The 57,671-nt window shown below is 33.8% G+C and carries 53 protein-coding genes (2 of these 53 cut by a window edge); 22 read left to right on the top strand and 31 right to left on the bottom strand.

All coding sequences use genetic code 11. The features are described from left to right. The 11 genes from rpsC to rpsL form a co-directional block, all read right to left on the bottom strand. A protein-coding gene (gene rpsC, locus LJY17_RS14935; protein ID WP_264544605.1) for a 30S ribosomal protein S3 crosses the window boundary here: on the bottom strand, nt 1–191 show its 5' end (the start). It extends 550 nt beyond the left edge of the window; only the first 191 of its 741 coding nucleotides appear in the window; the start codon lies at nt 189–191; its stop codon lies off the left edge, out of view. A 5-nt stretch (nt 192–196) separates the two neighbouring features. After that, nucleotides 197–607 (bottom strand): 50S ribosomal protein L22, encoded by a 411-nt coding sequence (gene rplV / locus LJY17_RS14930; protein WP_073311708.1) that lies wholly within the window; start codon nt 605–607, stop codon nt 197–199. Between the two features lie 8 nt (nt 608–615). After that, entirely contained in the window at nt 616–894 is a 279-nt protein-coding gene (gene rpsS / locus LJY17_RS14925; protein ID WP_073311710.1) for a 30S ribosomal protein S19, read from the bottom strand. A gap of 6 nt (nt 895–900) precedes the next feature. After that, nucleotides 901–1,725 carry a 50S ribosomal protein L2 gene (gene rplB, locus LJY17_RS14920; RefSeq protein WP_264544604.1) on the bottom strand — a complete coding sequence of 275 codons (825 nt, stop codon included), beginning with the start codon at nt 1,723–1,725 and terminating at the stop codon, nt 901–903. Between the two features lie 10 nt (nt 1,726–1,735). Further along, a complete protein-coding gene (rplW, locus tag LJY17_RS14915; RefSeq protein ID WP_264544603.1) occupies nt 1,736–2,026 on the bottom strand; it encodes a 50S ribosomal protein L23 in 291 nt (96 codons plus the stop codon). 6 nt (nt 2,027–2,032) lie between these two features. Beyond that, nucleotides 2,033–2,662 (bottom strand): 50S ribosomal protein L4, encoded by a 630-nt coding sequence (rplD, locus tag LJY17_RS14910; RefSeq protein WP_073311716.1) that lies wholly within the window; start codon nt 2,660–2,662, stop codon nt 2,033–2,035. Continuing rightward, the gene (gene rplC, locus LJY17_RS14905) at nt 2,662–3,279 is read right to left on the bottom strand and encodes a 50S ribosomal protein L3 (RefSeq protein WP_073311718.1); all 618 of its coding nucleotides are present in this window, start codon (nt 3,277–3,279) and stop codon (nt 2,662–2,664) included. Before rplC ends, rplD begins: the two co-directional genes overlap by 1 nt. A 111-nt stretch (nt 3,280–3,390) precedes the next feature. Then, complete coding sequence (gene rpsJ, locus LJY17_RS14900) at nt 3,391–3,696, bottom strand: 30S ribosomal protein S10 (protein ID WP_073311719.1); 306 nt, start codon at nt 3,694–3,696, stop codon at nt 3,391–3,393. Between the two features lie 11 nt (nt 3,697–3,707). Beyond that, entirely contained in the window at nt 3,708–5,864 is a 2,157-nt protein-coding gene (gene fusA / locus LJY17_RS14895; RefSeq protein ID WP_264544602.1) for an elongation factor G, read from the bottom strand. A gap of 11 nt (nt 5,865–5,875) precedes the next feature. Next, a complete protein-coding gene (gene rpsG, locus LJY17_RS14890; RefSeq protein WP_264544601.1) occupies nt 5,876–6,352 on the bottom strand; it encodes a 30S ribosomal protein S7 in 477 nt (158 codons plus the stop codon). A 26-nt stretch (nt 6,353–6,378) separates the two neighbouring features. Continuing rightward, the gene (gene rpsL, locus LJY17_RS14885) at nt 6,379–6,762 is read right to left on the bottom strand and encodes a 30S ribosomal protein S12 (RefSeq protein ID WP_264544600.1); all 384 of its coding nucleotides are present in this window, start codon (nt 6,760–6,762) and stop codon (nt 6,379–6,381) included. 315 nt (nt 6,763–7,077) lie between these two features. Between rpsL and LJY17_RS14880 the strand changes: the two genes are divergently transcribed. The 4 genes from LJY17_RS14880 to rlmB all read left to right on the top strand — a co-directional run bounded on the left by LJY17_RS14880 (nt 7,078) and on the right by rlmB (nt 14,166). Continuing rightward, the gene (locus LJY17_RS14880; protein ID WP_264544599.1) at nt 7,078–8,604 is read left to right on the top strand and encodes a ShlB/FhaC/HecB family hemolysin secretion/activation protein; all 1,527 of its coding nucleotides are present in this window, start codon (nt 7,078–7,080) and stop codon (nt 8,602–8,604) included. Between the two features lie 72 nt (nt 8,605–8,676). Further along, nucleotides 8,677–11,784 carry a SusC/RagA family TonB-linked outer membrane protein gene (locus LJY17_RS14875; RefSeq protein WP_264544598.1) on the top strand — a complete coding sequence of 1,036 codons (3,108 nt, stop codon included), beginning with the start codon at nt 8,677–8,679 and terminating at the stop codon, nt 11,782–11,784. A 4-nt stretch (nt 11,785–11,788) separates the two neighbouring features. Then, a complete protein-coding gene (locus LJY17_RS14870) occupies nt 11,789–13,360 on the top strand; it encodes a RagB/SusD family nutrient uptake outer membrane protein (RefSeq protein ID WP_264544597.1) in 1,572 nt (523 codons plus the stop codon). Between the two features lie 71 nt (nt 13,361–13,431). Next, entirely contained in the window at nt 13,432–14,166 is a 735-nt protein-coding gene (gene rlmB / locus LJY17_RS14865; RefSeq protein ID WP_264544596.1) for a 23S rRNA (guanosine(2251)-2'-O)-methyltransferase RlmB, read from the top strand. 35 nt (nt 14,167–14,201) lie between these two features. Here the strand turns inward: rlmB and LJY17_RS14860 are convergent, their stop codons facing one another. After that, on the bottom strand, nt 14,202–14,969 hold the full coding sequence (locus tag LJY17_RS14860; RefSeq protein WP_264544595.1) for a rhomboid family intramembrane serine protease: 768 nt from the start codon (nt 14,967–14,969) through the stop codon (nt 14,202–14,204). Between the two features lie 143 nt (nt 14,970–15,112). Between LJY17_RS14860 and LJY17_RS14855 the strand changes: the two genes are divergently transcribed. Then, on the top strand, nt 15,113–16,402 hold the full coding sequence (locus LJY17_RS14855; protein WP_264544594.1) for a replication-associated recombination protein A: 1,290 nt from the start codon (nt 15,113–15,115) through the stop codon (nt 16,400–16,402). 3 nt (nt 16,403–16,405) lie between these two features. Here the strand turns inward: LJY17_RS14855 and LJY17_RS14850 are convergent, their stop codons facing one another. The 6 genes from LJY17_RS14850 to radC are packed head-to-tail and all read right to left on the bottom strand — an operon-like array spanning nt 16,406 to nt 20,833. Further along, a complete protein-coding gene (locus LJY17_RS14850) occupies nt 16,406–17,170 on the bottom strand; it encodes a hypothetical protein (protein WP_264544593.1) in 765 nt (254 codons plus the stop codon). 1 nt (nt 17,171) lies between these two features. Next, nucleotides 17,172–17,858, bottom strand: a complete 687-nt coding sequence (locus LJY17_RS14845; RefSeq protein ID WP_264544592.1) for a YjjG family noncanonical pyrimidine nucleotidase — start codon at nt 17,856–17,858, stop codon at nt 17,172–17,174. Between the two features lie 3 nt (nt 17,859–17,861). Beyond that, nucleotides 17,862–18,335, bottom strand: a complete 474-nt coding sequence (locus tag LJY17_RS14840; protein WP_264544591.1) for a hypothetical protein — start codon at nt 18,333–18,335, stop codon at nt 17,862–17,864. Next, nucleotides 18,328–19,521, bottom strand: coding sequence for an ABC transporter permease (locus LJY17_RS14835; protein ID WP_264544590.1), 1,194 nt, complete (start codon nt 19,519–19,521; stop codon nt 18,328–18,330). Before LJY17_RS14835 ends, LJY17_RS14840 begins: the two co-directional genes overlap by 8 nt. Continuing rightward, a complete protein-coding gene (locus LJY17_RS14830; RefSeq protein WP_264544589.1) occupies nt 19,518–20,147 on the bottom strand; it encodes an ABC transporter ATP-binding protein in 630 nt (209 codons plus the stop codon). Before LJY17_RS14830 ends, LJY17_RS14835 begins: the two co-directional genes overlap by 4 nt. 2 nt (nt 20,148–20,149) lie before the next feature. After that, nucleotides 20,150–20,833: a RadC family protein gene (gene radC, locus LJY17_RS14825; protein WP_264544588.1), complete on the bottom strand. Its 684-nt coding sequence runs from the start codon at nt 20,831–20,833 to the stop codon at nt 20,150–20,152. Between the two features lie 82 nt (nt 20,834–20,915). Between radC and LJY17_RS14820 the strand changes: the two genes are divergently transcribed. Next, complete coding sequence (locus tag LJY17_RS14820; RefSeq protein WP_264544587.1) at nt 20,916–21,566, top strand: DUF1287 domain-containing protein; 651 nt, start codon at nt 20,916–20,918, stop codon at nt 21,564–21,566. On the opposite strand, the gene LJY17_RS14815 is transcribed toward LJY17_RS14820, so the two are convergent. After that, nucleotides 21,567–22,922 carry a UDP-N-acetylmuramate--L-alanine ligase gene (locus tag LJY17_RS14815; protein WP_264544586.1) on the bottom strand — a complete coding sequence of 452 codons (1,356 nt, stop codon included), beginning with the start codon at nt 22,920–22,922 and terminating at the stop codon, nt 21,567–21,569. Between the two features lie 210 nt (nt 22,923–23,132). Here LJY17_RS14815 and LJY17_RS14810 point away from each other — a divergent pair, with 210 nt between their 5' ends. Both LJY17_RS14810 and LJY17_RS14805 read left to right on the top strand, forming a co-directional pair. Continuing rightward, nucleotides 23,133–23,603: a T9SS type A sorting domain-containing protein gene (locus tag LJY17_RS14810; protein ID WP_264544585.1), complete on the top strand. Its 471-nt coding sequence runs from the start codon at nt 23,133–23,135 to the stop codon at nt 23,601–23,603. Nucleotides 23,604–23,607: 4 nt separating this feature from the next. After that, complete coding sequence (locus tag LJY17_RS14805) at nt 23,608–25,125, top strand: hypothetical protein (RefSeq protein WP_264544584.1); 1,518 nt, start codon at nt 23,608–23,610, stop codon at nt 25,123–25,125. A 28-nt stretch (nt 25,126–25,153) separates the two neighbouring features. On the opposite strand, the gene LJY17_RS14800 is transcribed toward LJY17_RS14805, so the two are convergent. From LJY17_RS14800 to hpt, 6 genes are all read right to left on the bottom strand, one after another. After that, a complete protein-coding gene (locus tag LJY17_RS14800; RefSeq protein WP_264544583.1) occupies nt 25,154–25,837 on the bottom strand; it encodes a tetratricopeptide repeat protein in 684 nt (227 codons plus the stop codon). A 179-nt stretch (nt 25,838–26,016) separates the two neighbouring features. After that, the gene (locus LJY17_RS14795; RefSeq protein WP_264544582.1) at nt 26,017–28,170 is read right to left on the bottom strand and encodes a S46 family peptidase; all 2,154 of its coding nucleotides are present in this window, start codon (nt 28,168–28,170) and stop codon (nt 26,017–26,019) included. A 150-nt stretch (nt 28,171–28,320) separates the two neighbouring features. After that, nucleotides 28,321–29,334, bottom strand: coding sequence for a GTPase ObgE (obgE, locus tag LJY17_RS14790; RefSeq protein ID WP_264544581.1), 1,014 nt, complete (start codon nt 29,332–29,334; stop codon nt 28,321–28,323). A 157-nt stretch (nt 29,335–29,491) separates the two neighbouring features. Then, entirely contained in the window at nt 29,492–30,724 is a 1,233-nt protein-coding gene (locus tag LJY17_RS14785) for a hemolysin family protein (protein ID WP_413614512.1), read from the bottom strand. A gap of 66 nt (nt 30,725–30,790) precedes the next feature. Continuing rightward, a complete protein-coding gene (locus tag LJY17_RS14780) occupies nt 30,791–31,363 on the bottom strand; it encodes an adenylate kinase (protein WP_264544579.1) in 573 nt (190 codons plus the stop codon). A gap of 30 nt (nt 31,364–31,393) precedes the next feature. Next, nucleotides 31,394–31,924: a hypoxanthine phosphoribosyltransferase gene (gene hpt, locus LJY17_RS14775; RefSeq protein ID WP_264544578.1), complete on the bottom strand. Its 531-nt coding sequence runs from the start codon at nt 31,922–31,924 to the stop codon at nt 31,394–31,396. A 69-nt stretch (nt 31,925–31,993) separates the two neighbouring features. Between hpt and LJY17_RS14770 the strand changes: the two genes are divergently transcribed. From LJY17_RS14770 to LJY17_RS14720, 11 genes are all read left to right on the top strand, one after another. Next, nucleotides 31,994–32,533: a hypothetical protein gene (locus LJY17_RS14770; RefSeq protein ID WP_264544577.1), complete on the top strand. Its 540-nt coding sequence runs from the start codon at nt 31,994–31,996 to the stop codon at nt 32,531–32,533. Between the two features lie 63 nt (nt 32,534–32,596). Next, on the top strand, nt 32,597–33,754 hold the full coding sequence (locus LJY17_RS14765) for a 5-(carboxyamino)imidazole ribonucleotide synthase (RefSeq protein ID WP_264544576.1): 1,158 nt from the start codon (nt 32,597–32,599) through the stop codon (nt 33,752–33,754). Between the two features lie 32 nt (nt 33,755–33,786). Further along, nucleotides 33,787–34,161, top strand: a complete 375-nt coding sequence (locus tag LJY17_RS14760) for a hypothetical protein (RefSeq protein ID WP_264544575.1) — start codon at nt 33,787–33,789, stop codon at nt 34,159–34,161. Nucleotides 34,162–34,179: 18 nt separating this feature from the next. After that, on the top strand, nt 34,180–34,665 hold the full coding sequence (gene purE, locus LJY17_RS14755) for a 5-(carboxyamino)imidazole ribonucleotide mutase (RefSeq protein ID WP_264544574.1): 486 nt from the start codon (nt 34,180–34,182) through the stop codon (nt 34,663–34,665). A gap of 176 nt (nt 34,666–34,841) precedes the next feature. Beyond that, a complete protein-coding gene (locus LJY17_RS14750) occupies nt 34,842–36,866 on the top strand; it encodes a M3 family metallopeptidase (RefSeq protein WP_264544573.1) in 2,025 nt (674 codons plus the stop codon). 158 nt (nt 36,867–37,024) lie between these two features. Then, a complete protein-coding gene (locus LJY17_RS14745; protein ID WP_264544572.1) occupies nt 37,025–37,528 on the top strand; it encodes a GbsR/MarR family transcriptional regulator in 504 nt (167 codons plus the stop codon). Between the two features lie 55 nt (nt 37,529–37,583). Further along, nucleotides 37,584–37,907: a KUP/HAK/KT family potassium transporter gene (locus LJY17_RS14740; protein ID WP_264544571.1), complete on the top strand. Its 324-nt coding sequence runs from the start codon at nt 37,584–37,586 to the stop codon at nt 37,905–37,907. A 4-nt stretch (nt 37,908–37,911) separates the two neighbouring features. Then, nucleotides 37,912–38,625 (top strand): YqjF family protein, encoded by a 714-nt coding sequence (locus tag LJY17_RS14735; RefSeq protein WP_264544570.1) that lies wholly within the window; start codon nt 37,912–37,914, stop codon nt 38,623–38,625. After that, nucleotides 38,622–39,449: a DUF393 domain-containing protein gene (locus LJY17_RS14730; protein ID WP_264544569.1), complete on the top strand. Its 828-nt coding sequence runs from the start codon at nt 38,622–38,624 to the stop codon at nt 39,447–39,449. The genes LJY17_RS14735 and LJY17_RS14730 overlap by 4 nt, the downstream gene beginning before the upstream one ends. Beyond that, nucleotides 39,443–40,357 (top strand): TIGR01777 family oxidoreductase, encoded by a 915-nt coding sequence (locus LJY17_RS14725; RefSeq protein ID WP_264544853.1) that lies wholly within the window; start codon nt 39,443–39,445, stop codon nt 40,355–40,357. The genes LJY17_RS14730 and LJY17_RS14725 overlap by 7 nt, the downstream gene beginning before the upstream one ends. After that, nucleotides 40,350–40,814, top strand: a complete 465-nt coding sequence (locus LJY17_RS14720) for an SRPBCC family protein (RefSeq protein WP_264544568.1) — start codon at nt 40,350–40,352, stop codon at nt 40,812–40,814. The genes LJY17_RS14725 and LJY17_RS14720 overlap by 8 nt, the downstream gene beginning before the upstream one ends. Before the next feature lie 44 nt (nt 40,815–40,858). On the opposite strand, the gene LJY17_RS14715 is transcribed toward LJY17_RS14720, so the two are convergent. From LJY17_RS14715 to LJY17_RS14705, 3 genes are all read right to left on the bottom strand, one after another. Next, on the bottom strand, nt 40,859–41,143 hold the full coding sequence (locus tag LJY17_RS14715; protein WP_264544567.1) for a hypothetical protein: 285 nt from the start codon (nt 41,141–41,143) through the stop codon (nt 40,859–40,861). Between the two features lie 218 nt (nt 41,144–41,361). Further along, nucleotides 41,362–47,298: a T9SS type A sorting domain-containing protein gene (locus LJY17_RS14710; protein WP_264544566.1), complete on the bottom strand. Its 5,937-nt coding sequence runs from the start codon at nt 47,296–47,298 to the stop codon at nt 41,362–41,364. A gap of 326 nt (nt 47,299–47,624) precedes the next feature. Continuing rightward, nucleotides 47,625–48,476, bottom strand: a complete 852-nt coding sequence (locus LJY17_RS14705) for a hypothetical protein (protein ID WP_319800133.1) — start codon at nt 48,474–48,476, stop codon at nt 47,625–47,627. 144 nt (nt 48,477–48,620) lie between these two features. On the opposite strand from LJY17_RS14705, the gene gcvP reads away from it, so the two are divergent. Both gcvP and LJY17_RS14695 read left to right on the top strand, forming a co-directional pair. Continuing rightward, on the top strand, nt 48,621–51,470 hold the full coding sequence (gene gcvP, locus LJY17_RS14700) for an aminomethyl-transferring glycine dehydrogenase (protein ID WP_264544565.1): 2,850 nt from the start codon (nt 48,621–48,623) through the stop codon (nt 51,468–51,470). A gap of 70 nt (nt 51,471–51,540) precedes the next feature. Beyond that, nucleotides 51,541–51,921: a group III truncated hemoglobin gene (locus LJY17_RS14695; RefSeq protein ID WP_264544564.1), complete on the top strand. Its 381-nt coding sequence runs from the start codon at nt 51,541–51,543 to the stop codon at nt 51,919–51,921. 20 nt (nt 51,922–51,941) lie between these two features. Here the strand turns inward: LJY17_RS14695 and LJY17_RS14690 are convergent, their stop codons facing one another. The 3 genes from LJY17_RS14690 to LJY17_RS14680 all read right to left on the bottom strand — a co-directional run bounded on the left by LJY17_RS14690 (nt 51,942) and on the right by LJY17_RS14680 (nt 56,978). Next, nucleotides 51,942–53,282, bottom strand: a complete 1,341-nt coding sequence (locus LJY17_RS14690) for a T9SS type A sorting domain-containing protein (RefSeq protein WP_264544563.1) — start codon at nt 53,280–53,282, stop codon at nt 51,942–51,944. Between the two features lie 89 nt (nt 53,283–53,371). Continuing rightward, nucleotides 53,372–54,124 (bottom strand): LytR/AlgR family response regulator transcription factor, encoded by a 753-nt coding sequence (locus LJY17_RS14685; protein WP_264544562.1) that lies wholly within the window; start codon nt 54,122–54,124, stop codon nt 53,372–53,374. Nucleotide 54,125: 1 nt separating this feature from the next. Further along, a complete protein-coding gene (locus LJY17_RS14680; protein ID WP_264544561.1) occupies nt 54,126–56,978 on the bottom strand; it encodes a sensor histidine kinase in 2,853 nt (950 codons plus the stop codon). 241 nt (nt 56,979–57,219) lie between these two features. Between LJY17_RS14680 and LJY17_RS14675 the strand changes: the two genes are divergently transcribed. Then, nucleotides 57,220–57,671, top strand: the beginning of a protein-coding gene (locus tag LJY17_RS14675) for a 3-oxoacyl-ACP synthase III family protein (protein ID WP_264544560.1). Its footprint extends 607 nt past the window's final position; only the first 452 of its 1,059 coding nucleotides appear in the window; the start codon lies at nt 57,220–57,222; its stop codon lies beyond the right edge, outside the window.

The following is a 57,671-nucleotide window of genomic DNA, read 5'->3' as shown; positions in this document are numbered from 1 at the left end:
GTTACAAGCTTTAAAGTTCTCTCGATGATTACTTTTGATACACTAGCTTTTGATAAACGAGCATGAATGTACTTTCTGATTTTGTAGTCCTCGGCGATTTTATCACCGTAGTCATTTCCACCATACCAGTTAGAATCCCATCCTCTGATGATACCAAGGCGATTTCCGATTGGATTTGTCTTTTGTCCCATCTTTATTAATTGCTTTGTGTGTTATTAATAGCTCCTAAAACGATTGTTACGTGATTTGAGCGTTTTCTAATTCTGTGTGCGCGACCTTGTGGAGCTGGACGAAGTCTTTTTAACATCATACCACCGTCTACTTTGATCTCTTTTACAAATAAGCCTGCTTCAGCTACATTACCTTCACTATTTTTTTGCTCCCAGTTGTTGATTGCAGATAATAATAGTTTTTCTAATTTTCTTGAAGCTTCTTTTTGACTAAATCTTAATATATTTAGTGCATTCTCAACTTTCTGACCTCTTACCAAGTCTGCTACTAAGCGCATTTTTCTAGGTGAAGTAGGGCAGTTATTCAATTTAGCAAATGCTAAAGACTTGTTAGCCTCTTTTCTTGCTTCTGCCGTTTCTCTTTTACGAACTCCCATGTCTTCTTTTATTTTTTACCTTTATTTTTAGCTCCAGCGTGACCTCTAAAAGATCTTGTTGGTGAAAATTCACCTAACTTGTGTCCTACCATGTTTTCAGTAACATATACTGGAACAAATTGACGACCGTTGTGAACTGCTATTGTTTGTCCTACGAAATCAGGAGTAATCATTGAAGCTCTAGACCAAGTCTTAACAACTCCTTTGTTACCACCTTCGATATTTTCTTGTACTTTCTTCTCTAATTTATAGTGTACGAAAGGTCCTTTTTTTAATGAACGTGCCATATCTTATTATTTCTTTCTACGTTCTACAATATACTTGTTGCTCGGGTTTTGTTTAGCACGGGTTCTGTAACCTTTAGCTGGTAAACCTTTTCTTGAACGTGGGTGACCTCCAGATGAACGTCCTTCACCACCTCCCATTGGGTGATCAACTGGGTTCATCGCTACTGGTCTCGTTCTAGGTCTTCTACCTAACCATCTAGATCTACCTGCTTTACCAGAAACGATTAACTGGTGATCTGAGTTAGATACTGCACCAATTGTTGCAGAACAAGTTAACAAAATAAGTCTAGTTTCTCCAGAAGGCATTTTGATAGTAGCATATTTACCATCACGAGCCATTAATTGCGCGAATGTACCTGCAGAACGAGCGATAACCGCACCTTGACCTGGACGTAATTCGATACAAGAAATAACTGTACCTAGAGGGATTTTACTTAATGGTAAAGTGTTACCAATTTCTGGAGCTGCATCAGCACCTGATACCACTTTTTGACCTACTTGCAAACCATTTTGAGCAATGATATACGTTTTAGCACCATCTGCATAAGCTAATAATGCGATAAAAGCAGTTCTGTTTGGATCATACTCGATTGATTTCACTGTAGCTGGAATACCATCTTTAGTTCTTTTGAAATCAATGATACGATATCTTTGTTTGTGACCACCACCTGTGTAACGCATGGTCATTTTTCCTTGACTATTTCTACCTCCTGAGTTTTTTATCGGTGCTATTAATGAACGCTCCGGCTTATCAGTTGTAATGGCGTCAAAACCATTAACAACTCTAAAACGCTGACCCGGGGTAATAGGTTTTAATTTTCTTACTGACATCTTTTTTTACTTAGATATTGTTGTAAAAATCTATTGTTTCTCCTTCTTGTACTTGTACAATTGCTTTTTTGTAAGCATTAGTTTTACCAGAAATCATTCCACTTTTTGTATATTTAGTTGAACGATCTGGACGTACATTCATTGTATTTACTTCAACAACAGTAACTCCATAAGCAGCCTCAACAGCTTTCTTAATTTCTACTTTGTTAGCTTTTTTATCTACAACGAAACCAAAACGATTGAATACTTCACCGTCTTTAGTTATTTTTTCTGTAACGATAGGTTTAATAATGATACTCATGGCCTATTATTTGCTTAAATTTTCTTCAATTCCTTCTAAAGATCCCTCTAAAAGAACTAAATTATTTGCGTTTAATATCGCATAAGTACTTAATTCTGAATTAGTTACAACAGAAGACCCTTTCAAATTACGAGACGACAAATATACATTTTTATTTGTATCACCTAAAACGAATAAAGATTTTTTGTTTTCTAATCCTAACGCTTTCAATACGTTAGTGAAATTTTTAGTACTTGGAGCTTCAAATGTGAAGTCTTCTACTACGATTAAATTTGATTCTTGCGCTTTGATAGAGAAAGCTGATTTACGAGCTAATCTTTTTAAAGCTTTATTCAATTTGAAAGAATAACTTCTTGGTCTTGGACCAAAGATTGTTCCTCCTCCTTTGAATACAGGAGATTTAGCACTACCAGCACGAGCTGTACCAGTACCTTTTTGCTTTTTGATTTTGCGAGTACTACCTGCAACTTCAGCTCTTTCCTTAGCTTTGTGCGTACCTTGTCTTTGATTAGCAAGATATTGCTTAACATCTAAGTAAACAGCGTGTTTGTTAGGCTCAATTGCGAAAACTGAATCAGAAAGTTGAACTTTTCTTCCAGTTTCTTTTCCGTTGATATCTAAAACTTTTACTTCCATTACTTCTGAACGATTACATAAGAGTCTTTGTGACCAGGAACACATCCTTTAACAACAAGTAAGTTCTTTTCAGCAACTACTTTTAAAACTCTAAGATTTTGTACTTTTACATTATCTCCACCCATTCTTCCAGCCATACGCATCCCTTTGAATACTCTAGATGGATAAGATGAAGCTCCTACAGAACCTGGCGCTCTTAAACGGTTGTGCTGACCATGCGTAGCTTGTCCAACACCACCAAAACCGTGACGTTTTACAACACCTTGGAAACCTTTACCTTTAGAAACACCTTGAACATCTACAAACTCCCCTTCAGAGAATAGATCTACAGTGATAACATCACCTAATTTGTGCTCGTTTTCAAATCCTTGGAACTCAACAACTTTCTTCTTAGCAACAGTACCCGCTTTCTTGAAGTGACCTTCAGCAGCTTTTGTAGTGTGCTTTTCAGTTTTGTCATCGAAACCAAGTTGAAGAGCCTCATACCCGTCAACCTCATTGGTTCTGACTTGGGTAACTACGCAAGGACCTACTTCAATAACAGTACAAGGGATGTTTTTCCCGTTCTCATCAAAGATGCTAGTCATTCCGATTTTCTTTCCGATTAACCCAGACATATTAAACTAATTATTAATTATTTATAAAATTTTATTTTTGAGTGTGCAAAAGTAGGCATTATGTTTTGAATTACAAAACATAATGCCTAAATATTTACTTTCAGTGAATTATCACACTTTAATCTCTACTTCTACTCCACTTGGAAGCTCTAATTTCATTAGAGCATCGATAGTTTTTGAAGATGAAGAATAGATATCTAACAATCTTTTGTATGACATTACTTCAAATTGCTCTCTCGACTTTTTGTTAACGTGAGGAGAACGCAATACAGTAAAAATCTTTTTGTTTGTTGGTAATGGAATTGGACCAGTTACCACAGCTCCTGTACTTTTTACAGTTTTTACGATTTTCTCTGCTGATTTATCAACCAACATATGATCGTAAGACTTTAATTTTATTCTGATTTTTTGACTCATTTTCTTAAAAATTAAGCGTTACCTTTTGCTTTCTTAATTACTTCTTCTGAAATGTTAGATGGAGTTTGCTCGTAGTGAGAGAATTCCATTGTTGAAGTTGCACGACCTGAAGATAAAGTTCTTAAAGTTGTAACATATCCAAACATTTCTGATAATGGCACACTAGCTTTAATAGTTTTAGCACCATTTCTGTCACCCATATCATTTACTTGACCACGACGACGGTTTAAGTCACCTACGATATCACCCATATTTTCTTCTGGAGTAATAACTTCAATTTTCATGATTGGCTCAAGAATAACAGCACCAGCAGCTTTAGCCACTTCTTTGTAACCCATTTTCGCTGCTAATTCGAACGATAATGCATCCGAATCCACTGCGTGGTAAGATCCATCTAATAAAGTAACTTTTAAACTATCTACAACATATCCAGCCAAAGGTCCAGTTTTCATAGCTTCACGGAAACCTTTTTCAACTGCAGGGATATATTCTTTAGGAACGTTACCACCTTTTACCTCATTTACGAATTGTAACCCAACCGGAGCTTTACCATCAACCATTTCAGCCGGCTCTAAACGGAAAACGATATCCCCGAATTTACCACGACCTCCAGATTGTTTTTTGTAAACCTCTCTGTGTTGTGCAGATTTTGTAAACGCTTCTTTATATTCTACTTGTGGCTCACCTTGGTTAACCTCAACTTTGAACTCACGTTTCATACGATCTACTAAGATATCTAAGTGAAGCTCACCCATACCAGAGATAATTGTTTGACCTGAAGCCTCATCAGTTCTAACTGTAAATGTAGGATCTTCTTCAGCAAGTTTAGCTAAAGCCATACCCATTTTATCTACGTCAGCTTTTGTTTTAGGCTCAATCGCGATACCAATTACTGGATCAGGGAATTTCATAGACTCAAGAATTATTGGGTGTTTTTCATCACACATTGTATCTCCAGTCTTGATATCTTTAAATCCAACTGCTGCTCCAATATCTCCAGCCTCGATATACTCGATTGGGTTTTGTTTGTTAGCGTGCATTTGGTAGATACGAGAAATACGCTCTTTGTTTCCAGAACGAGTGTTCAAGATATAAGAACCAGCATCTAAACGACCAGAATAAGCACGGAAGAAAGCCAAACGACCAACATAAGGGTCAGTTGCAATTTTAAATGCTAAAGCCGCAAAAGGCTCTTTTACATCTGGACGACGAATAATTTTAGTTTGATCCTCCTCTAATAATTCAGCATCATCAGGGTGAATACCTTCGATACCTTCTTTATCTAATGGAGATGGCAAGTATTTACATACTGCATCTAACATGAATTGAACCCCTTTGTTTTTGAAAGAAGAACCTGCAATCATAGGAATGATCGCCATATCAATAGTAGCAGCACGTAATGCAGCATTGATTTCTTCCTCAGTAATAGAGTTCTCATCTTCCATGTATTTGTCAAGTAGATTTTCATCATACTCAGCAACCGCTTCAATAAGAATTGATCTGTATTGTTTTACTTCATCAACCATATCAGCAGGGATATCAACCACGTCAAAAGTTGCCCCTTGAGTAGCATCATGCCAAATGATAGCTTGATTTTTTACTAAGTCAACAACTCCTTTAAAGTCATTTTCTTCACCAATTGGTAAAGTAATCGCTACCGCATTTGATTTTAGCATGTCACGAACTTGTTGACACACATTTAAGAAGTTAGACCCTTGACGGTCCATTTTGTTTACGAATCCCATACGAGGAACTCTATATTGATCAGCAAGTCTCCAGTTTGTTTCTGATTGTGGCTCAACACCATCAACAGCAGAAAACAAGAACACTAAACCATCTAACACACGCAATGAACGGTTTACCTCTACTGTAAAGTCAACGTGACCCGGAGTATCGATAATATTAAAGTGGTACGGTTTAGATTCTGGAGTTAATTTACCTTGTTCTGTTGGAAAACTCCATTCACAAGTTGTTGCAGCAGAAGTAATTGTAATACCTCTTTCTTGCTCTTGTGCCATCCAGTCCATTGTTGCAGCACCATCGTGTACTTCACCAATTTTATGTGATTTTCCTGTATAAAATAAGATACGCTCAGTAGTAGTAGTTTTTCCAGCATCAATGTGAGCTGCAATACCTATGTTTCTTGTAAATTTTAAATCTCTAGCCATTTCTGTACGAATTAAAATCTAAAGTGAGAGAATGCTTTATTAGCATCTGCCATCTTGTGAGTATCCATTCTTTTCTTAACAGCAGCACCTTCTTCTTTAGCCGCAGCTAAAATTTCAGAAGCTAATTTAGCAGCCATTGATTTTTCATTTCTTCTTCTAGCATAAAGAATCATCCATTTCATAGAATATGAAATTTTTCTATCTGGACGAATTTGCATTGGAATTTGAAAAGTAGCTCCACCCACTCTACGTGAACGAACTTCTACGTGAGGCATAACATTAGTTAATGCATCTTTCCAAATTTCTAAAGCTGATTTCTCAGCATCTTGCTTTTTAGACTCTACGATATCTAATGCATCGTAAAATACTGTAAAAGCAGTCGATTTTTTACCATCCCACATTAAGTTATTTACAAAACGCGTTACTAACTGATCGTTAAATTTCGGATCTGGTAAAAGTGGTCTTTTCTTTGCCGCTCTTTTTCTCATGTCTTTTTCTTAAAAGTTTTTAAAAATTACTTTTTAGCCTCTTTAGGTCTCTTAGCACCATATTTAGATCTTCTTTGTGTACGACCGTTAACTCCGGCTGTATCTAAAGCACCACGCACGATGTGGTATCTAACACCTGGTAAATCTTTTACCCTTCCGCCTCTAACTAATACTATCGAGTGCTCTTGTAGATTGTGTCCTTCTCCTGGGATGTAAGCATTCACTTCATTTCCATTAGTCAAACGTACACGCGCTACTTTACGCATTGCAGAGTTTGGTTTTTTTGGAGTAGTAGTGTAAACACGCGTACAAACACCTCTTCTTTGAGGACAAGAATCCAAAGCAGCCGATTTAGACTTCTTAGTCATTTGGGCTCTCCCTGTTCTTACTAATTGTTGAATTGTTGGCATAATTAAATACTAAAAATTACTTGTTTATAAAATCCCGCATTTTACGGGGTTGCAAATGTATATATTATTTTCGTAAAAACAAACTGTAATTTATTAATTTTCAGCAAGGTAATTTTTTAGATACTGTATTGCTATTTTTTACGTTACTTTTATCAAAATTTTCAACTTCAAGTGAGATTGAACCATCTACTTTTCTTTTTTATTTTTTACTCCCAAATAAGTTTTGGGCAAAATTTTTATTACCAAATTTCATCAACAAAACCAGAAGAAACCAAAAAAATTGACAGTATTGGTTATCAAAAAAAGCACTCTTCTGTGAAATCAATCTTAGATGAAGAACAAAAATTTATTACTAAAATTTCTCAAATTGGATTTCTTGAAGCTTCTTTGGAAAACATAAAAAAAATAAACGACTCAACATTTTCGAGTATCGCCTCCTTAAATCAATTTACAAAATATTCTATTATATATATAGGAATAGATTTACGCAACGAGAATCCTAAAATTTTTGAAGAAAACAAAGACACCATAAAAATCAAAAGCAACGAAGTAGAATCTTATATGAATTCTATTTTATACAAATTTGAAAAAGCAGGATTTCCTTTAGTAAAAATTCGATTGAAAAATCATAAACAAATAAACAATCATCTTTATTCTGAACTTGAAGTTAAAAATGAGAAAAAGAGAACGCTTGACGGAATTGTTATAAACGGCTATGATAAATTTCCTAAAAGTCACTTAAAAAATGTTTTAAGACTTTATAGAAACAAAACTTTTAATCAAGAAAACCTAGAAAAACTGAACGCTGATTTCAATAAATTTAAATTTGTGAAACAAACCAAATATCCAGAAATTCTATTTACAAAAGATTCAACTAAAGTATATGTTTATTTAGAAAAAAATAAAGCCAACTCTTTTGATGGTTTTATAGGATTTACAAACGATGATACAAAACAAAAACTAGTTATTAATGGATATTTAGATATAAAATTTCAAAATCTTTTGAATGGAGGCGAAAAAATAAACATCTTTTGGAAAAGCGACGGTAAAAATCAAAAGACTTTTAATGCATCCACAGAACTCCCCTATCTTTTCAAAAGTCCTTTAGGCTTAAAAGCACAACTATACATTTTTAAACAAGATAGTATTTTTCAGAACACTCAAACTAACCTAGATCTAGGATATTACTTTAATTACAATACAAGAACCTACATAGGTTATCAAGAAGCTGAATCGAGCAATATACAGAATACGGTCAGTTCTAATTTAAGCGATTTTTCAAATGTATTTTATACCGCAAGTTTAGAATACATAAATAATGACATAAACTCAATACTCTTCCCTAACAAAACATTATTGAATATAAAATTTGGAACAGGTAAAAGAGAAACTTCAAAATTTAACGACAGTCAATATTTTGCCAAAATAGACGCTTCCCATAATTTCTATCTCAATCAAAAAAACTCAGTCAATTTAAAAAGTCAAAATGCATATTTAAAAAGCAACAACTATTTAATAAATGAACTTTTTAGATTTGGAGGCATAAATTCGATAAGAGGATTCAATGAGAACAGCCTACAAGGAAATCTTTTTGGATCACTTCTTTTAGAATACAGATATCTAGCAGCACAAAACCTTTATATACATACCATAACCGATTACGGCTATCTTCAAGACAAGGCAACAAACAAAAACAATAGCCTACTTGGATTAGGTGTAGGATTAGGATTACTTAACAAAAATGGTCTTTTAAAAATTGTTTATGCCAACGGAAGCACTAATAACAATAATATAGAATTAAAAAACACAGTTATCCAAGTTAGTATTAACACTTTTTTTTAAAATTTTTAACATAATTTTTTGAATTACGATCAAAATTAATACTTTTGTTAAAATTAACTTAACAAACCCAATATGAGATCAAAATTCAAATGGATTTTTACGCTTCTTTTAGCGTTTACAATGCAGTTTTCTTTTGCTCAAGAGAAAACAATCACAGGTAAGGTTACTGACGCAAGCGGACCACTTCCTGGAGTAAATGTTGTCGTAAAAGGAACAACAAAAGGCACAACAACAAATTTTGACGGAACCTACTCAATCAAAGCTAAAGAAGGCGAAAGTCTTATTTTCTCTTTCATGGGCATGAATGATGTAGTAAAAACTGTTGGATCAGAAAACACAATTAACACTGTATTATCTGACGAATCAAAACAATTAACAGAAGTTGTTGTTGTTGGTTATGGCGTTCAGAAAAAGAAAGATGTAACTACTTCAATTTCAAAAGTTAAAGGATCTGACATTCAAGGTTTAGTAACTCCAAGTTTTGAAAGCCAATTAGCTGGTAGAGCTTCTGGGGTTCAAGTTGCAACATCAACTGGTATCGTTGGGCAAGCACCTAGAGTAAGAATTAGAGGTGTTAATTCAATTAATGGCTCTCAAGATCCACTTTATATTGTTGATGGCGTGCCTATTTATTCAGGAGATCTTGGAGGTCAAGCGAATGCAAATGGATTAGGAGATATCAATCCATCAGACATTGAATCTTTTGACATTTTAAAAGATGGTGCAGCAGCAGCAATTTACGGTTCTCGTGCTGCTAATGGAGTAATCATTATTACTACGAAAAAAGGTAAAAAAGGATCAATGAAGGTAAGCTACAACAATGTTGTTGGTTTCGCTTCTCCAATGGATAAATTTGATCTATTAAAAACAGCTGACTTTATTACTATTGCTAACGAAAAAAGAACTAACAGAGGACAAACTCCATGGGCTGTTGGAACTGAGTATGATACAGATTGGCAAGATGTTGTTTTAAACAAAGCTGCTTTACAAATGGATCATAACCTTTCTTTAAGTGGTGGTTCAGACAAAACTAGATACTTTTTATCTTTAGGTTATACTTCTCAAGATGGTATTGCTAAAGCTAACAGCATGAATCGTTACAACATTAGAACGAACTTAGACCATGAAGTTTCAAAATGGCTTACAGTTGGTGGTTCTATCGCTCTAACTAAAACAGATTATAGCGGATTGAATACAGGTAGAAATTCATTATCTGGAAACATGTTTAACGCAATCAGACAATTACCAAATACACCTGTTTACGATGCTTCTAATCCTACTGGCTATAACATAAACCTTACTACAGGAAATATGGGACAATGGACAAATACTGCTGCAGTAGGTGACAACATTTCAAACATTGGTTATGTTTTAGACAAAAACAAATTAGAATCTAAAATCCAAAGAACTTTAATTACAACTTTTGCTTCAGCAAATATCACTAAGGACTTAAATTACAAATTCCAAGCTAGTGTTGATAACGCCTCTACTAAAGGTCTATTATATTATGACCCAACTCACGGAGACGGAAGAGGATCATCTGGTAGATTACAAAACGATCAAACAGATTTATTAAGATGGAATTTACAAAATATCTTAAGCTATAATAAAACATTTGCTGATGCTCATAATCTATCTGCGACTGCTGTAGCTGAATACCAAAAAGAAAGAAATCAATTTTTCTTTGGTTTAGGTACAAATTTAATTTCAGACTTTTTCAATCAAGGTCTAATATCAGACGCATATTCTGTAAAAGATTCAGGAGGATCAATCAATGAAGAAGGAATTATCTCATACATTGGTAGATTAAGCTACAACTACAAACAAAGATACTTTTTACAAGGTTCTTATAGAAGAGATGGTCTTTCTAAATTTGCTGAAGACAAAAGATGGATTGACTTCTCAGGTGTTTCATTAGGATGGACTGTTTCAAATGAAAGCTTCATGGCAGGACTAAAAGAAACTATTTCAGATTTAAAACTAAGAGCGTCTTACGCTGAAATGGGTAACATTAGTATCCCTGGAAGTTCTCAACCATATTTAAATCTATTTACACCATCGGTTTATGGTTCTTCAAACGGAATTGCATTTACACAATTAGGGAATCCTGCATTAACATGGGAAACTAGTAAAAAAACTGACTATGGTGTTGATTTAGGCTTAATGAATGATAAAGTAAAAGTAACTTTCGATTATTTCGTTAATGACCAAAATGGATTAGTAATGTCAAAAATTACACCTCACTCTTTAGGTGTTCCTAACAATGCTTACATTTTTAATGTTGGAAAAATGCAAAACAAAGGTTTTGAAGCGAGTATAGACTATAGCGTTATCAATAATGCTAATTTTAAATGGAAAGTAAATGCCAATTTTACATCTGTAAAAAACGTTGTTAAGGCACTTCCTTCAAACAATGCTGATATTATTGGTGGTACAACATCTGATATCAACATTCAACCTAACATTATTGTTAGAGTTGGTGAGTCATTAAACTCTTTGTATGGATTTGAATATTGGGGGGTTAACCCTGCTAATGGAAACCCAGTGTATTACAAAGCTGATGGTTCTTTAGTACAAGGTAACATACCAAACAGTACGTATTATGTATTTAACCCTAACAACCCTTCTGATATATCTACTGCATCAAGTTTAACAACGGCAGATAAGAAAATTTTAGGAAATACAATTCCAACTTACTTTGGAGGTTTTAGTTCTAGTTTTACGTACAAAAATGTTGATTTTGGTTTCTTATTCAGATTTAGTGGAGGAAATAAAATTTTCAACTCAACTAGAAGAGAGTTAATGAATTTAAACTTCAACAACAACAGTACTGAAATCTTAGGAAGATGGCAAAGCCCTTCTGAGCCTGGAGATGGATGGACTCCTAGACTTTGGGCTGGAGGAAACACATTTGTAAATCAATCAAGTAACGCTACTTCTCGTTTTGTTGAAAAAGGTGACTTTATTAGCTTAGAAAATGTTTCATTAGGTTATACTTTACCTAAAAGTTTACTTGAAAAAATTAACGTAAATTCAATACGCTTATTTGTTCAAGCGCAAAACATGTTATTAATAACTAAATACAAAGGACTTAACCCAGAAATGGAAACTTTAGGAGTTGATTTAAACGGAACACCTAGATCAAAAGTTTTCTCAATGGGCGTTAATTTAAACTTATAAAAAAATGAAAAAGTATTTAAAAATCATAACAATCGGACTACTTGGATTCAGCATGAATTCATGTACAGAAGATACAATTATTGATACTAAGCCTTTTTCAGGCGTAGCTGTAGAGGATGCCTTTAGCACTCCTGCATATATTGAAGCTTCTTTAAATGGAGTTTACAATGCAGCTCAAATAGGTCAATACAATGGAACTACTCCAAATGGAGGTAGAGGATATGTTTGGGGAGCTGCGTTCGTTCAACAAGGAGACTGTAGAGGGGAAGATGTAGTAAATCTTGCTACATTTTATGACATAACATATAGCGGAACCTATGATCCTGCAACTGCAAACAATGTTTATTATTGGATTGATGGTTACAGACTTATCAACAGATGTAACATCATGATTGATGGAGTTAATGGAGCTGTTGCAAAAGGTATTATTACCCAAGCTGCTGCCAATAATTATATTGGTCAAGTAAAATTCTTAAGAGCAATTACACATTTTGAATTATTAACATATTTTTCTCAACCTTACAACTTCACTGTTGGAGCAACTCACCCTGGAATTCCATACAGAGTAGTTGGTGTTGACACCTTAGAAGAAGTTGATGCTGAATCAACAAAAGGACGTAACACAGTTGCAGAATGTTATGACAAGATAATTGCAGACCTTAATGATGCAGAAACCCTAATTACTCAAACAGCTACAAAAAGTAAAGCAACTAAAAATGCTGCTATAGCTTTTAAAACAAGAGTGTATTTACATAAAAGAGATTGGGATAATGTAATCACTGAGGGTAATAAATTAGCTGGTCAATTTACATTAACTCCAAATCCAGGAGACCCGTTTGTTACTGCAAACAACTTAACTAATACAGAATCAATTTTCTCAATAGCTCATTCTTCAATTTTCAATCCTGGTGTTAATGCTGCTTTAGCATCTCAATACAAAAGAAGAAAATTAGTTTGTATCAGCCCTATTATTTGGAGAGATCCTTCATGGTTAGCTGACGATAAAAGAAGACAAGAAGGTTCTTTAGTAGAAACTGGAGTTGGACCTGGTATTGCAGGTCTTAAATTTACCAACAAATACAAAGATGATGTTAATTACACTGATGCAGCTCCTGTAATTCGTTATGCAGAGGTTGTTTTAAACATGGCTGAAGCTCACGCTAGAAAAGCAGCACCAGATGTAACAACTTCATTAACATTATTAAACAGTGTTAGAAACAGAGCTTTAGCAAATCCTGGGGCTCAAGCTTATACTGCTGCTTCATTCCCTACAGCTACTGATCTAGTTGGAGCAATTTTAAAAGAAAGAAGAATTGAATTCGTTATGGAGGGTCGTCGTTGGTCTGATATCCACAGATTACAACTAGACAACTTATTCCCAATCAATGGAATTCCTGCTAAAATAACAAGTGCTTCAAACCCACCAGCATCAGCTTTCACATTAGGAACTCCTTATTCAGGACCTTATGGAACGCCTGCTATTCCTGGTAGCGATAAAAGAATTTTATGGCCAATTCCTCAATTGGAAACTAATGTTAGTCCAATATTAGCGGCTCAACAAAACCCTGGGTGGTAATATTATTTGAGTTATATTATTTCCTAAAAACCGTCAAGCATAGCTTGGCGGTTTTTTTATATCTTTGCACCATGGAAAAAGAAAACCAAATATTCGGGATTAGAGCTATCATTGAAGCCATTAATGCAAAAAAGGAAGTTGATAAAGTTTTTATTCAAAAAGATGCTCATGGAGACTTAATGAGTGAGTTAATGAAAACGATGAAGAAAAACAACATCAATTTTTCTTATGTCCCTGTTGAAAAATTAAACAAACTTACTCACAACAATCACCAAGGTGTTGTTGCAACGATTGCCCCTATTTCATTTCATACTCTTGAAAATTTAGTAGAATCTTTATTAGAAAAAGAAAAGAAACCGCTGTTATTAATTTTAGATCAATTATCTGATGCTAGAAATTTCGGTGCTATAATTCGTACAGCAGAATGCACAGGTGTTGACGGTATCATTATTCAAAAACAAGGATCTGCGCCTGTTAATGGAGATACAGTAAAAACATCTGCTGGTGCTGTATTCAACATCCCTATTTGCAAAGTGGATCACATTAAAGATGCTGTTTTCTATTTGCAAGGATCAGGCATCAAAACTGTTGCTGCAACTGAAAAAACAGACAATAATATATACGACATCAATTTCAACGAACCAGTAGCTATCATTATGGGAAGTGAAGATAGAGGTGTAAATCCTTCTGTTCTAAAAATAATTGATGAAAAAGCCAAATTACCTATGTATGGAACTATAGAATCATTAAATGTTTCGGTAGCTTGTGGGGCTTTTTTATACGAAGCTGTTAGACAAAGACTTTAAAAAATGAAGAGATAAATTAAAAAAGGACAATCATTTTACTGGTTGTCCTTTTTTTCTTCTTTATAATGATAAAATACTGGAAAATTTGAGTTAAAAAACCGCAACATTTCATCTTCTTCTAATATTTCAGGTTCTTTAGGCTTAGGGGCAAAATTTCCGTTTTCATCAAAGTGTTTCATAAACTCATCTTGTGAAGGATCAAAATCTGGTCGTTGCCAATCATAAACAATAGGTTTCTCATAGGCTTTAGAATCAATCATTCTTGACAAGACAAATCCCGCTAAAAAACCACTTAAATGGGCCTCCCAAGAAATATGCACTTCTGCTGATGGAAACATATACCAAATCATTCCGCCATACATCAAAACGATTGCAAAAGACAAAGCCATTAAACGATAATGTTTCGTTTGAAAACCTTCAAAAAACATAAAACTTGCCAAAACATATACTAAACCACTAGCACCAATATGATAACTTTCCCTTCCTATTAACCAAGTCCCAACTCCAGAAAGAATCACACCCCAAATCAACACCTTTAATGACTCTGCTCGATAAAAATAGCGTAATGCCATCAGTAAAACAAAAAGAGAAACACTATTATTCCATAAATGGTTCATATCGCCATGAAGAAAAACACTGAACAAAATTCCTTTTGCTCCAGAAACTGTTCTTGGCAAAACTCCATAATGCAATAAATCGCCTGGCAAAATAACTTCGAGTAAATAAACTCCCCAAAGCATCAGCACAAAAAACAAAGGCCAAGCAATTACAGATGTAGAAAATTTAAAATCTGATTCTTTCATTCATTACTCTAATCAAAAATATATCCAAATAGAATTTAATGAACTTTTGTCAGCATTTATACATGAAACCTTTGTTGATTTGATAATTGAAAAGTCCTAAATTTGATGACTCTTATTTATAAGACAAGTAAATTACTCAATAAATGGAAGCACCTTTAGCAGAACGCATTCGCCCTAAATCATTAAAAGAATACATTAGCCAATCACATTTGGTGGGAGAAAATGGCTCATTAACTCATCAAATTGCAAAAGGGATTATTCCTTCATTGATTTTGTGGGGACCTCCTGGGACAGGAAAAACAACATTGGCACAAATTATGGCTAATGAAAGTCAGCGTCCGTTTTATGAATTGAGCGCAATCAATTCAGGGGTAAAAGACATTCGTGATGTTATAGATAAAGCCAAACAAAGTGGCGGTTTATTCACAGCTAAAAACCCTATTTTATTTATTGATGAGATTCATCGTTTTAGTAAATCACAACAAGATTCTTTATTAGCAGCAGTAGAAAAAGGTTGGGTTACACTGATTGGAGCTACTACTGAAAATCCTAGTTTTGAAGTAATACCCGCTTTGTTGTCAAGATGTCAGGTTTATGTTTTAAATGCCTTTACTAAGGAAGATTTAGAAGCTTTATTACATCGCGCAATTGAAACCGATGCAATTCTGCAAACCAAAAACATTGAGCTTAAAGAAACTGAAGCTCTTTTAAGACTTTCTGGAGGTGATGGAAGAAAATTGTTGAATATTTTTGAATTAATCATTAATGCATCCGATGCTTCGACAAGCTCAGCACCCATTGAGATTACGAATGAAAAAGTAATGCAACTCGTGCAAAAAAACACCGTATTGTATGACAAAACTGGCGAACAACATTATGATATTGTCTCAGCTTTTATAAAATCTATTCGAGGAAGTGACCCAAATGGGGCTGTATATTGGTTAGCAAGAATGATTGAAGGTGGCGAAGATGTAAAATTCATCGCACGGCGTATGCTTATTTTAGCCAGTGAAGACATAGGAAATGCAAATCCTACAGCACTAATCATGGCTAATAATACTTTTCAGGCGGTTACCACAATTGGTTATCCAGAAAGCAGAATTATATTAAGTCAATGTGCTATTTATTTGGCCACTTCAGCAAAAAGCAACGCCAGTTATCTGGCAATTGGAAAAGCACAACAAATAGTAAAACAAACTGGAGACTTACCAGTTCCTTTGCATTTACGAAATGCTCCCACTAAACTCATGAAAGAATTAGGCTATGGTGAAGAATATAAATACTCTCACGATTATGCTAACAACTTCGCTGAGCAAGAATTCCTGCCAACAGAAATATCTGAAACACGTTTTTTTGAACCAGGAGATAATGCTCGTGAAAAAGAACTACGTCAATTTTTAAAAAACAGATGGAAAGATAAATATGATTATTAACCTTTATAGTTTAATATCTAGTTTTTCAGAAGTTGTTTTATCACCATCATTATATTCAAAGTACCAAACATTATCTTTAGATATCACTATACCATTTCTACCATTGTAATTTAACAAATAAACATTTGGTGTAGATGTTTTATACAAAACAAGCTCTTTTTGATTAGTCTTATTAACAACTTTTATAAAGGGCTGGTTATTTTCTTGTTTGGCTGGGTTTCCAACTTTTTCGTAGGTTACCTCTTTTTCTGATTTAATCACTTTCGTAACTTCTTGGGAAACATTTTCTACATCTCTACTTTTAATTTTCTCATCAGCCTCTTCATCAAAATAAGTTTTACCTGAATATTTATAGTTTGCTTTATAGAAAGTTTTTAAAGTAGCTTGCAGAGCCTCACTATATGATTTTGCAATATTTTTTTCATTGCTTTTTCCTATATCTGTAATATATAAAACCTTATCCCTACAATCTTTAAACTCAACCTGAAGTTCAGTCGTAAACATATTACTTTTCTCCTTTACACCTATAAACAATTTATTGCAATTGTAATCTATGAAACCTTCAGGTAAAACATCTGAAGACAAATAAACCTCAAATCCTTTTTGTTGTAAAAAAGCTTTTATTGTCGAGTTTATTCTATGCTGATTATCTTCTTTTTGAAAATCAAATCTTGCAGGTATAATTGCCATATTATAATCATTCAAGGATGATTGAGCTATTCCAGCAAATGATAAAAACATTACAATTACAAAAAATAAATTCTTCATATTAAAATAGGTATTTAAGTTCGGCTAAGTTAGTAATTTGATTAACATCTTTTGAAACATCAATTTTTTCTGAATTAAAAAAAATAGATTGTATTCCAAAGTTAATGGCTCCAGCCACATCGGCGTCTAAACAATCTCCAATCATTACACTTTCTTCTTTTTCTGCAGAAGCTTTTGACAAAGCATGCTCAAAAATCCCCGAATGTGGTTTTTTTACTCCAGCCATTTCAGAATTAGTCACTGTCTCAAAAAAATGATGTATTCCTGAATTGTTAAGCTTTTTAAATTGTACTTCGGCAAAACCATTCGTTATAATGTGTAATTTATATTTTTTATGAAGATACTCAAGCGTTTCCACACAACCCTCAAACAAATGATTGCTATTGGGCAAGTTCAAAATATAATCATCGGAGATTTTATCAATCAAAGCATCTGAAACTGAAACATTCAAAGCATCAAACGAATCCTTAAGTCTTCTATACCTTAATTCATCATGCGTCATGAGATTATTTTGATACAATTTCCAACAAGCTTGATTTATAGGTGCATAAACCGAAACAAACTTTTCAATATTAATTTCTGGTAAAACTTCTGAAAAAACTACTTCGAAAGCCTTCTCTGAATTTTTATCAAAATCCCAAAGTGTATGATCTAAATCAAAAAATATATGGCTGATTTTTGAATACATAATTTAATTCCCTTTAACAATTACAGCATCTTCAATATTATACATCCAGTTGTCAGGGTCATTTTCATTCACTTTCATGATTCCTTCCAATGTTACATATTGATCTGTACGCAATTTTAATTTTCCTGCTTTAAACTTAATCCCCATAATGGTCTCTGGTCCTGCTTTCCCACAAAAAAAACAAGATGCAAACACGTTTTTACTCAATGCATAATTAACATTGTCTATAGGTACAATGAAGCCCGACATAAAAATGCGTTTGTTATGGTACTTTTTGACTTCGGGGCTAATTACAGGAAAATCAATGTTTCCATAATCTTTATGCTGTTTTTTTACAAATTTAATTTGTCCTAGTTTCTTCCAACTTAATGTATCTGAAACTACAGTTTTTTGAGTTTTCTCTTTTAAAAATTCTGATTTTTGAAATCCAAATAAGGCAAAAGCCAATACAACTATTTCAATTTTTATTTTATCCATTTGCTAATGTTTTTGATATATTCATTCGGTATGCTCTGATTGCCGGAATTAAAGCCGCAACAACACCAACCAATAATGTAATCATAAAAAGACAACTTTCTTTATCCCAAATTATTTCAATTGGATTAAATTCCATTTTAAAATCTTCTGCTGCAGCGCTAGAAAGCCATCGTAATACAACTCTTCCAATAATTGTTCCAAAAAAATAACCTACTGCGCACAAAAATAAACTTTCTGAAATCACTAAGGAAAGAATTTGAATACGTGAAGCTCCATGCAAACGCATTAAAGCAAACTCATATTCCTTTTCTTTTAACCGATTAAATAAAGCAATAAATATACTTACTCCAGAAATAAGCATAATACCGTAAGCCATATATTCAAGAGTTTTTAATCCGATTCCAAATAGCGTAAACAAGCGATTGATCTCAATAGCAGGTGAAGCAGCTTGCATTTTTGTATTTTGGACAATGATTCTTGGCCAAGTTACAATTCCCATCTTATTTCGAAATTTCAGTAATACAGAGGTGATTTCTTTTGGTTCTTCCTGAATTTCTTCAGATTCCTCATGAGAATGACCATGCATAGCCCAAACACTTTCAATGTTACTTAAAATCAAATTATCAATAACTCTTCCAGTTCTTGAACTTATACCTACTACTAAATATTGAAACTCTTCATGTTGCTCTCCTTCTTTAGCATCACCATGCGTTCCATTAAACTTATCCCCAACTTTCAAATTAAGTTTCGTAGCCACACTATGTCCTACAACAACTTCAAATTCTTTTTTAAAGATTTTTCCTTTTTCAATTTTTGCATTAAATTTTTGCAAATAATCTGGTGTTGTTCCAACGATTTTATACCCTAAATAATTATCTCCGTAAGCCAATGGAATTGCTGATTTTATAAAAGGATGACGCATCCATACTCTTGCTGAATCATAATTTATGTTTCCCGTTGGCGCATCAACCTGATAGACCGAAGACAATATCAATTGCAACGGACTTCCTTGCGCTCCTAAAACCAAATCGATATTATCTGCATTGCTTGAAAATTGTTCTTCAAATTGTTTTTGCAGCAAAATCAACAAAGTAATAATTGCTACACTTGACGAGAGCAACAATACACTCAACAAAGTATTGAGAGGTTTAAACCATATATTTCTCCATGCTAGCTTTGCAATCATGACAATAATATTTGGTTACTAAAACGTTGTTTTAATCTAGAATCATGAGTAACAATAACTAAAGCTGTATTGTACTCTTTAGCTAAATTCTCTAGTAAATCAGCTACTTTTATTGTATTAGCATCATCCAAACTGGAAGTAGGTTCGTCTGCTAATAAAACTTTTGGATTATTAATTAAAGCTCTAGCAATAGAAACTCTTTGCTGCTGCCCCACACTCAATTGTGAAGGCAATTTATTCAAATGTTTTTCAAGATGCAGATGTTCTAAAAGTGATTTAGCCTTTTGCTTTTCTTTTTTTCCAGTCGCAAGCCAAGACGCAAGCATTATATTCTCTAAAACTGAAATAGATTCAACAAAATGATTTTGTTGTAAAACAACACCTATATTTTTACCTCTAAAAACATCCATTTGTTTTTCAGAAAATGGACTAATTTTGATTCCGTCAAAAATAACTTCTCCAGAAGATGGTTTTAACAATCCGCCCAAAAGGTGTAATAAGGTAGTTTTCCCTACTCCTGAATTCCCTGTAATCAAAACAGATTCAGAAGCATTGCAAATAATATCAGGAAACGTAAAATGTGTTTCGCTCCCGTAGGAAAAAGAAAGATTTTTAGTTACAATCATTTTTATAGTATGCCTTCATCGGCGAAGCTAAAATAACTCTTTTCGGTGACAATAACGTGATCAAGAACTACAATATCGAGATGCTTACCCGCCTCTTTTATTTTTTTGGTTATTTGATTATCGGCTTCACTAGCTTGCAATTTTCCAGATGGATGGTTATGTATCAAAATGATATTAGTCGCAAAATGCTCAAATGCAGTTTTAAAAATCAATCGTGAATCTACAACTGTTCCAGTAATTCCTCCTTTACTGATTTGTGTTTTGTAAATAACTTTGTTTGAATTATTAAGGTATAATACCCAAAATTCTTCGTGAGGGAGTTCTCCAACAATAGGTTGCATAATCTCAAAAACAGCTTTACTAGACGTTATTTTTTTCAATTCAGATGTAGGCTCACTTTGTCTTCGTTTTCCTAACTCTAAAGCAGCTGCTATAGAAATGGCTTTAGCCTCACCTATTCCTTTAAATTGCATTAGCTGTTGCACTGAAAGTTTTCCGAGTTGGTTAAGATTATTATTGGCTGATGCTAAAATACGCTGACACAATTGGACAGCACTCTCATTACGAGATCCTGAACCAATAAGAATAGCTAATAATTCAGAATCGGAAAGAGTGGTTTTTCCCTTAAGAAGAAATTTTTCACGCGGGCGGTCATCTTCGGCCCACTGATTGATTGGCGTATACATACTTTTTTGGCTTAAAATTTGATACAAAATAACAAAAATATATTTACCATACATAAAACTCATTTTCATCAAAACTAATTCTATGTACAAACATTTTATATTAATCTTTGGAAGCTTATTCATGGGCTGTAAAAACCATGATTCTGTTGCACAAACTCAGAATTCTCCAGTAATCAATACATCTATTAAAAAAATAGTCAATCCCAACTCATTTGCCGAAAAGCTATCAAATGCAGCACTATCAATAATTGACCCTAACGTTGTTTACACTCCAAACTATGTTGGAATAACATATCCAAACGGAGATGTACCCCAAAAAACTGGAGTTTGTACAGATGTCGTTATTAGAGCGTACAGAAAATTAAATATCGATTTACAAAAAGAAGTTCATGAAGATATGGTATCTAATTTCAACTTATATCCTAATCTCAAAAAATGGGGATTAAAAACAACCGACACAAACATTGATCACAGAAGAGTTCCTAATTTGGAAGTCTTTTTTGAGAGAAAAGGAAACAAATTACCCGTTTCACAAAATCCTGATGATTATGAAACGGGTGATATTGTAACTTGGATGATAAATGATAAATTACCACATATTGGGATTATTACACATCTTAAATCAGAAGATGGTAAAAGACCTATGATTGTTCACAATGTTGGAAGCGGACAAGTTTTGGCTGATTGTCTTTTTAGTTATGATATTGTTGGTCATTTTAAGTATGAAAAGTGATTATTGAATTAATCCTTTCACCTCTTCAAAATCTAATCCACCATAATTCCCTGAACTCATTAAAAGTAATGCCGAATCATTTAAATCAGCACTGAATAAAAACTGTTTGAATTCGGCAGGATTAGTATAAATTACCAAATTATCACGTTTAAACGCTTTGGCAATTTGCTCATAAGTCACTTCTTCTAATTGTTTAATCTTAACTGCATCTGGAGAATAGAAGACCACAGCAACATCTGCATAATCTAATGCTCCTTCGTACTCTTTTAAAAATTCAGCATTTAAACTACTGTAAGTATGTAATTCTAAACAAGCTACTAGTGTACGGTCAGGATATTGTTCCTTAACAGCCTTTGTAGTAGCTGCTACTTTACTTGGCGAATGCGCAAAATCTTTGTAAGCTACTTTGTTAGCACTCACAGCAATTTTTTCCAATCTCTTAGAAGCTCCTTTGAAACTAGCAATCGCCTCATAGAAATCGGCTTCGTCGATTCCCATATTTTGACAAATCCATTTTGCACCAGCCAAATTATTTAGATTATGTGCACCAAAAACCTCAATTGGCATAGGACCTTCTGGTGTTTCCAATAATGTTACACCTTTTTGAACCGTGTATTCTGGCGTATGATAAGGTATTTTACGAATAGGATTTTCGGCTTTTTCAGCTACACGTTTCACTTCAGGATCATTTTCATTGTAAACCAAAATTCCACCATTAGTAATCTTCTGAATAAAAATTTCAAACTGCTCAATATAATTTTCATACGTAGGAAACACATTGATATGGTCCCAAGCAATTCCCGAAATCAAAGCAATATTTGGTTGGTACAAGTGAAATTTAGGCCTTCTATCCATTGGTGAAGACAAGTACTCATCTCCTTCTAAAACAATAAAATCATTCTTTTCTGTAAGATGAACCATAGTGTCAAACCCCTCTAATTGCGCTCCTACCATGTAGTCAACTTCTACATTATGATAATGCATTACGTGAAGAATCATAGAGGTTATGGTTGTTTTACCATGTGAGCCTCCTATAACGACACGTGTTTTATTTTTTGATTGCTCGTATAAAAATTCAGGATACGAATAAATTTTAAGACCTAATTCTTGTGCTTTTAACAATTCAGGATTATCAGCTTTTGCATGCATTCCTAAAATAACAGCTTCGATATCAGCAGTAATTTTTTCAGGAAACCAACCCATTTCAACAGGCAATAAACCTTTTTTTTCTAATCGTGATTTTGACGGTTCAAAAATGGCATCGTCACTACCTGTAACTTTATATCCTTTACTATGTAAGGCTAATGCCAAATTGTGCATGGCAGCTCCGCCAATAGCTATGAAGTGAGTTCTCATTATTTAGTTTCTATAATCAATTTAACTTTTCTATGCACTGTGCTTAAGTATCTTCAAATATAAGTCATAAAGTTTAAAATAAACACAACTTTAAAAATGAGCCTTTCGGTTGATTGACAAGGATTTAAACATAAAATACTTTTACATTATAAAAACCAAGCAAATGTTTTTATCCTTAATAATTGTCATGACAAACAAAAAAAACTAAAAATGAAATCAATTACTTACATTTTATTCTTAACCACTAGTCAGATTAATTATGGCCAGCAAGCAATAGTTTGCAGTGGTGGTTCTTCGAGCAGTTCTAATGGAAAGCTATCGTATAGCATTGGACTAATCGATTATAAATCTGTTGACTCTCAATCAGAAAAAATTACATGCGGTATTCAGCAACCTTTTGAAATTTATAAAAACTCAACAAAAAAAGTTGAAGTGAATAATGAATTTAATGCTATTGTTTACCCAAATAATTTTAATGAAGCTATTCAAATTTATTTCACAGAAGAAATAAAAACGCCTATTAAGTATGAGCTTTTTAATTTAAATGGTTCTAAGATAAAAGAAGGTGAAATTATGGAATCTCAGACAATCATAAATCTATCATTTCTAACAAAGGATCTTTACTTCTTAAAACTTTATAATGATATAGGCTCTAAAACCTTTAAACTAATTAAAAACTAACAACATGAGAAAAAATATTTTAAAACAAGTATTACTAACCCTAATCTTGATTATTAGTACAAGAATGATAGCTCAAACACCTCAAAAAATGAGTTTTCAAGCTATTGGGAGAGACATAAACAATAATTTATTAATAAACCAAAATATTGGAATTAGAGTTGCGATTTTAAAAAGTCAAGCTAATGGTCCTGAAGTATATTCAGAAGAACATACTACAACTACTAATGACAATGGATTATTTACTATCGAAATTGGCACTGGTAATAATAATTCTGCACATTTTGCAGATATTGAATGGGGTGAGAACGAATATTTTATTTTAACAGAGATTGATCCAAACGGAGGAAATACTTACACTATAAGTACCACTAGTCCTATAAACAGTGTTCCTTATGCATTACATGCTGCAAACGGTTACTGGAAAAAAGATGCTTATGGTATAATGTTTGAAAAAAGAATTCGTATTGCCGATACTAATAGCAAAGCACTGTCTATTGGAGGTAATGGAGATGTAGAAGTAGATGCTCCTGGAATACAAGCTGGAAGATTTGTTATAAAACCAAATGGAAATATAGGAATAAATAATGCTTACCCTAGTCAAAAACTTGACATTAATGGTAAAATAAAAATTACGGATGGCACGCAAGGTTTCGGTAAAATCCTGACAAGTGATGCTAATGGTGTTGCTCGTTGGGAAAATGCACCAATATCTCCTTCAACTCCTTCATATTGGGCTTTAAATAGTAACGGAAGCATTACTAATTCTAATAGTGGCGGAAAAGTCGGAATTGGAACAAACAATCCAACTGCGCCATTATCCTTTCCTCCTACTTTAGAAAAGAAAATTACTCTTTATCCAGGAGCTACAGGAGATGTTGGCTTTGCTGTAACAGGGAATCGCTTACAAATATATAGTGATCATCCCTATACTGATGTTGCTATTGGCTATGACGACAGGAGTATTGGCTTTCAAGAAAAATTTGCTGTCAAAGCAAATGGAAATATTGGTGTAAATAGAAATGTGGGAACTGCAGGAGATGTACTCACAAGTGGTGGTGAATATTCACCTGCTAGATGGGAGTCAAATTATAAATTCACCATAGGACCTACAGATAATAGAGCTATTGTAAGTTCTGTTACTCCTAACTTTTCAAATCCTCAAAAAAGCTTTCAAAATATAAACATAACGACTCCTTCAACACTACTTTTGTCTGTTAATTATGATTACACATTGGTTGGATGTGGTATTGGAAGTATAAATTGTACTACAGCAGGAATTATAACCATAACTTTATTTAAAACAGGAGGCACAAGTAGAATAGTTAAAAGTATACCATTTTTTGAAGTCAAAAACGGCTTAAGAATGTTTAATAGCCTGTCTAATATCCCTATAAACATTAACGAGACAGGAAATTTCACTGTTCACATTGAGATAACTAGAGGAAATGCCGAAACAAATTCTTTTTCTGCAGCAATTAGTGAATGCTCATTACTATTACTACCAAATAGTCGTAGATTATAAATTTAATAAGGACAAACAAGAATGTATACTATTTGTTTGTCCTTTTAAATTCCTCTGCCTTTGCTTTATTTTTAAGCTTGTTTAAGTATAAATCATATAATTTTTCGAAAGTGGTTTTTGATTGTCCTATTTCATGTGCTTTTTTGTAATTAATTTCAGCTTTATCATAACGTTCAAAATAGACGTCAATATATCCTTTTGCCAAATATCCATCTACTTTTGAAAGTTGCATCAATTCATTTGCATATCGCAACGCTTTGCTCTCGCTCCCGCCAATAATTCCTGGTAGTTCTACATATAAAACAACTAGAGCCCATCTTGAATTTATATGTTTAGAATCTAATTTTGTTGCTTTAATAAAAGCGCCCTCAACATCATCTAGCAACATTAACGCTTTCATTTTACTAGATGTTTTAGCTTTCATTCCTAACGAACCTCCATACCTAAACCAATACTCGGCATTTGTTGGGTAAGCATTTTTAAGTATCGTTGAATATTTTATGGCATCATCCCAATTTTTATTATGATAGGCTATTTCGCCCAATTGATCAATTGCTTTATAATTTTTTGGATTTTCTGAAATACATTTCTGAAGTAAGGCTTGTGCTTCAACATATTTTTTCTGTTTGAAAAGTATCTCGCCATTTTCACAATTGGATTGTGACCAAAGAGATATTGTGCCAAATAAAAAAGTGCTTAAGAAATATTTCATCTTTCAAAAATATAAAAAAATTGTTTGCATTAGGGATGGAAGCAAGCTACCATGTAGCGCGAACAGCCCGACATTTTTGTTGACTGAGGTTCTCGAAGTTAACAAAAAGGGAATGCCCAAAAATAAATAATCCGAACTCATTGCTGAATTCGGATTATATTTTTACGTGTTAATCAGTATTATTGTTTAACTAATGTCATTTCATCTACAATATGCTTAGCACCTGAGAAATTTTCGATTACCCAAAGTACATAACGAATATCAACGTTAATTGTTCTTTGAAGGTTTTTGTCGAAAATTACGTCTCCCGCCATTGCTTCGATATTTCCGTCGAAAGCTAGACCAATTAGCTCACCTTTTCCATTTAATACTGGAGAACCTGAATTACCACCAGTAATATCATTATCAGTTAAGAAGTTTACGTGTAATGAACCATCTTTGTCTGCATAACGACCAAAATCTTTGTTCTTGTTCATTTCAAGAACTCTCTCTGGTAAATCAAATTCAGCATCGCCTTTTTTGTATTTTTTTACTTGACCAGCTAAAGTAGTATAGTTGTTGATTTTTGCATCGTTACGCTTATCAGCAGGCAATGAACGAACTTTTCCGTAAGTTAAACGCAACGTTGAGTTAGCATCTGGGTATTTGATTGTTCCAATTTTAGACTCACGTAATCCTTCAACCAATTTACGGAAAGCAGCTCCATAATCGTTTTGTGCTTTTGCAATTTCGTCTGATTTAGAACCAAAATGTGTAATTAAATCATTAGACAATTTAAATAATGGGTCGTTTGTAATTAATGCTTCGTTTGGCACTTCTAAGAAAGCTTTAACTCTATCTTTTGATGAAAGTAAACTTAAATCGAAAGCAGCATTAACATATTTAGAGAAATCATTATTATTTGCTTTTCCTAATTCAGCAACAGCAGGTGCAATGTTGTATCCTGTAGATTTTGTAGCATATAAATTTAACTCAGCTGCAAGAATATCTTTTTCAGCAGGAATGTGAACTTCTTTAAAGAACTCATCTGCCATTTCAGAAATAGCTGGTGCCATTTGACCACGTTTAGCAGCGTCTGCTTTAGCGTAATTTTCTAATTGTTTTCCTAAAGTTCTTGCAATAGCTCCATAAGCACTATTTCTAAAAATCATGTTTAGATAGTTATCATGGCGTGATTTTTCGTTAGTTAACTTATAGAAGTTATTAATTGTAGCAACTACGTTTCCATATTTTGCTTTGTTTTCTTGTTTGTTAGCCCATGTATTGAATTTTGCTTCTTGAGCTGCTTTTGTTTTTGCAGTTCCAAATTTTGTTAAAGCATCAATCATACCTTGACGGTTTTTCCAGTAGTTAGCAACACCAGCAAATTTTGAAGCATATACTAAGTTCAAAGCATCGCTTTGTACCATATATTTTTTCATTTGGTCCATACCTACTTTTGAACCTTCAACCCATGCAGGGTAAGCAAATTTTACGTTTTGCTCGATTCCAGCAGCTGGCATCCAACGATTTGTACGACCAGGATATCCTAAAATCATAGCATAATCGTTTTCTTTAACACCTCCAATGTTTACTGGTAAGTAATGTTTAGGTTTTAAAGGCACGTTGTTTTGAGAATATTCTGCAGGATTTCCATTAGCATCTCCATACACACGGAACATTGAGAAATCTGCAGTATGACGAGGCCACTCCCAGTTGTCTGTATCTCCACCAAACTTACCTAAGCTTTCTGGTGGTGTTCCTACTAAACGAACGTCTTTATAATCTTGGTAAACAAAGTAGTAGTATTCATTTCCTTGAAAAAATGAACGTACAGATACTGTATATTTTCCTCCTTCGTTGTTTTCCTTTTCGATTTTAGCAATTTCAGCATTGATTGCTTTTTCACGCTCTGCTTCTGTCATTTTATCATTTACAACTGCTAAAATTCTTTTTGAACAGTCGTCCATACGAACAAAGAAACGAACAAATAAACTTGAAGGTTTAATTTCATCCTTTCTGTCTTTTGCCCAAAAACCGTTTTTTAAGTGATTTTTCTCAGCAGTAGATAACTCAGCAATTGCATCATATCCACAGTGGTGGTTTGTTAACACCAATCCATCTTTAGAAATAATTTCTGCAGTACAACCTCCATTAAACTGAACGATTGCATCTTTTAAACTATGGTGGTTAATGCTGTAAATTTCTTCAGCTGTTAACTGTAAACCCATTTTTTGCATATCTCTGTGATTTAAACGCTCAATGAACATTAAGAACCACATACCTTCATCAGCCTTAACACTCATTGGCACAAGTGTAATAGCCGCGATTAGAGATAAAAGTAATTTTTTCATAACATAATTTATTTTTAGTGATGCGAATATACCCTTTTTTGATAATTGCCTAAAACATAAGGAAAAAGAAAACCTTTTTATTAAGAAAAATTTAACTTTTAAAAACAATTACATGATAAAATAAAAAAATCCCTCAATATGAGGGATTTTTTACGATTCTAATTCTGTATTTAACATTTGCCATAGTTTGTCTTTTAATTCAGTAAGGCCTTGTTGTGCTACTGATGAAATAAACATGTAAGGCACACCTTTTAATTCTTTATCTAATTGCTTTTTCATCTCTGCTTTTAACTCATCATCAAGCATGTCACATTTAGAAATTACAAGCAATCTATCCTTATCTAACATTTCAGGATTGTATCTTCTCAACTCATCCAAAAGAATGTCATACTCCTTTTTTATGTCTTTAGCATCAGCGGGAACTAAAAACAAAAGTGTTGAATTCCTCTCAATATGACGTAAGAAATAATGTCCCAAACCTTTTCCTTCAGCTGCTCCTTCGATAATCCCAGGGATATCTGCAATTACAAATGATTGAAAATCACGGTAAGCAACAATTCCTAAGTTAGGCTTTAATGTTGTAAAAGGATAATCAGCAATTTTAGGTTTTGCAGAAGTTAAGACTGATAACAGGGTAGACTTACCTGCATTAGGGAAACCTACAAGACCAACATCGGCTAAAACTTTAAGTTCTAAAACAATATCAGCTTCTATAGGAGGCATTCCTGGTTGTGCATATCGAGGAGTTTGATTAGTCGAAGTTCTAAAATGCCAGTTTCCTAATCCACCTTTTCCCCCTTGTACCAAAATTATTTCCTCTCCATCTTCTGTAATTTCAAATAAAACTTCGTCAGTATCTTTATCTTTTACAACAGTCCCTAGAGGTACTTCTAGATATTTATCTTCACCATCGTGACCAGTACTTCTTGAACTACCACCATCGCCACCATGACCAGCTTTTACGTGCTTGGTAAATTTTAAATGAAAGAGTGTCCAAAGATTTTTATTTCCTTTTACAATAACATGTCCACCACGACCACCATCTCCTCCATCTGGTCCACCTTTTTCGATAAACTTCTCTCTATGTAGATGCGATGAACCTTTTCCACCTTTTCCAGATGAAACATATATTTTTACGTAATCTACAAAGTTACCCTCAGTCATTTTATATTCCTCCTAATTATTAATGATTCAAATTTAAAAATACCTGACAGCCACTGGTTGTCCTCCTCTTAATATCAAATCTTCAGTCATTTTCTAAGCTTTCAGCATCAAGTATTCAGAAAATTGTTGTCTAAATACTGATTACTGTAAACTATTTTTAATTTATCTCTTTCAATGAACGAACCAAGACTTTGTCAATTTTAATTCCGTCCATATCCATAACTTCTAATTCCATTTTATTCCAAATCAACTTCTCTCCTACTTTAGGAATATATGATAATTCGGTCATGATTAATCCACTTACTGTAGTAACGTCATAATCATTGATTAAATCATCCATATCAAAGTATGTTAAGAAATCGTGCAATGAATAGTGACCATCCACTAACCAACTTCCATCTTCTCTAGCAATCAATTGAAATTCTTCTTCATAAAACTCAGCTGCATCTCCTACCAAAGCTTCTAAAATATCATTTAGAGTAATTATCCCTTGCACTACTCCATATTCATCAGTAACCAAAGCATAATGCACTTTTGTTTTTTTGAATATTTCCAGCGCTTTATAAGCTGATGTATGTTCGATAAAATAAACTGGTTCTTTGCAGATTGATCTTAAATCGAACTGATTTTTCTTTTCAAAATTGGTAAACAAATCTTTAAGAAAAACAACGCCAACCACATTATCTAAATTATCCTCACAAACTGGATAAATCGAATGCAACTCTTCTAAAACCTGTGATTTTATAGTTTCTAAATCATCCTCTAAAGACAAATACATTACCGATTTACGATGACTCATCAAAGAGTTAATTTTTCTATCTCCAATATGGAAAACCCTTTCCACAATGTCTTGTTCTATTTCCTGAACTTCTCCACCTTCGGTTCCTTCTTTTATAATGGCTTTGATTTCTTCTTCAGTAACTTTACCATCCGCCGTTGGTTTTATTTTAAAAACATCTAAAATAAACTCAGTCGAAACTGTTAGCAACCAAATAAAAGGAGCAGTAACAATTGAAACAACTTTCATTGGAACTGCTACTGCTTTAGCGATAGTTTCAGGATAATTTAAACCAATTCTCTTTGGTAATAATTCTCCCAACACCAATGAAAAGAAAGTCAAAATCACAACAACTGTACCTACTGATAAAGAGTTTGAATAAGGTTTTGTAAGCGCAAATCCTTCGAAGAAAATGCGAACATTTTCGGTTACTTTTTCTCCAGAATAAATACCTGTCAAAATACCAATAAGTGTTATTCCTATCTGAACAGTAGACAAAAACTTATTGGGTGAATTTGCTAATTCTAAAGCTGTTTTCGCACTCGTATTGCCTTTTTTGGCAGCGGTTTCTAACCGGTTCTTTCTTGCTGATATGAGTGCGATTTCTGACATGGAAAAAATTCCATTAAGTAAAATCAGCAAGAAGATTATGACTATTTCCAAATTTTAAAAATTTAGTTACAAATTATCTATTACAGTACTTAATCTTTCGGTAATTTCTGTAATAGATCCAATACCGTTTACGGCATAAAATTTATTTTGTTCTTTATAATAATTCATCAAAGGAGCTGTTTTTTCATTATACTCCTGATAACGATTACGAATTTTTTCTTCATCTTGATCATCAGGTCTTCCAGAAGTTTTTCCTCTTTCTAAAAGTCTCTGTACCAAAACCTCATCATCAGCCTCAAGTGCTATAGTAGCAGTTATAGATTGATTTTTAGTTTCTAAAAAAGAATCCAAAGCTTCAGCCTGGGAAATAGTTCTTGGAAATCCATCAAACAAAAAACCAGCAGAATCAGGGTTTTTATCAACCTCACTTTGTAACATTTGAATGGTAACAGCATCTGGCACTAAATCCCCTTTGTCCATATAGGTTTTAGCTAATTTACCTAAATCTGTATCATTTTTGATATTGTATCTAAAGATATCTCCTGTTGACAAATGTGTCAAATTGTACTTCCCTTTTAAAAATTCGGCTTGGGTTCCTTTACCTGCCCCAGGTTTTCCGAACAAAACTATGTTAATCATTAAATTAGAAATTTATAAATGTGTTGTGTGTTACTTTAACTGATATACTTCTGAAAGGTTTCTACCTAAACCATCATAATCCAATCCAAAACCTACAATGAACTTATTTTCAATTTCGATACCAATATAATCAATTTTGATATCTTTTTTGTATGCTTCTGGCTTTAAAAACAGGGTAGCAAATTTTAATTGTTTTAGATTTTTATCTGCAAACAACTTATGAAGTTCTTCGATTGTATTTCCTGTATCAACAATATCCTCAATAATCACGACACTTCTTCCAGTTAAATCTTGGTTTAAACCTATTAACTGTTTTACTTCGTGAGTAGTTTCCATACCATCGTATGAAGCCATTTTTATAAAGCTCAATTCACAAGGATTTTTATAATGTTTCATAAAATCTGAAACAACCATAAATGCCCCGTTCAAAACACCTATAAAAACAGGCACTTCTTCTTGAAAATCTTTCGAAATTTGTTTTGCCATTTTGGCAATTGCGCTATCTAGTTCATCTGCAGAAATAAAAGGCACAAAATGCTTATCGTGAAGCTGAATTTCCATTTTTAAATTTAAAATAAAGGGCAAAGATAACAAAAGAGTTCAGTATCAGGAAAATTATTTATTTTTGAAATGATGGATTCTGAATTTTACAAACAAATTGAAAAAAGTACTGCTCACAGAAAAAGCAGAGAAGACAATCGCGATTTTATTTACAAAAACCCCGATTTTTTAAATGAATTAACTGTAATTGCTTTTAATATAAAAGACAAAAACCATCATAAAGCGTGGTGGATTTTAGAATTAATTTTTGAAGAAAACCTCCATTTCATCAATCCTTATATAGATACTTTTTGCAAAATAATATCTCAGTTAAAAGAAGACCCTGCTAAAAGGCCAGCGTCTAAAATTTGTCTCTTTTTATCAGATCCAAAAAAATACAATCTTAATGAAAACCAAGAAACAGTAATTATTGAGACTTGTCTCGACTGGCTTATAAGAGATGAAAAAGTCGCTGCTAAAGCCTATTCTATACGTGCCTTGTATAATCTAGGAAAAAAACACGATTGGATTCATCCTGAATTACTTCAAATTATTCAGCAAGATTTTGCGCATCATTCTGCTGCATATAAAGCCGTAGCTAAAGAAATTTTGAGAAGAATGAAACATTAAAATTATTGTTTTCCACTTTTTTTAAAAGCATTATATTTGCGCAACACACAACACTACAACTACATGAATTATTTTTCTTCCGATTTCAAATTAGGAATCTTGGGTGGAGGTCAATTAGGCAAAATGTTGCTTAGCGAAACCCGAAAATTAGACATTCAAACTTACGTTTTAGATTCAAGCAAAGAAGCACCGTGTCAATTTGGCGCTACAAAATTCTTCTTAGGAAGCTTAATGGATTATGAGACTATTTATCAATTTGGAAAAATGGTCGATTTGCTAACCATTGAAATCGAAAACGTAAACCTTGATGCATTAGACACACTTGAAAGCGAAGGTTTAAAAATTTATCCTTCTCCTAAAACTTTACGTTTAATCCAGAATAAGGGAAGACAAAAAGATTTTTATACAGAAAACGAAATCCCTACATCAAAACATCAACGTTTTGTAGGTATCAATGAGTTAAAAAAAGCTATTGAAGATGATAAAGTTGAATTTCCTTTTGTTTGGAAATCAGCTCAATTTGGTTATGATGGAAACGGAGTAAAAATAGTTCGTTCAACCATTGATTTATTAGGATTGGATGATGTAGAATGCATTGCTGAAGACATGGTTCCTTTCAAAAATGAATTGGCCGTTATTGTATCAAGAAGTGTTTTTGGGGAAGTTAAAACCTATCCTGTTGTTGAAATGGAATTTCATCCAGAAGCCAATCAAGTAGAATACACAATTTGCCCAGCAAGAATAAGTGAAAAAGTTGCGCAAAAAGCGCAAAAAGTCGCTTTACAAGTTTCAGAAGCTTTTAATCATGTTGGCTTGTTAGCCGTAGAAATGTTCCAAACCGAAGACGATGAAATTTTGGTCAATGAAGTAGCACCACGTCCTCACAATTCGGGACATTACAGCATTGAGGCTAGTTATACTTCCCAGTTTGAGCAACACATCCGTTCTATTTTAAATCTGCCTTTAGGGAGTACAGATAGTAAAGTTGCCGGAATTATGGTAAATTTGGTTGGCGCAGAAGGATTTTCAGGTCCAGTCATTTATGAAAACATCGAAAAAATAATGGAAATTCCTGGTGTTACACCACATATTTATGGTAAGCGAGAAACAAGGCCTTTCCGTAAAATGGGTCACGTAACCATAATCAATGAAGATATGAAAGAAGCCCGTAAGATTGCTGAAGAGGTAAAAAATAGTATTAGAGTAATAAGTGTCCAGTAATTAAGTTTAACTGAATAGAAATAAAATACAAGATGAGATATATTATAATATTTTTATTGTTTAATTTATTCAGTTTCGGACAAAGTAAAATAAAAACATATAATGAACATATATCTTTTGCTAATAAAATTGAAGCAGAAACATTTGCAAAAGAAGACATTAAAAATAACAGCATCTTTATTTACTTAAAAATTGGCTGGGGTCCCATGGTTTATAATACTGATAAAGATTTTGAAACAAAATATAATATTCAGTTTAATGATGAAGGGTGTACAGGCTCAAAATTTTCAATCTATTATAATTTCATTATTTATGCACATTTATCTAAAAACTTTGGAAAAAAATGGGAAAAAGAAATTAGAAAAGATGTTATTGGCTTTAAAGAGTGGAAAAAGACAAATAAATAAACGAATAATCAATACATAATGAGTAAAGTAGCCATCGTAATGGGAAGTGTTTCAGACATGCCAGTCATGCAAGAAGCCATTGATATATTAAAACAATTTGGAATAGATACAGAAGTTGACATTGTTTCGGCTCACAGAACTCCAGAAAAATTATTTGATTTCAGTAAAAACGCACACAACAAAGGTATTTCTGTAATCATCGCTGGAGCTGGTGGTGCTGCTCATTTACCGGGAATGGTAGCCAGTATGAGTCCGCTTCCAGTAATTGGCGTACCCGTAAAATCGAGTAATTCTATTGATGGTTGGGATTCTGTATTATCAATTCTTCAAATGCCAGGAGGCGTACCTGTTGCAACTGTGGCACTAAACGGTGCTAAAAATGCTGGAATACTAGCCGCTCAAATCATTGGATCAAGCAATAAAACTGTTTTAGATAAAATTATTAATTATAAAGAAGGGTTAAAACAAGCCGTTTTAGACGCTTCTGCTAAATTAAATAAATAAAAAAGCTCCAGAATGTGGTATTTTGGAGCTTTTAAGTAACACAAACATAAATACTGATTGGGTTAAATCAATATCTAATCGATATATATAATTTTAAATATATTACTGATTTTCAGCTTCAAATATAGAACACCTTTCGATATACAACAAATAAAATCGACGAAATACACTTTGTTATGAATATTCTTATTAAACATTTTGACACTAAACACAACACAGCTCCTTTTTCACAAATTAAATTAAGTGACTATTTGCCTGCTGTAAAAGAAGGGATTTCAGAAACAAAAAAAGACATAGATGCAATTGTTAGTAATTCTGAAAAACCAACTTTTTCAAATACTATTGAAGCTCTCGAATTTAGTGGATCACAGCTAGATCGCATAACAACTATTTTCTTCAATTTGAATTCGGCAGAAACTAGTGATGAAATGCAAAAGTTAGCTCAGGAAATTTCTCCAATGCTGACCGAATTAGCCAATGACATAACATTGAATACTGATTTATTTCAACGAATCAAATCAGTTTATGACCAAAGAGAATCTTTAGACTTAACAACTGAACAATCAACTTTATTAGAAAAAAAATACAAAAGCTTTTCAAGAAACGGAGCTTTGCTTGCCGAAAATAAAAAATCACGATTGAGAGAGATCGATGCTGATTTAGCTAAACTGAAACTAACCTTCGGAGAAAATGTATTGGCTGAAACCAATAATTACGAATTACATATCACTAACGAAAGTGATTTAAAAGGGTTGCCTGAAGGAGTAATCGAAGCTGCGGCTTCATTAGCTAAGCAAAAAGAAAAAGAAGGCTGGATTTTTACTTTAGACATGCCTAGTTATTTACCTTTTGTTACATATGCTGATAATCGTGAATTACGTAAAGAAATTGCTATAGCATATGGTAAAAAAGCTTTCCAGAATAACGAATTTGACAATCAGAAAAACGTAAAAAAAATAGTTAATCTTCGTCATGAAAGAGCACAATTATTAGGTTACGAATCGCATGCTCATTTTGTTTTGGAAGAGCGTATGGCACAAAATCCTGATAAGGTAAAATCGTTCTTAAATGATTTACTAGCAAAAGCTAAACCTGCTGCCGAAAGAGAATTCAACCAATTGACTGCTTTCGCAAAAAGACTAGACAATCTAGACCAATTAGAAAAATGGGATGGTGCTTACTATTCTGAAAAATTGAAACAAGAATTATTCAATCTTGATGATGAAAAGTTAAAACCATATTTCAAACTACAAAACGTTCAAGAAGGTGCTTTTGAAGTAGCTAAACGATTATTCGGATTAACCTTTACAGAAGTATTTGACATTGACAAATACCATCAAGATGTACATACTTTTGAAGTAAATGATGCTGAAGGAAATCTTGTAGCCATCTTCTACTCTGATTTCTTCCCTAGAAAAGGAAAAAGGAATGGCGCTTGGATGACTTCTTTCAAACCACAATATATTAAAGAACAACACAACGAAAGACCACACGTTTCTATCGTTTGTAATTTCACAAAACCTACAGAAACCAAACCATCATTACTAACTTTTAATGAAGTGACAACTTTGTTCCATGAATTTGGCCATGCACTACACGGAATGTTAGCAAACACTACCTATCCTAGCCTTTCTGGGACTTCGGTATATTGGGATTTTGTAGAGTTGCCTAGCCAAGTAATGGAGAACTGGTGCTATGAGCCTGAAGCTTTAGCTATTTTTGCCAAACATTATGAAACTGGCGAAATCATTCCGCAGGAATATGTTGACAAGATAAAAGAAAGTGCTTCTTTCCTTGAAGGCATGGCTACCCTACGCCAACTAAGTTTTGGCTTATTAGACATGGAATATCATGGAAAACCAGTCGTTGTTGAGAATGTAAAAACTTTCGAAAAAACAGCAATGGAAGCAACAGCTTTATATCCTGATGTGGCAGAAAACTGTATGAGTGTTTCTTTCTCTCATATTTTTCAAGGTGGATATTCTTCTGGATATTACAGTTACAAATGGGCCGAAGTTCTTGACGCAGATGCTTTTGCTTATTTTCAGGAAAGAGGAATCTTTAATAAAGAAGTAGCAACTAAATTTAAAGACAATGTACTTTCTCAAGGCGGAACCGATCATCCAATGACATTGTATAAAAAATTCAGAGGTCAGGAACCTAAACCAGAGGCCTTATTAAAGAGAGCGGGATTGATTTAGATATTTAGAAGCCGAAGTTTGATACTTCGGCTTTTCTTTTTAAACAAACTTTCATTTTTTTTTGAAAGTTTAAAAACTTTGTTATACATTTGCCTTATGACAATGAGCATTTCTAATGCGATTTGCATTTGACCATTAAAAAACAATATAAACGGCAAATGAAATTCAAAGAAGCAAAAAATAAATTCGTTCAAACCTGGGGAGCTTTAGGTTCACAATGGGGCATCAATAAAACCATGGCTCAAATTCATGCCCTACTTATGGTATCTAGCGAAGCGGTTTCTATGGAAGACATTATGGAAGAATTACAAATTTCTCGTGGTAATGCCAGTATGAATTTACGTGCTTTGATGGATTGGGGTATTGTTTACAAAGAATTTAAGGCTGGTGAACGTCGTGAATTTTTTACTGCCGAAAAAGATTTAGATGAATTAGCTGTAAAAATTTCAAGAGAACGTAGTAAAAGAGAAATTAAACCTGCATTAAAAGTGCTTAAGGAAGTATCTTCTATAGATGCCTCATCTTCTTCAGAAGAAAAACATTTTGTAGATCAAACTACTAAATTGTATGATTTCGTTTTAAAAGCAGATAATGTTTTGGATAAAATGACAGAATACAAAGACAACTGGTTGGCTCAAATTTTAATTAAATTCATGAAATAAAAAATTTTAATTTAAACTTTCATTTTTTTCTGAAAGTTTAATAAATACAAACATTATGATAACACCTTCGTTTAAAGTCGTTCAAATTATTAATATTATTGCCTTGCTATTTCTAGTTCTTGGAGCATATGGAATAGCTGCAACAGGAATTTTCCAAGTAATTGCTGCTTTATGCTTTTTAATACTCTTTCCTAGCAATAAGCTGATATACATCTATTTTGCTTTAGTGATTCTGTTTTTCTTGTTCTGGGACGGCACATTCAACCTACTGTTCTCTATTCCAATTTTTCTCATATTCTTCTTAACCTTCATCATCTATAAGCAGAAATGGAAGCTAAAAGAAGAAAATAAAACACCTATTACAGAATTTAAAAACTAAAAAAATGAGCTTTTTAACCGCACAATGGAAAAACTTGATTATGGCAAACTATGTCATCAATCCTGAAAATTTAAAAAAGTACATTCCAGCTGGAACAGAGTTCGATATATGGAATGGCAAATGTTATGTGAGTTTGGTAGGTTTTCTTTTCAGAGATACCAGAGTATTGGGCTTTAGAATACCAAAGCATACCGATTTTGAAGAAGTCAATCTGCGCTTTTATGTTAAACGATTTGAAAACGGGCAATGGAAAAGAGGTGTAGTATTCATTCAGGAAATTGTTCCCAAAAGCATGATAACTTTTGTAGCCAATACTTTCTACAAAGAAAACTACAGAACACTTTTCATGCAGCACCAAAATAAACTTGAAGCAGAGGTATTGAAAGTAAGTTACAGTTGGCAAAATCAGAAGAAAACAAACTATATAAGTGTTAATGCTTATGATTTTATTAGTCCGATAGAAGAAGGAAGCGAAGCCGAATTCATAATGGAGCATTATTTTGGGTATACAAAGTACAGCAAAGACGAAACGTACGAGTATGAGGTCAAACACCCAAAATGGAAACAATACTACATCAAAAATTATGAAATTGAGGTAGATTTTGAAAACACCTACGGAAAAGATTTCGCTTTTCTGAATAACTTAAAACCTACATCAGTTTTTCTGGCAGAAGGTTCTGAAATCAATGTTGAAAACAAACGAAAAATTATCTTATGAAAACACTACAAAATCAGACGATACTTTACGATGAAGATTGCCCACTTTGCCAAGCATACACATCTGCATTCATAAAAACAGGAATGCTTGATGAAAATGGCAGAAAACCTTATAATCAAATCTGTGAAAAGGAAGCAGAGTTTATAAATATAGAAAAAGCTGCCAACGAAATAGCTTTAGTTGATCACAGCAACAAAACAGTTCTTTACGGAATAGATAGTTTGCTAAAAATCATAGGAACTTCATTTCCAATCATAGAAAAAATAGGAAAAATACCTCCTGTAAATTATTTACTAAAAAAACTTTACTCTTTCATTTCTTACAACCGAAAAGTAATTATTCCAAATTCAAAAAAAGTAGAAACAAAATTAAAATGTGAACCAACATTCAATTTAAAATATAGAATTCTATATATCCTTTTTTCTATTTGTATCACTACAATAGTACTTTTTAAATGTTCAGCAATACTTCCTTATATCCCAAAAAGCAATTACACAAGAGAATTAGCAATGGCAAGCGGACAAATTGTTTTTCAATATTGTTTCCTATTCAACAAAGATTTGAAAACAATTATAAATTATTTAGGTAATTTAATGACTGTTTCACTATACGGTTGCTTGTTACTAACACCTTTGTTAGTAATAAATCAATTTACTGATATTACAGCAAGAGTTGCACTTGCTTGGTTTTTTGTGACTGTTTTATTAATCTTTTTAGAACACATTCGCAGAATTGAAATTCTAAAACTTCCCAAATATTTAAGCTTCACTTGGGTACTTTACCACATAATAGCACTTTATTTAATCTTAAACTTTACATTATGAAAATAGTTATAGCCGCAGGTACAGGTTTCTTAGGACAAGTATTGGTAAATTATTTCAAAAAAAACTGCGAAGAAATAGTAGTACTTACTCGCGATAAAGAAAAACAGGAAGAAAACATCCGTTATTTACATTGGAATGCTAAAACCATGACTGGCTGGGAGGCAGTTCTTGAAGATACAGATATATTGATAAATCTAGCAGGTAAATCTGTAGATTGTCGCTATAACAAAGCCAACAAGAGAGAAATTCTTTTATCGAGAATAAATAGTACTAAAATCCTGAACAAAGCCGTATTACAATGTAAAAATCCTCCCAAACACTGGTTAAATTCATCAACTGCTACTATATATCGTCATTCTGAAGACAAACAAATGGATGAATTTACTGGTGAAATAGGCAATGATTTTTCTATGAACGTAGCGCAAAGCTGGGAAAAAGCATTCTTCAAAACCGAGACACCCAATACAAAAAAAACTGCCTTACGTACTTCAATAGTCTTAGGTAAACAAGGCGGTGCTTTTCTGCCGCTCAAAAACTTAACCCAAATGGGATTTGGCGGTAAACAAGGCAATGGAAAACAGTTTGTGAGTTGGATTCATGAAGAAGATTTTGCCAGAGCATTGGCGTTTGTCATTGAAAAAGAAATCACCGGAGTTGTTAATATTGTATCTCCTACCCCAATCCAAAACAAAGATTTTATGAAAGCGTTACGTAAAACAATAAAAATACCCTTTGGAACTCCTGTTGGCAAACGCTTATTGGAATTTGGTGCCAAATTCATAGGAACAGAAACCGAACTCGTATTAAAAAGCCGAAATGTAATTCCGAAACGCTTACAAGAAAATGGATTTACTTTTAACTATACAAACCTTGAAGCTTCTTTCAAAAAATTACTTCAAAATGACTAAGCTATATTTTGAAACTGTAATCAATTCAGAAAAAGAAATTGTTTTCGATTTATCCAGAAATATTGATTTACATCAATCAAGCATGAAACACACTGAAGAAAAAGTAATTTCAGGTAAAGCATCAGGATTAATTGAATTAGGAGAAACTGTAACTTTCAAAGGAAAACATTTTGGATTTTATTTTATACATCAAAGCAAAATAACTGAGATGACATTCTACAAATCATTTACTGATGAAATGATAACCGGTTCTTTCAAATCATTTGTTCATCATCATCGATTTATAAGTAAATACAATTGCACATTGATGGTTGATGAAATAATTTACAAAACTCCTGGTGGGATTTTAGGCAAAATTTTCAACATGCTATTTTTAAAAAAGTACCTTAGACATTTGATTGAAAAAAGAAATTCAATAATAAAAAGCAAGACAGAAAAAACAAAGCGACTTAATTAAGCCGCTTTGAAATCCAATTATTATAAAAAAAACAACCTAAAAATTTAGACTCTTACAATTCCAATAACATACGGTGTACCCTTCAATGGTTGGAATATTTCAACAATAGCTTCCCACACTACTAATGCAGGCGGCATACTTGCTGTACATTTAAAGCGGTAATTTGTTCCAGCAACTACTTGAGTCGAAACTGTATTGGGTGTATATTTTACTCCCACGAAACCTTTCATTGCTTGTTCAAATACTGCTTTATCTTGAGCAGTTAATGGATGATAAGGAGACCATCCTCCTACGATAATCTCTTTTTCGTTTAATGTGTTAGTTGACATAGTTTAATTTGTTTAAGTGAGTTCTTACTCATATGGCTTTTCAGATTCCCGCCTTGTTTTTTAAAGTTGTGTCAAATTCAACTTCGACGTCAATGTAATATTACCAAACAAACTTAAAAGAAATCTAACAAACCTATCAGCGTATAAATACCTGATTTTAATTTACTAACAAAAAAAGCCACCTCATTGAGGTGGCTTAAAATAAAAATTTATTTGAATTAGTTTTTAACAACTCTAATAACTTGAGTAGTATTTTCTGAAGACAACTTAATTAAGTAAACTCCATCTGATAATCCAGACATGTTTACTTTTGTAGATGTTCCAGATTGACTTCTAACTGATACTAATTGTCCAACCGCATTATATACCTCAACTTTTGAAATATTTTGAGCGTAATCTATGTTCAAGACATCATGAACTGGATTAGGATAAAATTTAAACTTAGTTAAATCGAAACCATTAGTATTTAAAGCAGCTTGAACTAAAACTCCTAAACTCGCTGTACTTGGACAACCTGATACCGTTTGAGTTGCATAATACGTAGTATTATCTACCAAAGGAGTTGAAGAAGGTAAAGGATTAGTTGCTGAAGAAGCTTCAGATGCAGAAGCATACCATACAATATTGCTTCCAGTAACCACTAAATCTGCAAGTGTTTGACCAGCATTAAATGTTTGCGGAGATGTACCAGTAGGCGCAACAGTCGTAGTAACTGTTACTGAAACTGAAGCAGATTGAGTACATGTGTTTACTGAAGTTGCTGTAGCTGTATACGAAGTTGTACCAACTGTATTTGATTTAAAATAAACAGTAGAAGCATTAGTCCCTGTATAAGGTACCGTACCAGAAACGTCAGTATATAAATTTGTTGTTGGTGACCATGTAATTGGATTTGCAACATTACTTGTCCAATCAAACGTAGTGTTTAATCTCTTTAAACTTAAAGTACCAGTTGGATTAGACGCTACATAAGCATTAGAACTTGCAAAAGTAGTAGATGTAACCGATGTAATCGTTTTATTATCTGCTGTTGCTGTATAATAAGTACTTGAATTATTAGTAGAATCAGCCCCAGTACTTCTAATATCTAAAACAATATTTGAAACTCCGTCCCAATTATATGGTGTATTAAACGTAATCGTATTAACTCCCAATTGTTGAGAATAAGTAGCTGCAGCAAACACTTCAGAGAGACCTGATGTTACATAAGCTGTTAAAGTACTTGAAGCAGTAGTTCCCATATAAACTCTATAATCAGAAACACTTGTAGCAGACCCTATTGTTGTAATATTAAACTTAACTCCATTAATATTTCCTGCTTGTACACCTGCTGCATTCAATTCAGCTGCTGTAAATACCATTTGCATCCAATAATGCTCATATCTGTTATTAAATGCTGTTGGTTCTAATCCATTTTGAGTAGTTACAGTCGTATCAGCACCTATTGTGTTAGAACCTGAAGCTACACTTGCCCCTCCTGAAGAGGTCAAAGCTTGCACAACTCCTTCACAAACAGTAACAGGAGATGGAGAAATACTAATTGCTGTTGGCAGTGGATTAACCGTTACCGTAACAGTTGTAGAAGTTGAACACAAACTACCTGAACTTTGTGATGCTGTTAGAGTATAAGTAGTTGTTGCACTTGGATTGAAAACCCAACCCGAAGTTGAATTTCCTGTTACATTTGTAGCTGGTGACCATACATAAGTATCATAATCTGCACCTCCTGTTGTCAATGTTACCGCAGAGGAACTAGTACCATTACAAATTGAAACTGTAGATGTACTTAATGTTAATGTAGGAGGCGTATTTACTGTAGCTGTTACAGAAACTCTTGGTGATGAACAAACAATCTGACCTGAAAATTGAACATTAAATCTATTTGTAGATAAAGTATTATTGAGTGTTGAGTTATTATATGAATACAAAACGGTATTACCTGTTGTAGCTGTATAATAGGTATCAGCACTTGCTGAAGAATCTATTCCATCATGAGAAATTTCTAATACTAAATTTGAAACCCCATCCCAATTATAAGGTGTTGTAAAATTAATAGTTTGCCAACCGCTAGCCGTATGTGTATACGTTGAAGGTCCATAACAAGTAGTAAATGTCGGTGTTAAAAATGTTGTGTTTGAGAAAGTAGCCAAAGCTGTAGTACCAATATTCACAACATAATTTGTGTTATTAGCTGAAGAACCTAATGAAGACACATTAAAAGCAATAGAAGTAATATTCCCTGCTCTCAACCCAAAAGACTGCAATTCACTCGCAGTATAAATCAACTGAACTTTAGCACTTGATCTATAATTATTGAATGCCGAAAGATTTGTAGTCCCTGTTGTTGTTATTCCAGTTCCTAACTGAACCATACCATTTGTTGAACCTTCTGCAGCTGCATAATACGTTGTACTAGTACTTATAGAAGGAGTTGTAAAAGATGACCCCGTTCCTACTGGAGAACCACCGCTGGCAGCAGCATACCAATTAATTGTTCCTGAAGAAGCTGTTGCGGCTAAATTAGCCGTTCCAGTCCCACATCTTGTTGCTGGTGTAGTTGCTGTTATGTTGTTTGTGAATGTAATCTGTACAGGCGTTGAAGTTCCTGATGCAGGACCTGCACTACAAGTAACAACACATTGGTAGTACGTAGTAGCTGTTGGTGTAGCCACATAAGTATTAGCTGTTGCAGTTGGAATATTTGTATATGTTATACCATCAGGTGAACTTTGCCATTGAAAAGTTACGCCAGATCCCGCTGGAATAGTTGTAACGCCTAAAGTCACAGAACCTCCCAAACAAATCGTAGTTGCTGTCGTTGTAGTAGCTCCAGGTGTTGGAGTACCAGAACATATATTAGAAGTAGCATACGACAAGTAACCCGTATAGCTTCCAGAAGCTAATGGTGTGTTAGAAGTAATTGTATTAGGAGTACCCGCAGCATAAGTAGCTACTGAACCGAAAGAACTTGAATAAATACCAGCAGCACTTATTGCTTGTACTGGAATATTAGCTGCAACAATAGCTGCATCTCCAAGTCTTACATTAATATTAGTTACAGTTCCGCTCATAATAGGAGCTTCCCATCTTTTTGATGACAATGACATGATAGATGCATCTGTAGTTCCCGCATTAGTATCAAATGCTTCAGCTTTCATTACTGAAACACTAGTAGTTGCCGGTGCTAAGAAAACCGGATTGTAAACAGATTTACCAACTGGGTATGTGATATAGTTGCTACTAGCGTTACCCGATGTAATAGTTCTAGCAAAAGGACCTTTAACATATGCTGTTGCTGAACCTCCTGTAAGCGTTCCTGCTGCAGCCACCGTGCCCAATGTAAGTAAATTGGCATTTGTTGTATTGATGAATCCTTGTGTTAAAGTTAAAGTACCACTTACTGACAATGGAACATTCAATGTCACACCTGCTGCGTTTGAATTATTAACAGTTAACGAAGTCAGGTTAGCTGTTGGAGCTGTAGATAGGTTTTGAAAAACTCCAGAACCAGAAACAGATTGTGCTGTTGTACTTGCTGCTGCTGCTGCATTAATCCATCTTGCTAACTGAATTGTCCCTAAATTGTTGATTGTACTGTTATTTACAATATTACCAGCCACATAAAGAGATGATGTTGCATTAGTCTCAAAAACACCACTTGTTACAGTCAAATCTCCCAAAATACCAAAGGCAGAGGTGTATTTTACAACCCTGTTAGTTCCTGTTGAAGCATCAACAATCATATTCCCTAAAGAATAGTAAAAAGATCCTGGGAACAAATAAGCATAGAAACCATTAGTATGTCCTCCGGCTGTTGTCGAAACACCGTTACCAAATTTAACAGTATGTCCTGCACCGGCAGCGTTTGCAGCACCACCTTGAGAAATTGACAGGGCATAATCGGTTGTAGAAGTTCCAAAATGCGGATCTACAATGGTTAAAGTACCTCCAGTCCAATTTAAATTAGACGGAGCCGAAGCAGTTACTCTAACCAAAGGTGTACCCGTTGCCACACTATTTGCTGTAACACCATCACTACCGTCAACAAAAATATCACCCCCTGATTGGTTAAACGTTGAACCAGCATTATTCATCAGGTTACCATTAATTGTTAACGTTCCGCCCGAAACCGTAAGAGTTCCGTTATTGGTCAGGAAATTGTTATTTAAAGTACATCCTATAACAAGGTCTCCTGAAGCCGATATTAAAGTCCCTCCACTACTAATGGTAACATTTCGCGCAACATTTGCAGCAGAGTTTGACGTTACAGTTGTTCCCGCTGATATTGTTACCACATCTGTACAAGTAGGTACAACTCCCTTATTCCATGTTGTATTAACATTCCAGCCTCCTGAAGCGATTGAAGCAAATGGGATGTCTGCATTATTTGTTGCCAACGTATACGATCCGGTTGTTAATTCCGCCGGAGTCAATCCGATTCTGTGTCCGCCTGGCGTTGTTGTTCCTGCCTCATGCGTTCCTACAAATGTACCATCTGTTCTGACAACCCTAGTACTTGCTGTTGCTAATGTTCCAGAAAAAATTCCTGGAGCCACCATTTGAATTTTGAAAGAAGTAGCGCTGGTAGGTGTTCCTAACAATGCAGAAACTGTCCAATAATCGTTTGCTTTTATATCTAAAGGAGTCCCTCCATCAGTGTAAACGCCTGATGTAGTACCCGCTACATTATTATAAACTACTGCTAAAACACCCGAAGCGGTAACTGGAGCTACTCGCTCTATCCAAGCTGAACGGCCTTGTCCGAAAGAATCCACAAAAGGGAATCGACTTGTAGTATTAGTAGCGTCTGCCCCAGAAGCAAAAGAAGTTCCGGTTCCAGCAGCAGTAAACCATCTTCCAAAGGTTACTCCAGATGCAAATCCACCCGCTGTATATGATAATGTTCCAGCAGAAGGTGTTGCATTTCCTAAAACAACACTTGCCCCTCCTGAAGTAAACACTTTACCAGCTGTAAAAGTTAAAGTACCACTGATAGAAAAAGCGTTTGTAGGTTGTGAAGCGATATTTGTAGTTCCCGGAAAAGTAACTCCTGCAACATTGTTATTTTGTATAGTTATGCTAGTAAAGTTTGCAGTAGGCGCTGTAGTTAAATTTCTAAAAATACCCGTTCCTGAAACCATTTGTGCATTAGTATTAACAACTGTAGCAGTTCCAGATGTACCACCAAAAGTTACATTTACCGTAGATGTAAGAATACCGTCATTAACAATATCTCCAGACAACACAGGAGAGGTTGATGAAGAATTCAGACGCAATTCAGAACCAGCATCTACAGTAACACTTCCTGCTACATAAATAGACCAAGCTCCCAAAGAAGTCCAACGATTTGCAGCATTTCCACCACTTATCTTAAGTTTTCCGTAAAGAAGTTTACCACTACCTGTATAACTTTCTAGAATAAATCCAGAAGTATTAGAGGATGTATCAGTACTAATTCCGTCACCTAACTGCAAAGTATGATTAACAGACCATGTCGAGCTATTTGTAGTTACATTATAATCTACAGCTTTCCCAGAAGCATTAAAATTTGGGTCTACAATTGTTATAGTCCCACCACTAACAGTTCCTGTTGCTACAGAAAACAACAATGACGCTGTTCCTGAAGCCACACTTGTTCCAGCAACACCGCTGTTAGGATCAATTCTTAAATCTCCTCCAGACTGATTAAAAGTTCCGCTTGAAACTACTACATTTCCATTAACGGCAATAGTACCTCCATTTAAATTTAACGTACCACCATTAATTGTAAAAACAGTATTGTTTGCAGCTGCTATACTAACTGTAAGTGTATTGGATGGAACTGTCAAACTTCCTGAGGTTATTGTTAATCTTCTTACAGCAGCGTTCCCTGTAAGGGACATCGTTGAAGCATTCTGAATAACAAAATTATCAGCATTGCTTATTACTCCTGGAGCCGCTCCAGTTCCATCTGTAGCTGTACCCCAGCTATTAATATCATTAAAATCTGTTGCAGAAGCTTTTGAATAATACGTGGTTTGCGCATTACCTTGAAAACTATACAACATTGTAAAGAGAAACATAGCAAAAATTCTCCAAGAAAAAAAACTTATGTTTTTGTCTCTAGCCTGTCCCTTTACAAAATTTGAAGTACAATTCAATGTACTTCTTTTCAAATTGTAAAATTTCACCATATAGTAAAGATTAATTAAATAATCACCAAATATATTGATATAATTCAATATTTATCTTAAAACATTTTAAAATTCAAAATTTAACAACCAAAAAAATTAAACTATATTTACAATAAAAGCTGCAACTACTGAATTACTTAATAGTTTACAACATAGAATAGAGATTATGTTTGTTTGAGAATAGTATTCTAGATACAGATTTATCCTACACATGGTAATAAATTTACTAAAATTTATCTTAAAAAAACACCAATATAAAACAAAAAAGACTCATTTTTTCAACATGCTTCAAAAAAAAGAATATAAAATCAACTAAACAACAATACTAAAACCCACCAGAAAAATGGAATGCTCTCAACCCAAAACAAAGTGTAGTATTTGGAACGTTTAGGACTAGCAAATAAAGTAAACAAAGCAATTACAACAATCAGGACCAAATTGACCCAAAGCTGAACAATTTGAAAGTCTGATTTTAAAAATTCCAAGCAATAAAATGGAATTAGCAAAAATAAGTTCAACAATTTCGTTTTTTTCTCACCCAATCGCTGCGGCACAGTTTGTAACGAAGCATCGTCGTGTTTCAAATCAATGATTTCAAAAATCAGAATTAAAATAATTACAAGTAAAAAACGCTGACAAAACTTTAACCAAACATCATGTGAAAGAGCCAAATCTGCATTAATAATTGGTAAAAAAAGAGTGATACCCGCCCAGCAAAAAGCTACAATATAAATTTTAATTCCAGCCCAATTACGTGCATTTCCTAGCTTTGGAAAAATAGGCAAGGTATACAAAACGGTTAAACCTAAAAAAGCAACTGCTACAAATTGTGTTTGTCGTTCCAACTGGAAAAAACAATACGTTGTTGCTAAAAATGAGATAAAGCTCAAAACAACTATCAATTTACGTTCAATAGTCATTTTTAGTTTCTTTGCTCGCACCAATTCATCATATTTCACAAAATTATAGCCTACAATTGTTCCAAAAAAAGCAAAAAATGCCATTGGATTATCATTCTGAAGATGAAAAAAATGGAAAGTCATTTGCACCAAAGCATATACAGCCAGCGCCACATGAATGCTCCCATGCAAATAAAAATCAAATATTGTTTTAAGTAATCGCATCCTTACAAAAGTAATCAATCTGTTAATAAATAACATTTTTGGTTCATAATTTGATAAAAATTGCATCCTTTTTAACTTAAATTTTAAGATTATATAGTTATTTTTGTTCGCGTAAAAAACACAACTTAATAATCGTTTGAGTCATACTCAAATTCAACTACAAACAGTACAAAGACACTGATGAGAACAGATGCATTTGCTTTAAGACACATTGGCCCGAGAGAATCTGACCAACAACACATGTTCAAAACAATTGGCGTAAAAGACATGGACCAATTGCTTTACGAAACTTTTCCAGACGGAATCCGTTTAAAAGAAGATATTAAATTAGACCCTGCCATGACTGAATATGAGTATTTAACTCACATTACTCAGTTAGGTGCAAAAAATAAAGTATTCAAATCATACATTGGTTTGGGTTACCACCCTGCAGTTGTTCCGCCTGTAATTCAAAGAAACATTTTTGAAAACCCAGGATGGTACACTGCTTACACTCCGTATCAGGCAGAAATTGCTCAAGGACGTTTAGAAGCTTTATTAAATTTCCAGACTACCATTATCGAATTGACTGGAATGGAAATTGCAAACGCTTCGTTATTGGACGAAGGTACTGCTGCTGCTGAAGCTATGGCGTTACTTTTTGACGTTAGAACACGCGATCAAAAGAAAAACAACGTTAATAAATTCTTTGTTTCAGAAGAAATTTTACCACAAACGTTGTCAGTTTTACAAACCAGATCAACTCCACTAAATATTGAATTAGTTGTTGGTAATCATGAAACTTTTGATTTCTCAGCTGAGTATTTCGGAGCGATTTTACAATACCCAGGAAAATATGGTCAAATTCATGACTACGCACAATTTATAGCAAAAGCGACAGAAAATGAAATTAAAGTAGCTGTTGCTGCTGATATTTTATCTTTAGTAAAATTAACTCCTCCAGGAGAACTTGGTGCTGCAGTTGTTGTAGGCACTACACAACGTTTTGGTATTCCAATGGGATTTGGAGGACCTCATGCTGGTTTCTTCGCAACTAAAGAAGAATACAAACGTTCAATGCCGGGTAGAATCATTGGAGTTTCTATCGATGTAAACGGAAACCGCGCCTTACGTATGGCATTAGGCACTCGTGAACAACACATTAAACGTGAAAAAGCAACTTCAAACATCTGTACTGCACAAGTTTTATTAGCAGTTATGGCTGGTATGTATGCTGTATATCACGGACCAAAAGGATTACAATATATTGCTAATAAAGTTCATGCTTCGGCAGTAACTACAGCAAAAGCATTGGCTTCTTTAGGGATCAACCAAATCAATTCGAATTTCTTCGATACTATTTTAGTAAAAGCAGATGCTGATAAAGTAAAAGCGATTGCAGAGAAAAACGAATTCAATTTCTTCTATCCTAACAAAGATTGTGTTTCTATTTCTTTTAACGAAACGACTTCAATTGCTGATATCAACACTATCATCGCTATCTTCTCTGAAGCAGCAGGTAAATCAGCAGTTCATGTTTCTGAATTAGCAAATGAAAACCAAATTCAAAATAGCTTAGTAAGAACCTCAACGTTCTTACAACACGACGTATTCAACAACCACCATTCAGAAAGTCAGTTGATGCGTTACATCAAAAAATTAGAGCGTAAAGATTTATCATTAAATCATTCTATGATCTCTTTAGGTTCTTGTACTATGAAATTGAATGCGGCGGCAGAAATGCTTCCACTTTCAATGCCAAACTGGAACAGCATCCACCCTTTTGCACCGGCTGATCAAACACAAGGTTACTTAACCATGTTGAAAAAACTAGAGCAACAATTGAATGAGGTAACTGGTTTCAAAGGCACTTCATTACAACCTAACTCAGGAGCACAAGGAGAATATGCTGGTTTAATGGCTATTCGTGCGTACCATATCTCTCGCGGTGAAGGACACAGAAATGTATGCTTGATCCCTTCTTCAGCTCACGGAACAAATCCAGCTTCTGCAGCAATGGCGGGAATGAAAATCATTGTAACGAAAACAACTCCAGAAGGAAATATCGATGTAGAAGATTTAAAAGCAAGAGCTATTGAACACAAAGATGATTTATCTTGTTTAATGGTAACGTATCCATCAACTCACGGAGTATACGAATCTTCAATTATTGAAATTACTCAATTAATCCATGATAATGGCGGATTAGTATATATGGACGGCGCCAACATGAATGCACAAGTAGGTTTAACAAATCCTGCAAAGATTGGTGCTGATGTTTGTCACTTAAACTTACACAAAACATTTGCTATCCCTCACGGTGGTGGTGGACCTGGTGTTGGGCCAATTTGTGTGAACGAAAAACTAGTAGACTTCTTACCAACAAATCCAGTTGTATCTACTGGAGGAAAAGATGCAATTTCTGCTATTTCAGCTGCACCGTACGGATCCGCTTTAGTATGTTTGATTTCGTATGGTTACATTACCATGTTAGGTGCTGAAGGATTACGTTCATCAACAGAACATGCGATTTTAAATGCCAACTATATGAAAGCGCGTTTAGAAGAACATTATCCAGTTTTATATTCTGGTGAAATGGGACGTGCAGCTCACGAAATGATTTTAGATTGCCGCTCTTTCAAAGAAAACGGAATTGAAGTAGGTGATATTGCAAAACGTTTAATGGATTATGGCTTCCACGCTCCAACGGTTTCTTTCCCAGTAGCAGGAACATTAATGGTAGAACCTACAGAGTCAGAAGATTTAGCTGAATTAGACCGTTTTTGCGATGCCATGATTTCAATTAGAAAAGAAATTGCTGAAGCAAATGCTGAAGACACTAACAACCCATTAAAAAATGCGCCACATACATTAGCAATGTTAACTTCAGATACTTGGGAGTTACCATATTCAAGAGAAAAAGCAGCGTATCCATTAGAGTATATTTATGACAATAAATTCTGGCCTTCTGTACGTCGTGTTGACGATGCGTATGGTGACAGAAACTTAGTTTGTTCATGTGCTCCTATCGAAGCCTACATGGAACACTAAAAATTTCAATTCATTTAAAATCCCAAATTCCAATACGGTTTTTGGGATTTTTTTCTTAATTTAATTTTGAATGAAAGACATAGAAAATCAAGAAGACTTATATTTACTTGTAGATGAGTTTTACAAAAAACTACTTGCTGATCCTTCTATCAGTTATATTTTTACCGATGTGGTTAAAATCAAGATACTGGAACATTTACCTATTTTAGTTACCTTTTGGTCACAAGCTATTTTAGGAACTGGAGGTTATACCAAAAACCTAACCGAGATTCATTTGGATATTGACAAGAAAGAACATCTTACTCCTGAATTATTCACTATTTGGCTAGGACATTTTAATACTACAGTAGATGAATTATTTGCAGGACCAAAAGCAGAACAAATAAAAACGCAAGCGTTGAGCATTGCCACAATCATGCAAATCAAAATTATAAATAGTAGAAAAGGCTAACTTAAGGTTAGCCTTTCTTTTTATTCTTTAATAAGTTTTTTAACTATTCTTTTCCCTTCCGAAAGAATTTCGAGCATATAATATCCCCTGGTTAATTTTTCTACATTCAACTCCTTGACAAAACCATTTGCCTCTAAAACTTCTTTTCCTGAAACATCATACACAACAGCTTTATCAATTGAAATATTATCTACAGAAGACAACTTCAAAACATCTTTTACAGGATTTGGATACACTTCAAAATTTAAATCAGAACCAAGATCAACAGTACTTAATGTAGCTGGGCAACTTATAGCAGTAATTGTATTTTTTTGCACTGTGGTATTATCCCCCAACTGCCCCACATGATTTTGACCACAACCATACAAACTTCCATCAGACTTCAAGACAAGAAATGAATAAATATTTATACCAATATTTGAAGAATAATTAGTACCACTCACTTGCATTGGCGTATTAGAAGATGAATATGAAGGTTGTGAAATTTGGCCTAATGTATTATCACCCCATGCCCAAAGTGTACCATCTGATTTTACGCCAACAAAATTATTCTGAGTAGTTTTTACATTTGCCCAAACACTTGGATAAAAAATTTGGGTGAATGCAGTATATGAATTTGTATGAATTTGTCCAGTCATAAACAATCCACCATCGTCTCTAATGGCAACAGTCCCGTTAACTGAACCATCAATTTTTACATAGTTATTTGCACCAGGAATTAAATAGGGAACATTTTGATTCACCATAGTCCCATTCCCTATTTGCCCACTTCCATTATGACCCCAAGTATATACTTTATTATAATTTTTCAATAAAACAACATGATATCTACCAGCATCTATATCACTATTATCTGTTGAAATACCCAATTGTGTTGGTGTTGCTTGAGCTCCTCCAGTTCCATTACCCATTTGCTCTCTATCATCACTACCCCACATCCATATTGTTCCATCTGTTTTAAGACCTGCAGAAAAATTTTCTCCACCAGAAACTTTTGCCCAATTTGTAGCTGTCCCTATTTGAACAGGCTGAAGTCTATTTGTCGCAGAACCATCCCCTAATTGATTAGCGGTGTTTTGCCCCCAACCCCATAAAGTACCATTAGACTTAATTGCAAACGAATGGTAGTAACCTGTATATACGCCCACCCAATCATTTGCTGTTCCAATTTGAACTGGTTGAGTCCTATTGGTAGTTGTACCATCTCCTAATTGCCCTACATTATTATATCCCCACGCCCACAATGTTCCGTTAGAAGCTAATGCAACCGTGTGATACATTCCCGAATCAATTTTTTGCCAGCATTGTGCATTACTGCCCAAAGCAGTCAATAAGAAAAATAAAAATAGTTTTGTTTTCATAGTTGCTCATTTTATTGAACCAAAAATACCTTTAGGTTCAATTCTATTTTTACGGCAACTTCTGAATGGTATTTATCGATTGCTGAAATTTACTGCAACTCCTGAAGAAGACTAATCAGTTCTTCTTTTTTTTCTTTAGAAACCGGAATCCTATCCCCTTTTTCCATTTCGATGTAAGTGCCATCTTTCTTAACTATTTTATGAAGGTATTTCAGGTTCACTAAATATGAGCGATGCGGTTTATAAAAGAGTTCTTTATTTTCGAGTAAGTCCGAGAAGTACTTCATCGGTTTGCTGATTAGAATTTTTTTATCATTATTGAGAAAAAAGTTTGTGTACATACCATCTGCTTCGAGGTAACAAATTTCATTGGTTTTTATAAAAAGAACCCCTTCTTCAACTGGTAATGCAATTTTATTGAACTTTTCTGTCGCCAATGTATTTTTAAGTTCTAACAATCTTAGCTGAAGCTGACTCTGATTAATTTTATTCGATACTTTTTTTACCGCTTCCTGTACTTTATTTGGGCGTAAAGGTTTCAACAAATAATCAATTGCAGAGAATTCAAAAGCCTGTATCGCAAATTCACTGTATGCCGTAGCAAAAATCAAATCGAAAGTAACATCCTTAACATCTATATAATCAAACAATTCCAAACCAGAATGTTCTGGCATTTCTATATCCAGAAAAACCAATTGAAAATCGTTCTCTTTTATCAGCTCAACACCTGTCATTAAATTTTCGGCCAGAAAAATTTCGGTGATATCAGGACAATATTCTTCTAATATTGCTTTGAGTAATTGTCTGGCTTTTGTTTCGTCGTCTATAATGAGTACTTTCATATTAATCTTTTTTTACAGGAATCCTCAACACTACTTCTGTTCCTCTTGCTATATTATTTTCATCAAACAAATCATTAATCTCGATACCAACTTGATCTTTCATGTTTTGATTTATCAATTGAAAACGATCAACACTAGCTTGTGTAGCAAATGATTTGTGCTTTTTATTTTTATTGATTACCAAACTTCTTTCACGACCTATTCCGTTATCCTTTATTTTACAAACAATCATCTCATCTGTATCTTTTTCAATGGAGATAAGTAATCGCCTATCACTTTTTTTATGAAGCAAACCATGCTTGATTGCATTTTCTACAAATGGTTGTATCAAGAAAGATGGAATTTTAGTCGTGTATATATCTAATTTATGGTCAATATTTAATTCGTAAACAAAATCCTCATCAAATCGAAGCTTCTCTAATTTTAAATACAGTTTAAGCGTTTCTATTTCGTCATTCAACATAATACTATCCTCTTGACTGTGTTGAAGATAGCTACGCATCAAATCGGCAAAGTCGCCTAAATAGTTTGAGGCTTGTTCTTTTTTATTTTGTAAAATAAATTCTTGAATACTATTGAGAGCATTGAACATAAAATGAGGATTCATTTGCGCATTCAGCGCTGCCAATTTCGATTTGTTTATCTCTTTACTGAGCTTTTCTTTATCAATTTCAGTTTTCGATTTTTGCAACAAATAATTTATTCGCAATCTGTAAATAAATAAAAGCGTCAAAATAGTTAATACAAACACAAGTGTTATAAACTGCCATTTTTTCCAAAATACAGGTTCAATTTCAAAAATAAATTCTTTGCTTGCAGAAACATTCACACCATCAGTAAGCTGAACCTCAAAAACATACTCCCCAGCAGGCAATTTGTTATAAACCGCTATGTTGTCAAAAAAATCAGAGGACTGCCATTGATCATCATATCCTTTTAATCTGTAACGATACTTTAAGTTTCTTTTATCTAGAAAACTAACAGCTTTAAAACTAAATTGTAATGTATTTTCATTTGCAGGCAATAAAGTATCATTTTTCACCTCATCGGCACCATTAACAAAAACTCTATTAATAAATACTTCGGGTAATTTTTTCTTTTTTTGAATGGTATTAAAATCAAAACATTGCAATCCTTTAGAAGAAACCACATAAATCATACTTCCCAAAACTTCAAAATCAAGTATTGCATTCGAAAGTAAACCTTCTGCTTTTGTAAAATCGAGATGCTCTTTAAAATCTGCATCAAAACGCTGTAATCCTTCGTTTGTGGCTACATAAACATAAGGTTTATGGTATATAATTTTTACAATCCTTTCAGACAACAACCCCTTTTTAGAAGTTAAATGCTTTGTCAATTTATTTTTATGGAACACATAAATCCCTGTGTTGGAACTCACCCAAACCTGATTGTTAATTCCTAAGATACCATTACTAAAAATTTCATCTTTCCCTGCTTTAACTTTTTTGAATTTTCCCTTTTGTTTTATTTCCAATCCTGTTGAAGAAGCCAGCCACATTGTATTATTTTCCTCATCATTAAAGACACCATATGTACGAGTTGCATAACCCAATTGATGGTTGTTTTTCAGTTTATCCAAACAAAACAATCCAGAACGAGTCACATAAAAAACCGAATCATTTTTTTTGTTTTCAAAAACATCATATTTATTGTAATCGTTTTTATAAAGCTGCTGCTTTACATCACCATCAAAGACTTTATCATTTACATAAACTCGATTTGATTTAGGCTCATATTTCAAAAACTCAATTTTATTAAAGCCTTTACTTTTTATAGTTAGTTTGTCCTTATCGAGAGCATAAATATTTCCTTTAACACCACCCAAAAGCATTGCATTATTCTTGGCTGTTATTTGAGAGATATCATCTTCTTTTAATAATGAAACATTTGAATAATCAATTACATTCATGTTTGGAATCATAATAATCCCTTTACCAAAAGTACACAGCCATACATTTCCTTCCCGATCTTCTAAATAGGCCGAAATAAAATAGTTACTAAAAAGTTTATTATTACCAAATAATGGAGTCCCATCTGTGCGATAACAATAGGCTCCGTTTTTTGACCCTGCTAACCAAATCAAATTTTTATACTTTGACATCAAAGGGCGATACGTTACCGAACCATCATTAGGTAGTGGATAGTTTACTGATTTAAGTAAACCGTTATTTTTTTGCAAAAGCGCTTTGTTGGACAAATTGGCAAAATACAAGAACTGTCCACCTTTTTTATAATACAGATGGTTTTGTATTATGGAAAGGCGTGGAATTTCCATTACCGATGCTTCCACTTTCCCATTACTCAAACAGTACTTCTTTTCATCATTCCAAAAATATATTTTGAATTTTTCGTCACATGAAAGTTTTTCAGCAATGTCATCTTTAAAATCAAAAAGTTTTGAAAAGGTTTTACTTTTAGAGTCATATTGTATCAAATCTTTACAGGACACAACAAGTTTATTTTGGTCGTCAAACTCTATAAAAAAACTACTTGCAATATAACGAAACGGAATCTGGCAATACACCTTTAATGCATTATTTTCAACCACAAGAACTTGTCCGCTTAGATTGTGACAAAAAATTTGACCATCTTTATCAGTTGTAAGCCCAAACAAAGACAAATCTTTTATTCCTTTAGCTTGAATCGAACTAAACAATGCTCCATCATAAGCATACAAGCCGTTGTTTGTAGAGAGCCACACTTTATTATCCTTTGCCTGCAATGCACTATAAATGTTTGTACCAGCTAGGTCCTCATCTCCTACAATATAATGGGAAGGCTGCTGCGCAAAACACGACAATGTAATTAGCAAAAAAAGATATCTTAATAGCATACTTAACCAAATTTACAACATAAAGCCTCTTGATTATGAGCAACCTTTTAAAAATACGTTTTGAACTTCTGAAATTTTGATAGTAATAATACGGTATCATAAAAAAAAATACCAAATAAAAACAACATTAATAATTTTATAACTTTTTATTTACACTTTTAATAAAAATATACAAAACAAACCTAATTACTAACAATACGTTAGTATTATCGTTAATTTAGTATCAACTTAAACTACCTACATGAATATCAGAATAACAGGATCGGGAAGCTATATTCCAACAGAAATAGTAACCAATAAAGATTTTGCCAAACACGTTTTTTTAAACGATGATGGGACTCCGTTTCCGTTACCCAATGAAACCATTACCGAAAAATTTTATGACATTACTGGAATTGAAGAACGCCGTTATGTTACTAATGATTTACTCACCTCTGACATTGCTACTATTGCTGCCAAGAAAGCCATTGCAGATGCAGGTATAAACCCAGAGGAACTCGACTACATCATTTTTGCCCACAATTTTGGAAATGTAAAACAAGGCGCCATTCAAACCGATATTTTACCGAGTCTAGCGACCCGTGTTAAATTTGATTTACGTATCAAAAACCCAAAATGTGTGGCTTACGATATGCTCTTTGGCTGCCCAGGATGGATTGAAGGCGTAATTCAGGCACAGGCATTTATCAAAGC

The organism is Flavobacterium hankyongi, assembly GCF_036840915.1.
Lineage (GTDB): Bacteria > Bacteroidota > Bacteroidia > Flavobacteriales > Flavobacteriaceae > Flavobacterium > Flavobacterium hankyongi.
Note: the sequence above shows the minus strand (reverse complement) of the source record. Positions and strands in the feature narration are given on the sequence as shown.

Coding starts and splice junctions, on each gene's coding strand:
- rplV (WP_073311708.1), bottom strand. CDS start 607: ATGGGAGTTCGTAAAAGAGAAACGGCAGAAGCAAGAAAAGAGGCTAAC.
- rpsS (WP_073311710.1), bottom strand. CDS start 894: ATGGCACGTTCATTAAAAAAAGGACCTTTCGTACACTATAAATTAGAG.
- rplB (WP_264544604.1), bottom strand. CDS start 1,725: ATGTCAGTAAGAAAATTAAAACCTATTACCCCGGGTCAGCGTTTTAGA.
- rplW (WP_264544603.1), bottom strand. CDS start 2,026: ATGAGTATCATTATTAAACCTATCGTTACAGAAAAAATAACTAAAGAC.
- rplD (WP_073311716.1), bottom strand. CDS start 2,662: ATGGAAGTAAAAGTTTTAGATATCAACGGAAAAGAAACTGGAAGAAAA.
- rplC (WP_073311718.1), bottom strand. CDS start 3,279: ATGTCTGGGTTAATCGGAAAGAAAATCGGAATGACTAGCATCTTTGAT.
- rpsJ (WP_073311719.1), bottom strand. CDS start 3,696: ATGAGTCAAAAAATCAGAATAAAATTAAAGTCTTACGATCATATGTTG.
- fusA (WP_264544602.1), bottom strand. CDS start 5,864: ATGGCTAGAGATTTAAAATTTACAAGAAACATAGGTATTGCAGCTCAC.
- rpsG (WP_264544601.1), bottom strand. CDS start 6,352: ATGAGAAAAAGAGCGGCAAAGAAAAGACCACTTTTACCAGATCCGAAA.
- rpsL (WP_264544600.1), bottom strand. CDS start 6,762: ATGCCAACAATTCAACAATTAGTAAGAACAGGGAGAGCCCAAATGACT.
- LJY17_RS14875 (WP_264544598.1), top strand. CDS start 8,677: ATGAGATCAAAATTCAAATGGATTTTTACGCTTCTTTTAGCGTTTACA.
- LJY17_RS14870 (WP_264544597.1), top strand. CDS start 11,789: ATGAAAAAGTATTTAAAAATCATAACAATCGGACTACTTGGATTCAGC.
- rlmB (WP_264544596.1), top strand. CDS start 13,432: ATGGAAAAAGAAAACCAAATATTCGGGATTAGAGCTATCATTGAAGCC.
- LJY17_RS14860 (WP_264544595.1), bottom strand. CDS start 14,969: ATGAAAGAATCAGATTTTAAATTTTCTACATCTGTAATTGCTTGGCCT.
- LJY17_RS14855 (WP_264544594.1), top strand. CDS start 15,113: ATGGAAGCACCTTTAGCAGAACGCATTCGCCCTAAATCATTAAAAGAA.
- LJY17_RS14850 (WP_264544593.1), bottom strand. CDS start 17,170: ATGAAGAATTTATTTTTTGTAATTGTAATGTTTTTATCATTTGCTGGA.
- LJY17_RS14845 (WP_264544592.1), bottom strand. CDS start 17,858: ATGTATTCAAAAATCAGCCATATATTTTTTGATTTAGATCATACACTT.
- LJY17_RS14840 (WP_264544591.1), bottom strand. CDS start 18,335: ATGGATAAAATAAAAATTGAAATAGTTGTATTGGCTTTTGCCTTATTT.
- LJY17_RS14835 (WP_264544590.1), bottom strand. CDS start 19,521: ATGATTGCAAAGCTAGCATGGAGAAATATATGGTTTAAACCTCTCAAT.
- LJY17_RS14830 (WP_264544589.1), bottom strand. CDS start 20,147: ATGATTGTAACTAAAAATCTTTCTTTTTCCTACGGGAGCGAAACACAT.
- radC (WP_264544588.1), bottom strand. CDS start 20,833: ATGTATACGCCAATCAATCAGTGGGCCGAAGATGACCGCCCGCGTGAA.
- LJY17_RS14820 (WP_264544587.1), top strand. CDS start 20,916: ATGTACAAACATTTTATATTAATCTTTGGAAGCTTATTCATGGGCTGT.
- LJY17_RS14815 (WP_264544586.1), bottom strand. CDS start 22,922: ATGAGAACTCACTTCATAGCTATTGGCGGAGCTGCCATGCACAATTTG.
- LJY17_RS14810 (WP_264544585.1), top strand. CDS start 23,133: ATGAAATCAATTACTTACATTTTATTCTTAACCACTAGTCAGATTAAT.
- LJY17_RS14805 (WP_264544584.1), top strand. CDS start 23,608: ATGAGAAAAAATATTTTAAAACAAGTATTACTAACCCTAATCTTGATT.
- LJY17_RS14800 (WP_264544583.1), bottom strand. CDS start 25,837: ATGAAATATTTCTTAAGCACTTTTTTATTTGGCACAATATCTCTTTGG.
- LJY17_RS14795 (WP_264544582.1), bottom strand. CDS start 28,170: ATGAAAAAATTACTTTTATCTCTAATCGCGGCTATTACACTTGTGCCA.
- obgE (WP_264544581.1), bottom strand. CDS start 29,334: ATGACTGAGGGTAACTTTGTAGATTACGTAAAAATATATGTTTCATCT.
- LJY17_RS14785 (WP_413614512.1), bottom strand. CDS start 30,724: ATGTCAGAAATCGCACTCATATCAGCAAGAAAGAACCGGTTAGAAACC.
- LJY17_RS14780 (WP_264544579.1), bottom strand. CDS start 31,363: ATGATTAACATAGTTTTGTTCGGAAAACCTGGGGCAGGTAAAGGAACC.
- hpt (WP_264544578.1), bottom strand. CDS start 31,924: ATGGAAATTCAGCTTCACGATAAGCATTTTGTGCCTTTTATTTCTGCA.
- LJY17_RS14770 (WP_264544577.1), top strand. CDS start 31,994: ATGATGGATTCTGAATTTTACAAACAAATTGAAAAAAGTACTGCTCAC.
- LJY17_RS14765 (WP_264544576.1), top strand. CDS start 32,597: ATGAATTATTTTTCTTCCGATTTCAAATTAGGAATCTTGGGTGGAGGT.
- LJY17_RS14760 (WP_264544575.1), top strand. CDS start 33,787: ATGAGATATATTATAATATTTTTATTGTTTAATTTATTCAGTTTCGGA.
- purE (WP_264544574.1), top strand. CDS start 34,180: ATGAGTAAAGTAGCCATCGTAATGGGAAGTGTTTCAGACATGCCAGTC.
- LJY17_RS14750 (WP_264544573.1), top strand. CDS start 34,842: ATGAATATTCTTATTAAACATTTTGACACTAAACACAACACAGCTCCT.
- LJY17_RS14745 (WP_264544572.1), top strand. CDS start 37,025: ATGAAATTCAAAGAAGCAAAAAATAAATTCGTTCAAACCTGGGGAGCT.
- LJY17_RS14740 (WP_264544571.1), top strand. CDS start 37,584: ATGATAACACCTTCGTTTAAAGTCGTTCAAATTATTAATATTATTGCC.
- LJY17_RS14735 (WP_264544570.1), top strand. CDS start 37,912: ATGAGCTTTTTAACCGCACAATGGAAAAACTTGATTATGGCAAACTAT.
- LJY17_RS14730 (WP_264544569.1), top strand. CDS start 38,622: ATGAAAACACTACAAAATCAGACGATACTTTACGATGAAGATTGCCCA.
- LJY17_RS14720 (WP_264544568.1), top strand. CDS start 40,350: ATGACTAAGCTATATTTTGAAACTGTAATCAATTCAGAAAAAGAAATT.
- LJY17_RS14715 (WP_264544567.1), bottom strand. CDS start 41,143: ATGTCAACTAACACATTAAACGAAAAAGAGATTATCGTAGGAGGATGG.
- LJY17_RS14705 (WP_319800133.1), bottom strand. CDS start 48,476: ATGTTATTTATTAACAGATTGATTACTTTTGTAAGGATGCGATTACTT.
- gcvP (WP_264544565.1), top strand. CDS start 48,621: ATGAGAACAGATGCATTTGCTTTAAGACACATTGGCCCGAGAGAATCT.
- LJY17_RS14695 (WP_264544564.1), top strand. CDS start 51,541: ATGAAAGACATAGAAAATCAAGAAGACTTATATTTACTTGTAGATGAG.
- LJY17_RS14690 (WP_264544563.1), bottom strand. CDS start 53,282: ATGAAAACAAAACTATTTTTATTTTTCTTATTGACTGCTTTGGGCAGT.
- LJY17_RS14685 (WP_264544562.1), bottom strand. CDS start 54,124: ATGAAAGTACTCATTATAGACGACGAAACAAAAGCCAGACAATTACTC.
- LJY17_RS14680 (WP_264544561.1), bottom strand. CDS start 56,978: ATGCTATTAAGATATCTTTTTTTGCTAATTACATTGTCGTGTTTTGCG.